The organism is Microcoleus sp. ARI1-B5 (assembly GCF_036705795.1).
Lineage (GTDB): Bacteria > Cyanobacteriota > Cyanobacteriia > Cyanobacteriales > Microcoleaceae > Microcoleus.
This window is the reverse complement of record NZ_JAUBVK010000019.1, coordinates 71,855-129,525: the sequence shown is the minus strand read 5'-3', so window position 1 is coordinate 129,525 and position 57,671 is coordinate 71,855. Positions and strand designations below refer to the sequence as shown.

Sequence of the window (57,671 nt, the reverse complement as noted above, 5' to 3'; positions counted from 1 at the left end):
CTAAGCAGCCATCGGGCAAAGGCTCAGAGTTGAACAATCAACTTTAATTCTCGGTCGCAGTTCAACTTGAACTAAAGTTTTGAATTCTTCATTTTTGGGGGCAACTAAAAATTCTAATTTACCGTTAATATAATCATTAATTTCAATAAAGTTCACGAGTTCAAAACACATAATACCTACAGTGGCATCGGCTATCTTTAATTCAAGTTGAACTGATTTTTGAATGATATTCATTCCAAATTTGAGGGTGACACCTAATGAATCTGTCACTTCATAACACCAATAGCCATCGGAGGGTTGGGAATCTTTTGGTTCTTCACAAAATAATTCTAGAAAAGCTAGTTCATCAAATCCCTCATGTAAATTGATTTTTGCCATTTTCTTACCTAAGATATTGAGTTATTTTCCATAGATTATAGCACTGAGAAAGCGGCGAGTTCCATCGGGCAGGACTTCCCATGAACTTTGGACTTGGGCGAATTTTCCGGTTCTGCCCGGTAATAGTGAATCTCTAAGCTCTGTATCTATTGTACCCTCTTCTCCTGTAGTGTGGTTTGTATAAATATTAATAAATCGCTCAACAATATTACTTTCTTCTTGGACTGCTTGTTCTAGATGAGTTTGAATAAATTGACGAGATTCTGAATCGTCATCAAATCCCAAGCGATTTAGTTGTTGTCTATTTTGTACCGCTCTTTTTGAGTTATGAGCGTCTGGCTTTATGTTGACATTGAATAAGTAATCGAGCTTGCGATCGTTAATGATGCAGGGTGTTTTTGCGTCGGTGGGTCGATCGGATTGTGTCAATGGCTGATTTTAAAAATATAGATTTTGGGAATTGTAGGATTATATCATTTTGGCAGTTTTTTTATCCTACAGCACGATCGCACTCACAGCCCCAAAAAGCGAGATCCCTTTCCATATCTCCAAAAAGTGAACACCATTTTTAACTAATGCCAAAGGGGCGATCGCCCTTTGTGACTTATTCCTAAAGGGCGCTCGTGATTTACTGTTTAGTTTTCGATGGAATGGCGATCGTCCTTGGCGACAAAAATACTCGTAACAAAAAGGGCGATCGCCCTTTTTGACTTATTCCAAAAGGGCGATCGCGATTTACTGTTTAGTTTTCGATGGAATGGCGATCGCTCTTCCCGACAAAAACACTCGTAACCAAAAGAGCGATCGCCCTTTGTGACTTATTCCAAAAAGGCGATCACAATTTTGACAACACGGATTACTTAGGTTCCTGCCAACCTTCTAAAGCTGCCAATAGGATATTGACTAGAGGATGGTCAACTAGCTCTTTTAAAGCTTCAGTGCCACCTGCTTTCAGCGCTCCAATTACCCGTGCTTTTAGGGGTTCATTGCTCTCAATTTGCTTGAGTGCTTCTGTTACCACCATCTGTTTTTCTAATGGAGTATTGGTTGGATAACTCTGCTCTAGCTGTTGTAGAAGTTCTTGAATTTCTTTCGCTGCTTCTACAAGGTTTTGCTGTTGCTCTTGAGTGTAATTATTGATGTTACCACCGATCTGTTGTGAATGAACTGTCTCAGCATCTACAAGACCTCCAGCGAATTGTGGATTTTTGAAGTTATAGTTAGAAACTTTTTTCGGATTTTGTGACATAATAGTATCTCCTTGATTGTGATAGTTTTCTGCATACAAACTAGGGCGTTGTAGCCATGTATTTATCATAGTCTCAAAACGACGAATTTGGCTATCCTTTTCGGCTAGCAGTAATTGTATTTCTGTGTCTGTCAAATTTTTAAGCTGGTTATAATTTGAAAAATATTCAGCGCTTAGTTCTGAGCGATCGGCATTGGAAGAGGTTTTGGCTCTAAGCAGAAAATTGTCTAAACCCCGTTTTTCCATTGCCACGATTTCTATTTCAGCCTGTGGGTGATTTTCAGCTAGCTGTTTAAATGAGATGGCGACCGCCCGTGGGTCAATATCCCCGTTGTGGTACAGGTCAAGCGTTTCAACTATCGGTTTGATGAAGTCAGCAAAATCACCCGGCTGGAATTCCTCCTGTCGGTTGTCTGGTTTGCGGTAGGGGTCGGGGTTATCTTTTGTGGGTAAGCGCATGAAAACATATTTGCATTCTACGTTGTCTAGTTTTGTTTGAGCCGTGATGCCCCAGTTCTCGATGTAGGCACCTGTCAGGATGGCATAGATGAGATTTGTCTGGTCTAGCTGAGATTGAACCAGCTTTGCTCTCGTTAAATTGGCTCCCCGTAAATCAGCTTCACTGAGGTCAGTCCCGATGAAACTGGCATCTGAGAGATTGGCATCATTCCAATTGACTCCTCTGATCGATAAACCGTCAAAGTTTTGACCCTGACCATCCCGTGTGACGCTAATTTCTCGAATGGTGGGATAGTAGAGAACGGTGTCTTCAAAGCGACAATACTGAATGTCAATAGCCCCTTTGAAGTTTGTTCGAGTGAGGATTGCTTTCCTAAAGTCAGTTTTGGCAATTTTGACAAAGGAAAAGTCTGCGTTGGTTAAATTAGCTTGATAGAAAGAGGTACCACCCCAGGTGGTGAAGGCCAGCGCTCGTTGACGAACAAAATCTAGTCGTTCGTTTCCCATAAATGCGCTATGAGCTACGAAGCCAGCTAACACCTCTACTGTTCCTGCTGACACCATTGCTATGACGGCAGCTAGTGGATTATTCATCCAGACTCCGATGCCCACAGAAGCTAACAGGGAGCCAATCCCTGCAATCCAAACAGAGCTATTGCCAATTGTGGCATAGATCCCTGCGCCGGTTGCTGCTCCAATTCCTCCCACGATGAGGAACAGAGCAACAGTTAGAGCGCCCATGTTGGCTCCTATCATGGCACCGATGCCAGCGCCCGCAATTGCTATTGCAACTGCAAGGCTACTGGCAAGGGCAATGTATCCATACCGCTTGGTACTCAGAGCAAGGATAGGTGCCAGGATGAGGACAGTGAGTAGAGTGGTTTGACCGAGACTTTTCTGGAAGGCAATGAAGAAGACTCCCGCTGCCATTGCAGCAACAAATCCAGCGATGAAAGCAAGGATAATTGCTGTAATGGTGAGCGTTATTTCTTGCTGGCGGCTAAGTCCAGAGAGCGCTCTCTGGAAGTTTGCACCTTCAAGAATTGCCCCGCTGAAATCACAACTGCGGATGTCAGCTTTGCTAAAGTCTGCTCCACTTAAGTTTTGATTTTTGAATGAGCATCCTTTAAAATTATGGTTAGAAGAATCCAGATGTTTCATATCTGCGTTTCCAGCAACCAAACTAATTTGTTGAGGTTACACCTTGAATTCTCTAACTGAAGATACGCCCGACTGCTCATAATTATTAGCCATCCCCAAATTAACAAGAATCTCTGGAACTGCGCTCTGTCCAAAACGCAATCCCCAAGAGCCTAACTTTTTCCAATAATCTGATTTGAGTTGAGGCTGACCAGGGAATTCATCCAGCTTAATGTCAAAGTTGAAGTAGTCATGGACATACATTTGGGTTTTGAGAGATATAGTTGAATCTTCATGCACGATAACCTGCATAGAAGTATTATACTCCAATCTCCCAATGGCATTATAAAAATCAAGAAGTTTCCGCACATTCTCAGAAGGGTTGGCTATAGCTGACAAGTTACCATTGACTGAATCTATCAACTTGTCAAAGAGGTTGATTCCTTGATTCAGCCGCTTACCGAAATCTGCCCCTACCCTTTTTTGAACATAGGTCCAATCATATTGAGAACTTGCTGAATTAATCCAATAGCGACCTGGTTTAATTCGCTTTCCCTCTCGCTTTAGTTGCTCAGAGTATTGATTTAATTGACTTTTGACTTGGTTTATTCTCGCATTATAAACATTCTGAAACCCAGGGACATATTGTAGTAACTCATCGACGGGAATATCATCCATTGGAGTTCCTAAATGTAAGGGATTACCTGTGGAATCACCCTGATTAAGAAAATGCTCTATATGCTTATCAGCGAGAGGCAGATTCCAAGTATTAAAGAAATTTCTCAGGTCATTTTCCGCTCCCTGTGCAACATCCTCAGCTTTAACTACTTTGAAGCCAAAGGGAAACTCATATTGGAACCCTATTTGTAAACTTTTCAGAGATGACCAACTACCGAATACAGCATCTGAGTCTAGACTACTCCAATATTTATTTCGGTTTGGGTCAGGATCATTGTGTTGAATCCAATCCTGGGTTAGAGTTGGATCGACAAACTGAATCGGAGTAGGTTGATTATTAATCGGTGAAGGGGTAGGTGTAATTGGTTTACTCGGTCCAGTCTGATAACTCACAGGCAGATAAACTGACTGACCTGGTTTGATCGATTGTGCTTCCGCTGCGGTAAATGTACTACCATCAACTTTCTTAATCTCCGTCCAACGGTTAGCATTCCCCAATTCTCGCAGAGCGATCGCCGATAACGTATCACCACTACGCACAACATATTGCCGCTGCTGTCCAGGCTTTGCCGGAGGTGCATTATAGGAATTAGTCTGAGCATTTTCTAGTCTGACAAACGACACTCCAGCATATTGAGCAGGTGTTAGAATTCGTTCCTTAATCCCACTACCTGTCGGCCAATTTGCCTCAGTAATCCGAACCCGTCCATCGGGATAAACCTCTTCCAAAAAGGCAACGTGACCAACACTTCCAGCCCCTTTAGTATTAGGCGGCCAAACCACTAAACCCCGCGCCCCAGCAGTGGGTGTAGAAGTAACGGGCAAACCTACCTTCAAAGCATCGTTCCTCCATAGCCCAGCATTACCCAGAAACAAAGCATTTTTCTTGATAGCTGCAGGTAACAATCCTGTTTCCAGCATCCGTCCGTAAGCATACCAAGTGCATTGCCCCTGCCAGCGGTAGGCAAATGGATTAACCGCCCCATTCCGGTAGTTAGCTGAATTAGAGTTAATCGGAACTTGCGGGATAGGTTTGGGAGCTGGTGCAGGTGTCGGAGTTGGCGTAGGCTTGGGAGCTGGTGCTGGTGTCGGAGTTGGCGTAGGCTTGGGAGCTGGTGCTGGTGTCGGAGTTGGCGTAGGCTTGGGAGCTGGTGTAGGAGTTGGTGCTGGTATTGAGCCAACATTCTGAATGTACAATGCCGACATATACCCGCTATTATTAGCCAGACGATACCAAGTGCTGCTGCTACCAAGTCCGCTTGTATCCGTAACCATTCCACCTTGAACGGGCCCATCTAAGAATTCTAGTTGAGTACCAGGAGTTATTTTGGCAACTTCCGCCGAGCTAGTATTAGGCTGAGAACGTATTCTCAACCACCCAGTCACTTTGACATCACCAACATTATTGATTCTTCCGTTGAAATTAACTGCCCTTTCACTAGGCGTTACCTTTCCTTGACCACTCCAAGTATCAGGAACAACAGTTGCCGGAATTTCGTAAACTTCCGGCGCAGTCTTCTTAGCCAAATCCACCGCCGCCAACGTATTCAAAAATCCAAAACCCGTCTCATCATCCCACCCAGACGGCCCCAAATCCCTCGCCGTAGACTTCAAAATCTCCATCACTTGGCGATAGTTCAAAGCAGGATTTGCCGCCCAAACCAAAGAAGCCGCACCCGCAACTTTCGCAGTCGCTACCGAAGTCCCCGCCATCGTCCCCAAATCATTTCCCACAGTCGATAAACCGGGGTGTTCACTCGTACCGCCATCCGCCAAAATATCCAAACCGCGGCCATAACTAGAATAGATCGATCGCCCATTAATATCCCCAGCCCCAACAGTAAAAATATTGTCAAATTCCTGAGAAGCTTGACCCAAAACCGACATCACACCGCCGTCGTTACCCGCCGCCACTACCAGCATTACCCCATTTTGCCGCGCATATTCGATCGCACTTCTTTCTTGCGGAGTCAACTCATAGCGCGTTTCCACAATCCCGTCAGCATTCTTCTGAGTCAAATCCAAACTGAGATTCGCGATCGCATTTTTCTGTCCAGAAGCCTTCGCAGCATCCACAAACTCTACCAAAGAATCAGCCCATCTCCCAGAATCGATCGCCCTTCCCACCCACTTCGGCGCAGTCTTATTAATCGCATCAATAATCCCCAACATAAAAGTACCGTGCTCGCTACCTTCCCCAGGATTCAGCAGCGGATTGTCATCCCCGCCCACATAATCGCGGCCCTTCTTGATATTCGCGTAATTCAAATAAGGACTATCCGCACTCACACCAGTATCAATTGTCCCTACATACGGCTGAGAAGTCGCCGGAAAATCTAGCAATTGCCGGATCGCATTGGGATCTTTCGGATTCGGCGCCTGCGGATCGACAGGAATTATACCAATTGGCAAAGTCTCAAACGCACCGCCCGGATTGTAAGGTGATTGAGTGGCAATCCCATCACGGTACAGACCCAGCGGATCGAAATCAATCAGCGGTGGTAAATTGCTTGTTGGTGCAGCAGGGTCGATCGGGCAAACGCCACTATCCGCGAAAATATTAGGTAAATGTAAATCTGGTAGCGACAAAGAACTCAATAACTGATGCAGCGGATTCAAATCATCCAACCATCCCGCCACACCCGCACTCGGAGTCACAATTCTTTCCAACACTTGACTGCGGGATTTTTTGCGGCCTTTTCTTTTCGGTGAATTGCCAAAACCTTTAGCAGCAGAGCGTTTCTTTGCAGCAAAATTTAGCCAGCCCATAATATTTGCACCAGGATTAGTAGAGATTTGACACGAATTTAATTAATTTTTACCGACATCAAAATACTTGGGTCGATCGAATCAACAAGTATGTGCGATCGACATTCCCTGTCATTGCGACGCGGGGATGCCTTCGGAGATGTCCGTTAGTTTGAGAAATCCCGCAAACCTAACAAAGACTGCCGATTTGTAATTGCTCCAGTTCTGTCGGGCTCTGCTTGCGATCCGCTGACAAGCATTCTACAAATCCTTTGTTAGTGCGTAATTTCTATATTTATGAGCTCATGACAAAGCATCATACACCAAAAATGCTCTTGTCCACAACTTTATCTAAACTTTATATAAACTTTTTCTCGCACTTAACAAAATCATCAAAACAGATACTTGCTTTTTAACTAATCTATGGTAATATGATATTTAAGTGAAATTTGGATTGAGGTCTGAAGCCCAGGCAAAGAGTAACTGAAAATTTTTCCCAAAATACTTAACTGCGCCCTGTAGACTGCCTACAAAGGGAGCAAGTTTTGCAGCAAAAGTTTCCCTTTTTCAGGGAGGTTTAGCGGGATTCTCATGCCCAAAAACCTAGCGGAGAAAACTTGCCAACGCAATTTCATCTATTCTCGCAAACTCGATCGGGACTGAGGCAAAAAAATCCTTTGATGCGCTTTATGTACGGGGAATGTCCGCCGTGCATTGGTGTCAACAACCAGCCTAAAACCCGTGAGACATATCGCTTTTAGCAAAGTCTCGATCCCCCTAAATCCCCCTTAAAAAGGGGAGTAGGGGTTGACGCAAGATGCTCTTGTCCCCCCCGGGAGGGGGGTTAGGGGGGCTCTAGATTTGTGGACTCAAACAGTAGATAGGTGTGCGCGCACTAAGTTTATTCGCAACTTTGTTTATTCGCCACTTTGTCAGCCAAAGTAACAGTATGCTATGGAACTCAAATCAGCGGTGCAGTGGATAGCTCATCCAGACGGTCATTGGATACTTCGCAATCCCGAAGACATGACTTTCATGGAAATTGACGACTTTGACAAACACATAATCTTGCAACTAAGCAAACAACCCGTAACAAACACTCTCGCTGAATACGACATCGATTTAGAAGATGTGCAAAATCTCTTGAGAAGCTTAGCAGAAACGGGAATGCTAGAAGGCACAAAAGCCCCGAAAGCCAAATTCAATCTCCTATCTTTCACAATTCCCCTAGTCAATCCAGATATCTGGCTGTCGCAGCACATCGACAAATTGCGCTGGATTTGGACGTGGGAATTTGGCTTTTTTCTGTGCGCTTTCATCGCATCTTCCGCAGCAGCGTGGTTTGGTTCGTCGGCGGAAGTTGTTGTCTCGCACCAGCAGTTGTGGACAGCCGGGAAAATTCAGACTACGATCGCATTTGTGTTGCTGACAGTGCTGGTAATATCTTTGCACGAACTCGGTCACGCTTTCACGCTCAAACACTACGGCGGCGTTGTCAAAGAAATTGGATTGCTGTTTATGTGTTTCATCCCCGGATGCTATACAGATACTAGCGACCAATACAGTTTAGTGAAGCGGAAACAGCGGGTTTTAGTCGTGGCGGCGGGAGTATTGATTCAATTGACAATTTGGGCGGTTGCTGTTTGGGTTTGGCTGTTTTCTCAGTCGAATTATGTTTGGCATCAAATTAGTTATTTGTTGATGGTGGCGGCTTTGCTGACAGTTGCAATTAATTTGAATCCGTTGAACCGATTTGACGGTTATTATTTGTTGGTTGCTGGAACTGGGATTAACAATCTGCGTCAAAAGTCGTTTGATTTTTATATTGATTTGTTGCGGAGGGAGGAGATTGAGGCAGAACCTAGCGATAGATGGGTTTTGGCGGCTTATGCGCCTTTGAGTATCGTTTATACTGTTTTTGCTTTGAGTTACTTAATGTCTTTGGTTGGGGATTGGGTTTTGCGGGTTTGGAGTTTGTAACCGCAGATGAACGCGGGTTAACGCGGATGAAATGCTGTTTGATTTTTTTATTTGGGGGTTTACTGATATGAATGTTTGTCAAAGGTTGGGAATTGTTGGCGGAAGTTTGAGTTTGGCGGTTGTTAGTCAATGTTTTTCTGTAGAAGCTGCTACTCTGAGTCAAACTTATACTGTGAATCTGGATTCGCAGCCGTTAAATAGCAGTACGAATGTGGTTTTGCCAAAGTTTAATTCGCTGTTGGGTACTCTGTTGAAGGCTTATGTTACGGTTAAGTCTACTGTTAATAATAGTGTCAGCATTACTCCTTTGACGGGAGATTTTACGGGGACGGCCGCGACTAATGCTAATATTGCGGTGAATATTCCGCTGTTGAAAACTGACCCGAATTTGACTTTGAGTGTTTTGGCGAGTCCGCCGGAAACGAAGATTGCTAGCGGTGGTACGGGAAGTGTTAGCGGTTCGGCTTCTGGTAGCGTGTCGAAGAGTTATGATTTGCCGCAGTTTTTGAGTGCTTTAACTGGCTGCGATGGTGATACTTTTACTGCTGGTTTGGCGACAACTGGTTTAACTCAAATTCTGGGGAGTCCTGCTAGAGGTAGTTTTGGCGGTAAGGTGTCGGCGGATATTGCTGCTAGTGTAACTTATGAGTATGAACCTGTACCGGAACCGATGACTGTGGCCGGTACGGTTCTGGCGGCTGGAATGGGTTTATTGTGGAAGAGAAGAAGGACAAAAAAGGGGTGATATATAAGGAAGTTCGGCAAGGGATTCTGTAATGGATTTAACGGATGTCAGAAGGAAGGATATTGAATTATATCTAATATTATGTCGGTTGAATGGCCCGTGCGGTGCGTGAGAAATAGTCTCATCGTTGATAGTTAAAGATTTCTCGTTCTCACGCACCCTACAAAGCTACTGTATGAAAAAAAACCCGCGCTGGCGGGTTTTAATCTGTCGGGAATTGGCTGGAAGTTTGCTTAAAGCGATCGATATACGCGATAGTTAATTTCGGGGAAGATGTTGTCTATCTCCTGAACCTTCTCCAACCAGCCGGAATCGACTTTGCCTTCTTTCACTTCATCGTACAGCTTGTGGAAGCGCATTAAGTGCGATCGAGTCCGCCGCACTGCATAGGGCACCATCGTCCCTGTACGCATGATAAACGCCCAGTCAGATGATTGAGCTAGCAGCACTTCCCGCGCGGCTTGGTTCAAAGCCCGCCACTGCAACTCATCGGCTGGTTCCATGCTTCCCAACTCAATCATCCGTTCCGCTGCTTTGTGCAGGTGCGGGTAAATCCAAGCATTGGTATCGTTGAGCCAATATTCGTGGAAACCCCGGAAACCCCAGCTAGACTGGGAAGGGCGACAAACTTGCTGAGTCGGATTTTGGCGCAAATAATCGGCTAAGTGCGTCATTTCGTAGGTATTTTGGTCGTACCAACTCTTGCGGAATAAGTAATCTAAGAACCAAGGCCCTTCATACCACCAGTGACCGAAAAGTTCGGCGTCGTAAGGTGAAACGATAATCGGGGGACGCTGCATGATGCCGTTGAGGTGCTCGACTTGCCGTTCCCGGTTGAAGGCAAAGTTGCTGGCGTGTTCGGCTGCTTTTTCCCTGGCCCAGTAAGGATCGTACAACTGTTTGTCGCCTAAACCCAGTCCGCGACCGGTGATTTTGTGATATTTAATCCCGGTGTTTTTGCGCTGGCCGTTGGGCATGATGTAGGGTTTGATGTAGTCGTATTCGGCTTCCCATCCCAAATCTTTGTAGAATTCGCGGTATTCGGCGGCGCCCGGATAGCCGACTTCGGATGACCAAACTTGCTGGGATGATTCGTGATCCCGGCCGAAGGCTGCTACTCCGCATTCGGTGAAAATTGGGGCGTAGCTGCCGTAGCGGGGGCGCGGGCGGGCGTAGAGGATGCCGTGACCGTCTGTGAGAAAGTAGCGGAGGCCTGCGTCGGCTAACATCCTCTCTAAGCCTTCGTAGTAGGCGCATTCGGGCAGCCAAATGCCTTTTGGTCGGCGGCCGAAGTTTTGTTCGTAGCTTTCGCAGGCTACTTGTATTTGCGCCCAAACTGCCTCGGGGTACATTTTCATCAGCGGTAGGTAGCCGTGGGTGGCGCCGCAGGTGATGATTTCGAGGTTGTTGGTGTCTTGGAATTGTTTGAAGGCTTTTACTAAGTCTCGATCGAACTTTTCCCAAAAATTCCGAACTTGGGAGAAGTGGGCGGCGTAGTGTTCGCCTAAGTAGCGGAGGTGACCGTTGCCGCTGTTGTGTTCGATTTCGAGTTCGGCTAGTTCTTCGAGTTTTGCCAAGTGGTCGTCGAAACGGTCTTGCAGCAAGGGGTCGCGCAGCATTGCCACCAAGGGCGGTGTCATGCTCATGGTAATTTTAAAGTCGATGCCGTCGCGTTTGAGCCCTTCAAAGACTTGCAGCAGGGGAATGTAGGTTTCGGCGATCGCCTCAAACAGCCATTCTTCTTCTAAAACGTAGTCGCTTTCGGGGTGGCGGACAAAGGGCAGGTGGGCGTGGAGAACGAGGGCGAGGTAGCCAATAGCCATAATGATTTGGATGACGCCAGTTAGGGACAGCTTTAAAATATTTTAAGATTTTAAGCTGAAATGGGACGCACAAAGTGCAGTGTTTTTTTAATGACCTTTCTCTAACAGACTAAATGTCAGCAAATTGTGATTTTCTGCTTGGTGTCGGATGAGGTCTGCTGCTGTTTGAGAGTCTACTGGCTTTGAGAAAAAGAATCCCTGGGCGAACTCGCATTTTAATCCTTTGAGTATAGATAGTTGCGAGGCTTCTTCGACTCCTTCTGCTACTACATCCATCCCTAAATTGTGCGACAAAGTAACGATCGACCTGACAATTTCTGTGGGGTCGATGCCTCCTTTGCCGAGATCGAACTCGCCTCCCATCCGGCTCACAAAAGAGCGGTCTATTTTTAAGGTATTGGTGGGGAAGCGGTGCAGGTAGGAGAGCGATGAATAGCCGGTGCCAAAGTCGTCGATGCACAGGTGTATGTTTCGATATCTAAGCTGCACCAGCATTGCTGTTACTGATTCGGAATTTTCTATGAGTACGCTTTCGGTAATTTCTAGTTTTAAACTGCTGCCGTGGAGGTGACTTTCTTCGAGAACTCGATCGATGTATTCGATTAAGTCTGGCTGAGAAAACTGTTTGACTGAAAGGTTGACGCTGACGCTTAAGGGCGGGTTGTTTTGAAATAGCTGCTGCCACTGGCGGATTTGGTGGCAAGCTGTGCGCAGTACCCAGCGGCCCAGCGGTACGATCAAGCCGGTTTCTTCGGCGATGGGAATAAATTCGCCGGGGGAAACTAAGCCGCGTTCTGGATGCTGCCAGCGCACTAGGGCTTCAAAACCGATAATTGCGCTGTTGGCGATGCTGACGATCGGCTGGTAGTGAATGATAAACTGGGGCGCTGCGGATAAGGGAGGTAAGCCCGATCGCGGGGATTGGGGAGAGTCTTCTGGGGCCGGGTCTTTAATTGATTCGATCGCCCGCCGCAGGTCGTTTTCTAGCTGCAACAGCTTCAAAGCGTGGGCGTGCATGGAACTGTTGAAAACTTCGTGTCGGGCTCGGCCGAGTTCTTTGGCGCGGTACATTGCTGTGTCGGCATCGCGCAGCAGGCTTGTCGGTTCCTCGTATTCGCCAGAACTCAATGCAATGCCGATGCTGGCGGTGATAAATACTTCGTGTCCGTCTAGCAGGATGGGGGAGGTGATTGTCTTTTGCAGGCGGTTGACAATGTTGGTAACTTCATTTACGCCGTCGATGTCTTCTAGCAAAAGTACGAACTCGTCTCCTCCGAGGCGGGCGACTGTATCTCCGGCCCTGAGACAAGTTTCCAGACGGCGCGCGATCGCAACTAGCAGTTGATCGCCGATCGCGTGGCCGAGAGAATCGTTGACTACTTTAAATCGATCTAAATCGAGAAACAGCACGGCAAACAAGTAGTCTTTGCGCCGTTTTCCCAGCCTCAGAGCGTGTTCCAGCCGATCGGTAAACAGCGATCGGTTGGGCAATCCGGTAAGGGCGTCGTGAAAAGCGTCGTGCAGCAGTTGTTCTTCGGCGAGTTTGCGCTGAGTGATGTCGTGGCAGTTGATCACGATGCCCTTGACTGCGGGATCGTGCAGTAAATTGGTGGCTACAGCTTCTACATAACACCAGGAACCGTTGCGGTGCCTGACTCGATATTCGAGTGGGGACTGGCTTCTTTTGGGGTTTTCCATAGCTTTGTGGAGGGTTTGGGCGATCGCGGCGCAGTCGTCGGGGTGAACTGTCCCTAGGGCGCTGCGCCCGATCGCCTGGTGGGGCGCGTAGCCTAAAATTCGCTTGACGGAAGGGCTGATGTAGCGGAAGATGCCTTCGGCGTCGAGAATGATCGTGATGTCTGTGGCGTTTTCAATCAGCGAGCGAAATCGCTGTTCGCTTTGCCTGAGGGCTGATTCGGCCTGTTTGCGAGCGCTGATGTCGAGGGCTACTCCGTCTATGATGATGTCCCCGTTTTCGTTTTTGGAAAATCTGGCGCTGTCTTGCACCCACTTGACTTCGCCCGAATTTAACACGATCCGGTACTGGCGATCGCAGGGCAACAGACTGGCACTCGATGCTGCTACGCTGCTGTCAAAGGAGTTTCTGTCGTCTGGATGAATAATTTCGGTCAACAGTTCCGGGCGCGCCATTACTTCTTGGGTCCCGAACCCTGTAACTTCGCGCACCCCCGGACTGATGTAGGGCATGGAGGTGGTGCCGTCTGGATGCAGCAGGGCGCGGTAGACTGAGCCGGGAATGTTGGCTGCCATTGTGGCTAGCTGCTGCTGGATGCCGCGCACTTCTGCTTCGGCGCGCTTGCGTTCTGCGAGTTCGTTCGATGCTCGTTGGTAGAGTTCGGCTTGGTGGATCGCGATCGCGCACTGATCGGCGATCGCTTTGAGTAGCGATAGTTCTTCGGCGCTCCAAGAACGGGCGCGATCGCACTGATAGAGGCCAATTCCTCCCAAAAATGACTGTTGGTAGAGCAGCGGCGCGATCGCGACGGCGCGAAATCCGATCGACTCTGCTGATGATTGCAGGGACGGGCACAGGCTCGACAACTTGTCGAGGACGAGGGTTTCTCCTACCGCGAGGGAGGAGCGGTAGTGCTGCGCCAATTCGCAATTTAGCCCGACGAGCCCTTGTTTGTCTGCTGATGAGCTGATGTAGCGAACTACGATCCCGCCTTCAGCATCAGGCTGCAAGATCGCGCAGGCGCTGATTTCGAGAGCTTCGTGCAGTTGGTCGGCGGTGGTTTGCAGCACTTCGTCGAGTACAAGGGTGAAGCGCATGGCTTGGAGGATGCGGTTGACGATCGCCTCACGAGTCGCTTGCCGCTGAATTTGGGCGATCGCGAATTGTTGCTGGCGGCGCATTTTGTATTCTTGGAGCGATCGTTCTAAGACTGTTGGCAACCTAAACAGCCGCCCTTTTAATACGTAATCTGTCATCCCGGCTTTAATGCACTCTACTGCAGCTTCTTCTCCCAAACTTCCGGTTACTAAAATAAATGGTATGTCTTGCCCTAATTCCTGCATTAATTTCAACACTTCTAAACCGTTGAAGCCGGGGAGGCGGTAATCTGACAGCACAGCGTCGTACTTGCAATTTTCGAGCATTTCTCTGCACTCTGTTGCTGTTTCTGCCCTGTCGCACTTAAAATTTACTCCCCCCGCTTCTAAGGCGATCGCTATTAATTCCATATCTTCTGCCATGTCTTCGACAATCAACAATTTTAATGTTGATTCCGCTACCATTTTCATTAAAGAGTTTGTCTGTTCGCGATCTAGCATACGGAATTCAGGAGTTTTTGATTGGTGATTCGTGTTGCTAAACTTCATTTTTTTTGATTAACTTCTTCCCTCGGGATTCTGGAATTTTTTTTGCTAACGATATTATTTATCTAATTTCCACAAATTTATTTAACAACCGCCACCGAGGGCTGCCCAAACTGACTGTGACTTATTTAACTGTATAATAGTTTTAAATTATGAATTTAAAACTATTATACTGGTAACTTACGAATTTAGATTACCGTTTAAGATTATTTGCCTAGTTTAAAGTAAAATGTCGCTCCTTGACTAGGTGCGCTCATGCCCCAAATCGTTCCGCCGTGGCGCTGAATAATCCGCGCGACGATCGCCAAACCGATGCCGGTACCTTCAAATTCTCTCTGGGAGTGCAGCCTCACAAAGGCTCCAAACAGCCGATCGGCATATTCAGAAGGAAAACCCACGCCGTTATCCTTGACAAAAATCGTTCCATCCGGTAAGGCATCAATAACTATTGTAGCCGGAGTGCGATCGCGGCTGAACTTGACGGCGTTGTCGATCAAGTTGCTGAACACCTGTTGCAGCAAGGTGGGATCTCCCGTCACCACCGGCAAATCTCCGACGGTAAATTCAACTTGGCTGTGGGGAGTTGGGGCCGACTCTGTTGCAGTCCGGGGTTTAGTCAATTTAATCGCAGTTTCCACCAAGCGGGTGAGATCGATCGGGATTTGGATTAACTCAGTGCGGCCGACGCGGGAAAGAGCGAGCAAACCGTCAATCAACAGACTCATTTTTTGGCTGCTGTCTTCAATGACTTGCATATAGTGAACAATTTTAGGATCGTTCAAGGCCTCAGTTGATTCTAACCGCTGTTTCAAAGCATTAACAAAACCTGAAATATGGCGCAAAGGAGCGCGGAGGTCGTGGGAAACAGAATAGCCAAAAGATTCTAATTCTTGATTGGCAGCCTCTAATTGCTCCGTGCGTTGCGACAAAGCTTGTTTAGTCTCAACCAACTCTGTGATATCGCGAGAAGTGCCAATTAAAGCATAAACCTCGCCGTCGAGATTTCTCAGCGGAATTTTAAAAGTATCGAAGTAAGTAGTTCTGTTATCGGACAAAACATATTTTTCCTGCAAGTGTAGAGTTTCGCCGGATTCAAATACCAGCAAGTTTTCCCGCACAAATTTTGTGGCTAGTTCAGTCGAAAAACATTCAAACACGGTTTTGCCTTGCATCTCTTTTGTGCTGTTGAAACCTGCCATTTTTGCCAAAGTTTGATTGACAAAAGGCTGGCGCATATCTTCGCGTTCGACCACAAAAATGCGATCGGGCAAAGCATCGAAAAAAGTCTCTAGTTCTGCGGTACGCTGGGCGACTTGAGCTTCTAAAGTTTCGTTGAGCTGTTTGAGTTCAGCTTCGGCTCGCTTGCGGTCGCTGATATCTTGACCGATGCCGATCGACTTGCCGTCTGAGAGGCGAACGTTTGCCCAAGTAGTGTCGATAATTCGCCCGTCTCTAACTTTAGTTTTGAAGTCGTCCCAGTTCTGAGTTGCTGCTTGGATGAAGTCCAAAACGTATTGGCGGTATTCCGGCTGCGGATAAAATTCGGCCAACATATCGCGGTTTTTGGTTTCAGCAAAACTCCAGCCGAGCACTTGTTCCCAGTGGCGGTTTACCCAGTTTATTTCACCCTGGGAATCCAAGAATGCGAGCATGACTGGCACGTTGTCAAAGATAGTTTGCAGCAATTCCTTTTGCTGTTTTAAGGATTCTTCGGCTTGTTTGCGAGCGCTGATGTCGAGTACGGAACCGATAATTTGCCTCATTTGTCCGTCTGGGGTTCTTTTGAAGATTGTAGACCGATCGTGCACCCAGCGCCATTCCCCATTTTTGTGTTTGATTCTGTAGTCTCTGTCATCCGTTTCATAGGGATTGCTACTGTGTTTTAGCCGCTCCATACCTGTAATTAGCTTTAACCTATCCTCGGAATGAACTAAGTTAGTGATAGCATCTGTACCCAAATCTTGCCATTCTTTTGCCGTGTAGCCGAGTATGGCTGTAACAGATTCATTTGCATAAATAATATTGTTTTCTACTGCATCATAAATGTAAATAAAGTTGGGGATAGTTGTCAGGATGCTCTCTAAAAGTTGTTGATGTTTTTGCAGCTCCGATTTTGCTTGTTTGCGCTCGCTTAAGTCCAGCACGAAACTGACGCCTAACTGCTTCGTTCCTTCTAAAAATGTGCTGCCCAGCAGCACCGGAACGCGACTACCATCGGAGCGTATAAATTCTTTTTCAAAGGGAACAACCGTATTTCTAGCCTTCAGTTCGGCAACTTTTTCTATATCTAAACCCACGTATTCTGGTGGTGTCATTTCTTGCCAGTTAATTCTTCCTGAAAGCAGAGCGTCCCGCGTATAGTTTACCGTCTTTAAAAAAGCGGCGTTGGCATCTGTAATACTGCCGTTAAGATCCCAAAAAATTAGGCCGATCATGTTAGAATCAACTATGGATTTAAATTTGGATTCGCTTTGTCGCCACTGGAATTCGACTTGTTTTAGTTCTGTGATGTCGCGGGCGAACGCTAAAACTGTTTCAACTGAATTGTCCTCAGCAAATTCGGGAATAATTCGACAGTGGTAATATTTTGTCCCGCTGGGAGTAGGATACTCAAATTCTACAGTTTCTGGTTTTCCCCTGCTGAAAACTTTGGGAAAAGCTTCGTTGAACAGGTTGCACAACTGCGGCGACAGTCCCAATTCACTGGTAGTTTTGCCGATAAATTGTGCCGGGGTTTTTCCGGTTGCTGGTTCGATTGCTTGATTGATGTAAAGGTGGCGGAATTCTCGATCGAACCGGGCGATGATATCGGTAGCATTTTCCGCTAGGGCGCTGAAAGCTTGTTCGCGCCGGTGCAGTTCTTCTTGAGTGCGGAGGTGTTCGGTTACGTCTCTGCCAAAAGAGAGAATTGAAACTACTGTTCCCGATTCATCGATTAGTGCAGAATTGTACCATTCGCAGTGAATTACCGAGCCATCTTTGGTATAGTTGCGGTTGTGGCAAACGTTGCGGGGTTCTCTGCTGTGTAACAGTTGATTTGCGACGGCCCACACTTCCTCGAAGTCTTCTGGATAAACTATTGACAATTCGTGCCAGTATTTGCCGATTACTTCTGCTGCACTCCAGCCAAATATTTGTTCGGCCATTGGCGACCACCGCACTACCCGAAATTCCCTGTCCCACTCTATAACTGCCATTGGCGAGTTTTCTAGGTGAAACTCCCGCCGCTTGTGGGCTTGTTTTATTTGGGTTTGAAGTTGCTGGCGCAGTTGCTTGGCCGAGGCAAATCGCTCGCAGATTTCCTGTGCGTTTGCGGAGCCGGCTTTGGCTATCTGAGCAATGGTTTCTGCTGTTTGTTTTTCGAGTTCGTTCCAAGCTAGTTGGAGGGCTGATTCCGCCTGCTCTAGCTCAGTGATGCTGTTCTGAAACAGGGTGGCACTTTCAACTGGAATTTCAGGCATATTTTTGACATTTAGGCAAGTGTTACTTTAAGAATTTTAAATTAAACTTTTAAAATTAAAAATGTGTAATTTCTTGTTAAATTATACATTTTTAATTTTAAATTTGTGCGCGGCGCCGATTTTGAGCGGCGGCGGTGCTATTAAAGACTGCAGGCATAGGTCGATCGAATCGGCAATTGCGATCGATCCAAAACTATCCTGGGCAAGAAGCGTGCGGGCGCGATCGGGCGCTAGGTATATTTTGGCACGCGGTTGTGGTTTGGGGCGATCGCTCGAATACTCTAAGCCGATCGGGGCCTGGTGGGGATCTCGCGAATCCTCCGCATGGCATTGGGTGTGCCGCCCTTGCTGACGGGCGAGATCCCCACCAGCCACCGGAAAAGGTGAATTATTGCCCGCAAGTCTGCTCCATGCCCGATCGCTCTTTTTGCGAACTCTGCCGGTGTGAAGTGAAAACCGTCCCTACCCGACAAATAATCTCAAATCGGTTTCGTCAATAAACAGCTAAAATATAATCTAAAGTTATTAAATTTTCAAGGTCGCTTATGACTGCTGCTGCATCAGTTAAAACTCAGTACGAAGCTGTTATCGGTCTGGAAACTCACTGTCAATTGAGCACGAATACTAAAATTTTCTCCAGTTCTTCTACAGAATTTGGCAATGCCCCCAATACTAACATAGACCCAATTTGTATGGGAATGCCTGGAGTGTTGCCAGTATTAAATCAAAAAGTGCTGGAGTATGCGGTGAAAGCAGGGCTGGCTCTCAACTGCTCCATCGCACCTTACAGTAAGTTTGACCGCAAGCAATATTTCTATCCCGATTTGCCGAAAAATTATCAAATTTCTCAGTTCGATTTGCCGATCGCTACTAACGGTTGGCTAGAAATTGAACTGGTGGACGAGGCGGGAAATTGTACTAGAAAAAAAATCGGGATCACTCGCTTGCACATGGAGGAAGATGCCGGGAAATTGGTTCACGGCGGCAGCGATCGCCTCAGCGGTTCGACTTATTCAATGGTGGATTACAACCGCGCCGGCGTGCCTTTAATCGAAATTGTTTCGGAACCGGATTTGCGATCGGGCGCCGAAGCTGCCGAATACGGCCAAGAATTGCGCCGGATCGTGCGCTACATCGGCGTTGGCGACGGGAATATGCAGGAAGGTTCGCTCAGGTGCGACGTGAATATTTCGGTGCGCCCCGTTGGCCGAAAAGAGTTCGGCACCAAGGTGGAAATTAAAAATATGAACTCTTTTAATGCGATCGAACGGGCGATCGATTACGAGATCGAGCGGCAAATTCAAGCTATAGAAAATGGCGAAACCATCGTCCAAGAAACGCGGCTGTGGGATGAAAACAAGCAGTGTACTTTCAGTATGCGGGTTAAGGAAGGTGCCAGCGATTACCGCTATTTCCCGGAACCGGATTTGCCTCCGATCGAAGTTTCAACCGAGCAATTGCAAGATTGGAAAGCTCAACTGCCGGAATTGCCGGCCTCCAAGCGATACCGCTACGAAACTCAACTAAGTCTTTCTCCCTACGACGCGCGGGTGTTGACTGACGACAAAGCGGTGGCTGAGTATTTTGAAAAGGCGATCGCCGCCGGTGCTCCTATCAAACAAGCTGCGAATTGGGTGATGGGCGATATCACTGCTTATCTGAAAAATGAGAAACTGGCGATCGCAGAAATTCCTTTCCAACCGCAGGATTTGGCCGAATTGCTGGCACTAATTGATGCTGGCACGATCAGCGGCAAAATCGCTAAGGATATTTTGCCGGAGTTGCTCTCGGGCGGCGGTTCTCCTCAAAAGTTGGTTGAGAGTAAGGGTTTGATTCAAATTTCGGATACTGGGGCGCTCGATCGGGCGATCGATGCAGTTTTGGCTGCCAATCCCAAGGAGCTCGAACAGTACCGGGCTGGCAAAACGAAGCTGCTGGGCTTTTTCGTCGGCAAGGTGATGAAGGAGACAGGCGGCCGGGCCGATCCCAAATTGACCAATGAGTTGCTCGCAGCCAAGCTTAACGGCTAAGGCTAAGCATTTGTTAAGGGGTTTTTGTAGCGGATACAGCGGCGGGCGATCGGTTTTTCCCGATCCCGCCGCTGTATCCGCTTCCCGCTTTATGCTAACTTTACAATTAAATATACATTTCTTGACAATATCTTCACATTTGGGGGTGTCACCCCTCATTCCTGTCGTGTTATATTGTGTTATGTAGATGCACCCTGATGGCAGGGAGAGTTACTTCAGTAGCTCTCTCTTTTTTTTGTCTTTTTTTTGTGGGGCACGGACGTGAAAATACGGATGAGCGGTTTCTCGCTGGAAGAATGCCGGATTGTGGAACCGCGAAGACTCTAAGGACACCAAGGAATAGAAAAGAAGAAGCAGGCAATCTTCAGGGGGGAAGGTTTAAATCCTTGCGCCAGCTATACTTTTTCATCAAAAGTTGATAAAATGGGTGTCGCCCCTCATGATGAATATGTTATATTGTGTTATTAAGATGCACCCTGATGGTCGGGAGAGTTACTTAGGTGACTCTCCTTTTTTTTGTCACAATGGGGGAGAGGGGCGAGGGAGAGGGTGCGATGGGGATCGTCCGAGAATGGGGAGATAGGGGAGAGTTTGCCATAATGATTACCAATTACCAATTACTAATTACCGATTAGCAATTACCGCTTTAAGTCGATTAATATCAACTTGAGTTATTAAGTAATTTTGACAGTATGAGCGAACAAGCTAGCGAGTTAATCAAGCAGGGAATTTCGCAATATCAGGCGCACCAATTTGAGGCGGCGCTGGATTCTTGGGAGGAAGCGCTGAGGCTGTATCGCTCAATGGACGATAAGCGGCGATCGGGTGCGGCGCTGGGTAATATGGGCGTGGCTTACGAAGCGCTGGGAGATTACGATCGCGCGATCGACTGTTACCAGCAGCATTTGGTGTTAGCGCGCTCAATTGGCGATCGCCGGGGCGAGGCGAATGCTTTGGGAAATCTGGGCAATGCTTGCTGTGCTCGCTCAGATTTTTCTGGTGCTATTGATTACCAGCAGCAGCGTTTGGCGATCGCGCGGGAGACTGGCGACACTCGCTCTGAGTTGGAAGCTTTGGGCAATTTGGCGCCCGCTTGCGATGCTAACGGCGATTTGCTCGGTGCGATCGAGTGTTATCAGCAGCAGTTGTCGATCGCGCGCGCCCACAAGGACGATCGCATTGAGCGCAGTGCTCTCAAGAGTTTGAAGCTGGCTTACAAGTATTTAGCAGATTACGAGAAGGCCGACGAGTACCGACAGCAGCAATTGGCGATCGTGCGGGAACTGTTTTTAACCGATAAAAATCAGGATTTTGTAGAACTTGCAGAAACCGTTGGCTTGAATCCCGTAGAAGATTTTGCCGGAGCTGATTTAAGCGGTTTTGACTTGCACTACGCTGATTTGAACGGCGCAGATTTGCGCGAAACTAACCTCCAAGGCGCCGATTTGACCTTGGCGGATCTCAGCGGAGCTTTGCTGAGCGCTGCTATTTTAATTGATGCTAGTTTGTGCAATGCTAATTTGCGGGATGCTGAACTCAGCAGCGCGAATTTAAGCGGTGCAGATTTGCGAACAAAGCTGCCGAGGGCGAATTTGAGCGGTGCAAATTTAACCTGCGCCAATTTGAGCAGTGCTTATTTACCGAATGCGCTTTTAGTAAATGCAAATTTGACTGACGCTAATTTAAAAAATTCTGATTTGAGCGGCGTTGATTTGAGCGGTGCGAATTTAAACGGTGCTGATTTGAGCCGCGCTGATTTTAAAAATGCGGTTGTAGAAAACGCTAATTTTTCTGGTTGTTTGGGGATTTCGGAAGCGGTGAAAGTTGAATTAAGGGCGCGGGGCGGAATTTTTGAGTAAAATGGGAATGTTGGTAATTGTAGAGGGGAATAAAAGCTATGACTGCCGTAACTGCAAAACGATTCTCGATCGCCGAATATCACCGTTTGGAAGAACTGGGTTTTTTTGAGTCAGATAACCGATTTGAATTGATTCGCGGAGAAATTATCAAAAAAGCTAAAAAAACTACGTTTCACTCGGCTTGTAACTCTCTATTGCTGGGAGAGTTGTGCCTGATTATGGCAAGAAGTGCCTGCGTGCGCGGTCAAGACCCAATTACCTTGTCAGATGATAGCGAACCAGAACCTGATGTGGTTATTGCCCAAAATCGCTCTGACAATTATGTATCTTCTCACCCTCTAGTTGCTGATATTTTGTTGGTAATTGAGGTTTCTGATTCTACTTTAAAGTACGATCGGAGAACTAAGTTATCTCTCTACGCTGAATCGGGGATTTCTGATTATTGGATATTTAATTTGGTAGATATTCAACTGGAAATGCACAGCGAACCTTATCAGAAACAAACAGGTGGTTTCGATTATCGAGTGAAACGAGTGGTTTTGCCGAATGAGGTTGTGGTAATTCCAGGTTTTCCAGATTTGTCTCTCGATTTATCTGCGGTATTTCCGGCGCAGATGGGTGAGTGAAGCCCAGGAGTGCGATCGACAAACTCTTCGGACAATTACTGTTACGATCTACCGCACTCTATTCATTGCCAATTCTTGAATCTAAAATCATATTATAGGATAATAAAAGCTATGACTTTCGCTACAGCAAAACGATTCTCGATCGCCGAATATCACCGTTTGGCAGAACTGGGTTTTTTTGAGTCCGACGCTCGATTTGAATTGATTCGCGGAGAAATTATCAAAATGGCTGCTAAAGGTAGGCTTCACTCGGCTTGTAATACTCTTTTAGTTGAGGAGTTAATCATTTTACTGGCAAGACGCGCTCGCGTGCGCGTACAGGAACCGATTCTTTTGTCAGATGATAGCGAACCAGAACCTGATGTGGTTATTGCCCGCCGTTCTGACAATCATGTATCTTCTCACCCTCTAGCCGCTGATATTTTGTTGGTAATTGAGGTTTCTGATTCTACTTTGAAGTACGATCGGATAACTAAGTTATCTCTCTACGCTGAATCTGGGATTTCTGATTATTGGATATTTAATTTGGTAGATATTCAACTGGAAATGTACAGTGAACCTTATCAGAAACAAAGAGGTGGTTTCGATTATCGAGTCAAACGAGTGGTTTTGCCGAATGAGGTGGTGGTAATTCCGGGTTTCCCAGATTTGTCTCTGGATTTATCTGCGGTATTTCCGGCGCAGATGGGTGAGTAGACGAGCAATTTTATTCATCCACAGACTATCTGGAAAGGCATCTGCGTTTATCTGTGTTTATCTGCCTTGCATCTGCGGTCGCTCTATCAATCAAAGATTTATGCAATCTTATCTAGTGAAGGTGCCGATCGATCGCCCTTAATTGATGGTATAATCCAAAAGTGCGATGGCTACGCCCCGGCTTGCGCCTACGAAATCCTCAGCAAATTACCCCTATGACCGCTGAAAATCTCTCCTCGCCAGCCCAAAACATCCAGCTATCAGGTATCAGTTGGCAAACCTACGAAACCGTGGTCGCCGAATTCAGTCACCGGCAACTGCGGCTGACATACAGTGGCGGCAATCTCGAAATTATCGAACCTTCTCCAGAACACCAATTTTACCAAACAATAATCGGTCGATTTATCGAAACCCTAGCTGAAGAATTGGGACTTAACATTGCAGCGGTCGGTTCCACAACTTTTAAGCGTCCCGAACTCAGCATTGCCGAACCCAATGAATGTTTTTACATCCAGAATTTCTGTGCAGTTCAAGGCAAAACAAGCATCGACACGAGTCAAAATCCGCCACCAGATTTAGTAGTGGAAATTGATATCGCGAGTGGTTCGGAAAATAGCTTGCAAGTTTATGCCGGTGTCAGCGTGCCGGAAGTTTGGATTTATAATGGAGAACGGCTGATTATCAACCAATTAGAAAATACAGAATACTTTTCGTGCGATCGCAGTTTAGCATTTCCCACTGTACCTATTTTAGAAATTGTCGATTTTTTGCAACAGGCGGAAACAATGGATTATTTAGAATTAGTTAAAGCATTTCGTAATTGGGTAAAAAGCGAAATACTACCAACCAATTAACCGGCGCTTTGCGCACATCGCCAACTACTCAAAAAATCTAATAATCATAACAAATAAAAAATTACCGATTTGTGATAAATTAGAAATGAAGCACTTGTCAAAATCTCCATCACAGTCTGGCAGAGCCAGCACTTCTACCGATATGCGATCGCTAGAGTCTCACAACAAATACCCTGATTGCTTGTGGATGCAATTAGAAGCAATTCCAGTGCCATCGGTTGCAGCCCAAACCCAGCAGCTCGACATACACTTGAGCCTCAATTTTAACGAGCATTGGGAACCGCTGCTCGGCGGCCGCGTCAAATTTGGTCTGCAAGGCGGGACGCTCAAGCTAAATCTGGAAAACTGCGAAATTCCCGTAGCATCGCGTCAGTTAGTCGGTGATTTCCAACTGTCGCCAATCCAAAGCAGTACAGAAGTTTTGTTAACCGACAGTCAGCGGGAAGTTCCCGACAGCGAGAATGTCCAAAAGAGCGAGGAAAGTGACTGCACGTTTTGTCACGTTTCCACAATCGGCGACGATACAACGCCCGCTTGGATTTTTGCATTAGAACGGGGCAAACCCGTATTAAAAGGTTTGCTAAAAAGTGTTAAACTGGGAGAGTTTGCCGCGAAGCCATTGCGAATTGCAGCGACTTTTGAAGTTGCGAAAGAAGATATTTATTTAACAGATGCGGAGGGTTTGTGGCCGCACGATATTACGCCAAATCAACATTCGGTTTTAGAAAGAATCTTGACTGTATATTTGCAAGCAAATAAACTCCAACCGGCTCTCAGTTGGGCGCTTTTGTCCTACAATTTGCCTGCGGTGGAACAGCCAGAGGTGGAAATTGTCCCGGAAGCCGAAGCGCAATTGCAGGAAATGGTCGATCGCATTATTGCCGCTGAAACCGACGATTTTCCCGAGTTAGCAAAAATCGCCAATCTCAATCCAGCACTGGATTTCGCGGGCGCCAGCTTGCGCGGGACGACTTTAAGTGCAGTCGATTTTAGCAGCGCAAATCTCCAGGGTGCAAATTTCCGGGGTGCAAACTTAAACGATGCCGATTTCAGCGACGCCAACCTGCAAAATGCCAAATTCGGCGGTGCAGATTTGAGCGGCGCTTTCTTAGGAAATACCGATTTGAGCGGCGCAGATTTGCACCGCGCCAGTCTGGCTTTAGCAAACCTCAGCGGTGCGGATTTGAGCGGCGCAAATCTAATCGAAGTGAACTTAACAAACGCTAATTTCAGCGGTGCGAATGTCGAGTCAGCGAGGTTTGGGAATAACTCAGGACTTGCGGAGGATGTGAAGCTGAATTTACAGCAGCGGGGAGCGATTTTTGATGAGGTTTAGTAAAGTGAAGTATGGCACATTTTTGGGCGATGGTTATAAGTCAATATGCGATTGTTAACGCTTTTTTTCTCATGGCGATCGCATATAAAGCGATCGCAAAGACTAGGTTGCTTCTCAATTAAGTGAGGTGCGCCTGAGTAATTATCTTGTTGACCCAAGTGTATTGTGATAAAATTTAAAAAAGTGCGCTCGAGATTGAGATAAATTTATACCGTGCCGTAATGACTGCGCCACCGAATCCGCCACCAACTCCGCCACCGACAGCATCCCAGTCAAGTCCAACTCCTGTAGAGCAATCTCCTCCAGTAAGTACGCGATCGGGTACATTCATCCAAAAGGTAGTGATGAATGTTTTAGAGATTGTCGATCAGGTGTTCTATGCGTTGATGGGTAAACTTGGGAGAACAGTTTATGCGTCTCTTCAGGATGCGATCGCGATCGGTATTATTTTAAAGCTTCCTGGTTTAATCGGTGAAATTATTATCGGTAAAGATTTTTCAGGTTTCGATATTTGTCTGAAAGAAAGCCCTTGGGGTGTATCCCGTTATGCTTGTTTCATTATTGTAGCTTCTGATTTTCTGTTGTGGATAGTTCTCGCAGGTCGAATTATTGGTCGATTTTGGGCAGATTTAAAAGATTTGAAAAATAATCCCTAGGAGATATTTGATATGACTTTAGTCAACCGCAAACAAATTAGTCTTTATGAAGAAGCTGAAGCTGGCTTAAATTCTTTAGTCAAGCAAACGGCTCAAGTTGGTGCGGGTTTGTTGGGGATGCTGTTGCTGACAGGTGGCAATCCGCCAGCTTTGACAGTAGGCTTAAGTGTAGTTGGGGGAATTGCGTTTGTTGCTTGGAGCGAAGAGAAGCGACTGACTAAATTTTATGCGGGACAATCGCAACTCAAACATAATTCTGTCACTGCAAGTGAAACGAATCAATCGCAACTTTCTAACTCAATTGAATCTGAATCGCTTTCAAATGAAATTAAACAAATCATTGAAGCAGCTACAGATACTTTATCTGAATTGGTGAAACAGGCTGGTCTAAATCCGGATGAAGATTTAGCAGGAGCTGATTTAAGTGGTGTTAAAGGAGTTGGCTGCAAATTAAGTAGATTTAATCTCAGCGGTGCAGACTTAGATCATGCCGATTTGAGTCGTGCCGATTTGAGTGCTGCCGATCTGAGTCGTGCCGATTTGAGCCTTGCCAACCTGAGCAATGCCGATTTGAGCCTTGCCAACCTGAGTTTTGCCGATTTGAGTCGTGCCGATCTGAGTTTTGCTAACTTAAGCAATGCTAAACTAACAGACGTAAAACTTGGTCGCGCTGACTTAAGTGGTGCTGACTTAAGAAATGCTTTCCTGATGAATGCCGACTTGAGTTTTGCTAACTTAAGCGATGCCGACTTGAGCTATACCGATTTGATTAATGCTGATTTGAGAGATGCCGACATGAGCCGTGCCAACCTGAGCTATGCTTACCTGAGTGATACCACCAATCTGAGCGGTGCTAATTTGAGCAATGCCAATTTGAGCAATGCCAATTTAAGCAATGCTAATTTGACAGCAACAAACCTGAACACCGCCCAAGTAGAAAGTGCTCGATTTGGTAACAATGCCGGACTTGATGAAAAAGCAAAGTATGAGCTAAAAAAGCGAGGTGCAATCTTCCCGCAAAACGAACGGATAGGATTACTGGTGTAAAATTTTTATTTAGACGGCAAAACATCGGTCAAGTTAAGAGTTGCCGTCATCTGTATCGAGTCGCTTAAGGAAAATGTGTCTTTAATACGAGCTATAATAGTAAAGTAACGTTGGAGCCAGTAAAAAAATAAGATGAATCAAACTTCTACAGTTACGATCGACAATACATTTTATAAAATCCTCGCAGAACTCTCTGCAAGCTCGGGCAAATCAATCGAAACAGTTCTCGAACAAGCGATCGAACAATACCGAAGATAACAATTTTTAGAAGCAGCAAAGCAAGCTTATATTAATTTACGCAATAACCCCGAAGCTTGGCAAGAAGAACTTGAAGAACGATCGCTCTGGGACACCACTTTAGAGGATAGTACAGGATTGTTGAACAGTGGGCCACAGTCTCTCCAACAACATTAATGATGGTAGAGGAAAGACTGCGTATTCTTTTGAATTTATAGCTAAATTATCCCTCATCCTCCGATTTCACAGGAGCACGCCCAGAAATCACAATAAATCCCACCGACTCAAGAGTCAGGTGCGGGCGGCGAATTCCCGCTAAAACCGCTTGACTCAACAAACTTTCGGTACTGATTTCATCAGCCAAAACCGATTCTAAAAGTTGTTCCGATTGAGAAAGTCGGTTCAAGCGCAACTGCAATTGATTCACCCGGTTTTCCAGTTGAATTGCAGCACTGACAGCGGAACTATTGCACATTTCCACAAAAGCCTCACGCCCGCGCAGCAATTCCTCCGATACCACCCGCCCCTTCTGACAAAAATCATCCCAATCCAAAGAATCGACAAAATTGTCAATCAGCGAAGTGCGATTTTTCGACAAATTGTAATCTCGATTCTGGCCGCCTTTGCCCTTATAAGCCCGCTGCAAAATTGCCAGCACTTCCGCATCTTCCACCAGAGACATCTGCTCATTGCGAGCATCCACAAACACAGTTTCAAAAGTTGGGAGAAACAGAGCATCAGCGCGCCGCTGCAAAGCTTTTAAGTTGTAATTCTCGATGTTTTGTGCTTGCAAAATTTGAGCAGCAGGCTGCACATCAGTCTGAATTGAATAATTAAATTGGAAGCCAAACCACTCCTTCCCTTCCGCAGCATTCCAAGTTTCATCGTGACGCCACATAGCAAAAGCTTGACCCCGATCGTCCCAGCGAATATAAGAGCCAAGTGCATCGATCAACCCCTCACCAATACGGTAAAGAACGACATCCGTATTCTGATGGGCAATGCGCCGATTGTAACTACCGTACTGCTGACAGTACGGAACCAATCGAGTTCTCAAATCGTTCGAGGGAATCAAAGTTTTTTGAGTAGGTTGATAGCGCATCAATCCAGATATACTCGGATGTTCGATTTGTTTGAAGTGGAGGGCTTGACACAACCAACCTTCAGCCGCCCGCTGCATTTCTTTATGGCGTGCGTCGCAGTTGTCGAGGGATTCAAAATACTGAGATGCGCTGTCATCAAGAATATCAATTTCATCGAGAACGTACTGTTCGTCGATTTTGATTTTCTCTTGTTCGATTTCAGTTTTAATCGATTCGATTGCGCTTGATAGGCCTTTTGCTCCTTCAGCAAACAACTTTTCTTCAAGTGCAATCAGTTTAGTTTCAGCATAAAACTGAAGGCTGGCGATCGATTTGTTGAAGATATCAAACCCGTTTTTTAAGACTTGAAACCAAGCTTCGTGGGGACTGTCGGGCATATCCGGGCCTGCAAACAAACAAAATTGCACTCCCATTTTGCTGCCAATGCGATCGACTCTGCCGAGTCTTTGTTCTAACTGGTTGGGAAACCACGGCAAATCGAAGTGAATTAACCAATCTGTCAATTGCAGATTTACGCCTGTTTCTGCCGATCGATCGCAAACTAAGACAAAACAATGCGGTTCAGTCTTAAACCGATGCAGACTCGCCTCCACATCATCCGCAGACTTGCCCGTGTCATGGCTGGCGATCGCCTTTTTACCAAAGATTTTAGCTAAATTTTCCGCAATCTCTTGACAAGTGGCGGTAAAACTGGTGAAAATCACAATTTTCGGGAAACGCTCGCCCGGAATCGGCCGTTTAATTTGCTGCTGAATTCTGGAGAGCAAATCGCGAGGATTGCTGTGATACTCGCGCGGAACCTTCAATGCAACTGCGAGAAATCGCAAAATGGCGATTCGCAACAAACTCGGTCGATCGAGTCCTTCCTGGGGCTTTTCCACCGTGTTGAGCAAGGTTTCCAGGATTTCCCTTTCCTCGGGAAACAGCGCAGTTTTGGTCAAAATTGCAGTGTCGCTTTGTCCGAATTCGCGATCGAGTTCTGGACTGGATTTTTTCTGCAAGCGAGCTTTGACAACCCGTTCCAAAACATTCAGCCAAGTACCGGAAGCGCGGAAAAACAGCAGGAAAATTCTCTGATATTCGCTGGATTTGGGAGCAGCAGCGCGCCATTTATCGAGTATATTTTGAATGGACGACCACTGTTCGTCATTGAGATCGTACTCGGCTTTGGGCACAGTATCGCGATCGAAAATCACATCTTCCACCGCATCCCGGCGATTGCGGAGCATTCGGCGGTGCAGGCGGTAGGTATCGCTAACGTGACTGCGAATAGTTCGGATCAGGCTAGATTTTTCGGCGGTTTCAGCGGTTTTCAAACAACTTTCTAACTCAGTGGCCAAGCCGAGTAAATAATCATCTTTCGCAAACAGATTGCGGAGTTTAGCGAGTTGGTTTTGCAAAACAGAAGGCTGTGCTGTTTCTCCCAAATCCAGCAAGGCGCGACCGATTTCCTGACGGTTTTGCACCTGTTGTTTGAAACTTTCCAAATCATCAAGACGGTACGTTGTGGGGTCTAGCAAGTGCAGCATTGCCAGAAAATCTTGCTCGCGGCCGATGACTGGCGTTGCAGATAATAACAATAAGTTTTTGCTCTTGTGAGCTAGTTTCTGGCAGAGTTCAAAGGATTGTTGCTGATTGCGATCGCTCGAATTCGCCATTGCTGCGAGATCGTGCGCTTCATCGACAATCAGAAAATCTAGGTTGGCGTTGCGGCTAATTTGATTGATTTCGCTAAGAGCAACAAGCTGCACTCGATCGGCAAAATGAGACAAATAGAATTTATTTTCTAATTCTTGCCGCCACTGTTCGAGCAGGTATTTGGGAACGATAACAACAGCGCGCCCGTTGGGTTCGTCTAGCAGAAATTGGCGGAGAATTGTGCCGGCTTCTACTGTTTTGCCGAGTCCTGCTTCATCTGCCAATAAATAGCGCACGATCGGGTCTTCTAGGACGCGCCGGACGACTTCAACTTGGTGCGGGTAGAGGTCTATGTTCGCAGAGATTAACCCCGTCATGCCACGACTGACGGCGCGCTGTTCGATCGCAGATTGCACAAAAGCCAAGCGGCGATCGTGAAAATACGGCGTTTCTTGACCTTTGACTGCTAAAATGTCGATCGGATCGGCGATCGGGATATTGCAGCGAACGTAAAGTTCGGTTTCGACAGCTTGCAAACTTTGGCTGTCGGGGAGGTCAATTTCGTACTCTAATTTATCTTCATCCCAGTCATAAACTCGGCCGATTATCCATCTTTCCTGAGTTGTGCTCCAGAGATAGCAGCGAGTTTGGCGCTGAAGTCTGGCTTCTTGTAGCAAACCCAAGGGTACAGTTTTGCGGATGCGGTTTTTTACTGAGCAAAAATATTCAACTACGGCGTCGGGGTGGGATACCTCGACAACTTTTCCGATTCCCATATCGTTTTTGGGCGATCGAACTAACGAACCAACATCAATCATAATTTCAGCCTGACAATACTCACTAGAATACACTAACGCCTAGCGACAAAAATAACATTGGTTCGATCGTTCGGAATGCGAGTCCTCTCTTGGATGCGGACTAAAGTCCTCACTACAAACAGGTTCATAGGTAATTACGATCGCCCAAAAACAACGCCAGCATTCCCCGATTCCCATTTCTGGTATTTTTGCATCACGCTAGCGTAAATTTCCGAGTCAGTGAAGGCTGTTAACCAAGCTTGTAGGGGAATCCAAGGCTGTTCCTCGAACCAATTTTTATCGGTATGGGCGAATTGACGGACAAAAGGTGCGATCGCCATATCGGCCAATGCTATATTATTACCAAACAAATATTTAGTCGCGCTTAACTGTGCATTTAGTCGGCCCAGATATAAAGCACCTTCATGCCGGTGCACTTGGGAATCAACACCTGCATAACGATCGGGGTACTTATAACGGTCGAGATGATATTTAAACCTATCATCAAATTCAGCGATTAGTGCTAGCATTTCTGCAACAGAACCTTGCTCTGGAATCAACCATTTTTCAGGATCGTGTTGTTCCAATGCCCACAACATGATATCAATACTTTGATCGAGTACCCGCCCCTCAACATCAATCAATATCGGTACCGTACCTTTGGGAGATACATCCAACATTTCCTGTGGTTTGTCTCGCAAAACAACTTCCCGCAACTCACACACCTGATTGCTAACCCTCAGCGCCAAGCGCGCGCGCATAGCATAGGGACAGCGGCGGAAGGAATACAAAATCGGGTATGTTGCTGACATATAGGAGAAGTCATTAGTCATTAGTCATTAGTCATTAGTCATTAGTCATTAGTCATCAGGAAGAAGGAAGGCTTTAGAGTCAGAAACCGGGTTTCTTCCTAGATTTCACGCCGCCCAACCAGATTTTTCACAGAAACCCGGTTTCTTGGAGAAACGCGCTAATACTTGAGTCAGAAACCGGGTTTCTTCCTAGATTTCACGCCGCCCAACCAGATTTTTCACAGAAACCCGGTTTCTTTGAGATTAGCGCTAATACGATTAGTCGATCGCACCATCGGGTTTTTCCTTAACATCATAGCGCGCGCCGATATGTACTTGGTTGCGGCGCTTAGCAAGCTCAATTTGACGTTGACGTTCAGATAAACCTTGTTTTTTAGTTTCAGTTTTCGAGTCATGACAATGAGGACAACTCACGCCCAGCACAAATAATTCAGAAGCCTTATCTTCCTGACTAATCGGGTGACGACAACCGCGACACAGTTCATAGTTACCAGGCTTTAAATCATGAACAACCGAAACCCGTTCATCAAAGACAAAACATTCACCTTCCCAACGACTTTCTGCTTCCGGCACCGTTTCCAAATATTTTAAAATCCCGCCTTCGAGATGATAGACTTCTTGAAAACCTTGCGATCGCAAAAAAGCAGTAGATTTCTCGCACCGAATCCCGCCAGTGCAAAACATTGCTATTTTAGATTTCTCGCGCAAAGCAGTTTCTTGCTGCACCCATTCAGGTAACTCGGAAAAGCTTTTTGTTTTGGGATTAATAGCGCCTGCAAAAGTACCCATAGATACCTCGAAGTCGTTGCGCACATCAACCACAACAACATCGGGGTCATCAAGCAACTGATTCCACTCATCAGGCTTGACATATTTGCCAGCCATGAGGGATGGATTAATATCGGGTATTCCCATCGTGACAATTTCGCGTTTTAAGCGTATTTTCAGGCGGTAAAACGGTGCTTTTTCGGAAAAAGATTCTTTGTGCACCAAATCAGCAAAACGCGGGTCACAGCGCAAGAATGCGAGCACTGCGTGTACGCCCTCGGACGAGCCGGCGATCGTGCCATTGATGCCTTCAGAGGCCAGCAAGATAGTGCCTTTGACCTTGTTGTTGTTGCAACAATCGAGTATCGGTGCTCTCAGGTCGGCAAAATCCGATAGCTCAACGAACTTATATAATGCAGCGGTTAAGAAATTAGCCATAGATCGAATTGATAGCACTAATTAATTTTCATACTTCTATGAAAATTCAGTCAAAGCGGACGGTGGGACTCGAACCCACGACGTTCAGCATGGGAAGCTGACATTCTACCACTGAATTACGCCCGCGCTTAGTCTGTTTTACTTGCTTTTACCTTTGAGGCATTGCGGTAAAAAACGACTAGAAAAACATTATACAACTATTTTGCGGTTATGAGTCAACCATTTTGACAATCATTTTTCGGAGGCAGTCGATCGCCCGTCCAGACAAAAAAAGTCCTGCACCAAAGGCAGGATCTATACTTCTACTCTTCTGTCCGCCTCCGCGGACATCGTTTGTATAGCAGCGGTTTCAACCGCCGAGGCTATTGGAGAAACGATCGCCCGGTCGATCGCCCGATCGATCGCGCTCAACGCTTAAACGAAGCGCACAGAACTGCTATCAAGACTGAAGCCAGAAACAGGTTGGACGATCGCAATCAATTCGTTAGCAGCCGCAGTCTTCTTGAAAATAGCCGTTCCAGCAGGCAATCCAGCGGGAGAAACACCGATCGCGTAGGTGCTGGGAGCGCCTTGAAGTTGGATGATATCCTCACTTGAGTCGTAGCCGACAATCAAAGCGTAGTCGGCGGCGCCAGTGCTGCTATCGATGCCATCGTTGTAGTAGAACTTGACTGCATCTCCCAGCAAGAAGGTATCGCTGCCTTGTGCCCCAATCAGCGTATCTATTTCGCCGCGGCCGGGATTAGCAGCGGTAATGTCAACACCAACGAGGAAGTCGTTACCCCGATCGCCATTGAGGAGATCGCCCGCGCCGCCACCAAAGATCGCGTCGTCACCTTTGCCTCCTGATGCGGTATCTTCGCCGTCGCCCCCAACAAGGGTGTCGTTGCCGCGATTGCCAAAGAGGCTATCGTTGCCGCTGTTGCCAAATAGGGCGTCGTCGCCTTTGCCTCCGAAGAATGTGTCGTTGGCGCTATTGCCTACCAAGGAATCGTTTCCGCCGTTGCCAAACAGGAGATTGTTGCTGCTGGTGCTGACTAGAATGTCGTCGCGATTGCTGCCTTGGGTAGAAGGCAGTGAGCCGCTTGGTGTGGGTGCAGGCGTGGCTGTGGGTGCGATCGGCAGTGCGATCGACTGATCCGGCGACGGATTGAAAACGATTGCAGGTGTGGGAGTTGGTGTGGGTGTGGGGGTTGGTGTTGTGCCCGTTGGCGTGGGTGTGGGAGTTGGTGTTGTGCCCGGTGTGGGTGTTGTGCCCGGTGTTGGCGTTGTTGCCGGTGTTGGCGTTGTAGGCGTTCTTACCGGTGTTGGCGTTGTAGGCGTTGGTGTTGTCGGTGTTGGTGTTGTCGGTGTTGGTGTTGTCGGTGTTGGCGTTGTCGGTGTTGGTGTTGGCGCGGATGCCTCTGGTAAATTAGCAGTGAGGATCGCAGTACCTGAGAGGTTGTTGATAGTTTCGATGAAACCAGCACCTGCAATAGTCGGCGATGCACCGAAAAAGTCTAAAATCACCAAATCATCCGCAGCCTTGGCTATCCCGTCTTTGTTGATGTCAACTACCAGACTCGTACCTTGCCGCCCTAATCCCAGAGTTCCCACTGCCAAGGACGTGGAAATGTTGGTTGAGGTACTAAAACCGATCAATATATTATCGATGCCAGCGGTATCCTGAATCTGACTCGACTTGCTGTCCGAGAGAAGATAAAGGTCGCTACCTGCACCACCTCGCAGCACGTTGGCGGAATTGGCATATTGGACATTGAGCGTATCATCTCCAGCACCGCCATCTAAGGTGCTATTGCCACCTGCTCCGAGATAGTCGTTGCCGTCTCCTCCTAAGAGCAGGCTGTTGTTGCTGCCGAAGAGTTTGTCATTGCCCGCGCCCCCATCCAAAGTTGTAGAGTTACCGAAGCCTTGCAGCGTGTCATCTGCATCGCCACCTGCCAGACTCTCCTTATCGCCCAAACCTGCATTGAGAAAGTCATTGCCTAAGCCTCCAAACAGGGTGTCAGTGCCTTCGCCACCATCTAGGCTGTCATTTCCTGCACCGCCATCGAGGTTGTCGTTTCCTGCATCCCCTAGCAAGGTGTCATTGCCGTCAACGCCACTGATAGTGTCATTTCCGCCCAAGCCAGAAATGTTGTCATTGCTGGCAGTACCTGTGAGGTTATCAGGGCCCGAAGTTCCTGTGGTTACATTGAGCCCGCCTGCGATCGTAGCGTCAGTGAGATTAGCTGTGAGTATCGCAGTACCTGAGAGGTTGTTGATAGTTTCGATGAAACCAGCACCTGCAACCGTCGGCGATGCACCGAAAAAGTCTAAAATCACCAAATCATCCGCAGCCTTGGCTATCCCGTCTTTGTTGAGGTCAACTACCAGACTCGTACCTTGCCGCCCTAATCCCAGAGTTCCCGCCGCCAGGGAGGTGGCAATGTTTGAGGTATTAAAACCGATCAGCACATTATCGATGCCAGCGGTATCCTGAATCTGACTCGACTTGCTGTCGGAGATCTGATAGCGATCGCTACCTGCACCACCTCGCAGCACGTTGGCGGAATTGGCATATTGGACATTGAGCGTATCATCTCCAGCACCGCCATCTAAGGTGCTATTGCCACCTGCTCCGAGATAGTCGTTGCCGTCTCCTCCTAAGAGCAGGCTGTTGTTGCTGCCGAAGAGTTTGTCATTGCCCGCGCCCCCATCCAAAGTTGTAGAGTTACCGAAGCCTTGCAGCGTGTCATCTGCATCGCCACCTGCCAGACTCTCCTTATCGCCCAAACCTGCATTGAGAAAGTCATTGCCTAAGCCTCCAAACAGGGTGTCAGTGCCTTCGCCACCATCTAGGCTGTCATTTCCTGCACCGCCATCGAGGTTGTCGTTTCCTGCATCCCCTAGCAAGGTGTCATTGCCGTCAACGCCACTGAGGGTGTCATTGCCACCCAGGGCAGAAATGTTGTCATTGTCTGGCGTGCCGCCGATCAGAGTGTCACTTGAGGATGTACTGATAATTATTGCCATCTTTTTTCCTGCTTACTTAAAACGGGCGAGGGCGATTTTTACATCTGCACCAGGCCCTTATTTCTCTATCAGGGCTTTTCCTCAAAAATTATGCAATTTTTCAAAGTTTTTTTTGTGCGACAATTTTTGTTGTATTTGCGACAAAAGATGCTATAATACTTTGCTGCATATTTAAACCCTCAACAAAATCTGTATGTACGCATATATCAATTAAATAAAGAATCACCAACCGTAACCTAATTTTTTTAAATCCTAAATGAGGTAAAAATGTTAAATAATGGGACAAATCATCCAGTGCTAATTATTACGGGAATGCACCGTTCGGGGACTTCTTTGACTGCCGCATTTTTACAAGCAATCGGCATTGATTTAGGAGGCAATCTCCTGAGAGGTAACTATTGGAATCCCAAAGGTTACTTTGAAGACATTGATTTGGTCGAATTTCAGCGAACAATTCTGCAAACTTGCTCTCGTTCCGACGAAACAGGTTTTCCCGATTGGGGTTGGACAGAAAGCGAACAGCTAGATAAGCAAAAACTTAACACAAATAAAGAAGCAGCTCAGCAATTAGTCAAATCTCGCTCCCACCAATCAGGACTTTGGGGTTGGAAAGATCCGCGCACCAGTTTAATGTTAGATTTCTGGAATCAAATCATCCCCAATGCTTGCTATCTGTTTGTTTACCGCTATCCTTGGGATGTAGCCGATTCAATATTGCGGTTAAACATACCATTTTTTTCCGAACGCCCAGAGTCTTGCTTAAAAGTATGGAAATTTTACAACCGGCACATCTTAGAATTCTATAAAAAGCATTCCCATCAGTGCTTGCTCGTGAGTTTAAATGCTTTGCTAGCATCTCCCGACCAAGTGTTAGAATTATTAACAACCAAGCTCAATCTACCTCTCAAATCCCCGGACAAGCAAGCACAAGATATCAAAAATATTTTGATGTCAGTTTACGACCCTAAACTGCTGAGCAGCTTGCACCTCAACCATCCCCTAATTAACATCCTCAATCTCACATCTGGCGGCTGTTTTGAACTGCTAAATCAGCTAGATTTAGCAGCCGACTTGCCCAGCCCATTTTCGAGATTATCCTTGCAGCAAAATAGCGGAACCCTAGAGTGTTTATCCCTGCGATTGCATCAGGAAAGTATCAAAATTCAGCTAAATGTAGACTCGCCACAGTTTCTCAGTTGGCTGTCCGGTTGTATCGATCGATATCATCATAGCACATCGCATCAATCCGCCTTAGCAGAGTTGCGTCAAGCACGAAATCAAATTGCAGAATTTTGGCAATCTGCACCCGCAGACAAACTGAATAATAGCTACTCTGGCGGTGCAGGAAAAGCACACAAAATGCTGTTAGCAAGCGGCATGAGAGATGAACCGCTGACTGACGCCGAACAGCGGGAAGCAGAAAAGTTAACTCAATACGTTGCCCGAGGATTTGATGCTGCTGAAGCTATACAATATTTACTAGCGGCGATGCTGTACCGGCGGGCAGATCAATTGCCGTTGCAGTATGGCAGAACTGCAGTTCCGCAGTGGTTTTTCAATGACTTGCTGGAATTTATGCTGTACTTCCCCAGTTATTTTCAAGAAGCGGGAGAAGTCGAAAAATATGCCGACTATATGCAGCAATTAGTTGATTTAGTTCACAGTCGCGTTTTCAGCAATCCCGATTCAGAAATTTGGCAAAACGTTGCTTTAATCTTTGCAGATACCGTTAACTTTGTCCCTCTCTATTTTAGCACAAAAAACTTAAAAAATGTCTATACCAAGCGCTCGGATATCTTAGAATTTATCCTGAAAGCTAGGGGACATCAGATAGATTTCAGCTTTAGCAAACGGCCGGCTAACCCAACCAAAATTCGCCTCGGCATTCTCAAAGTAAATTTCGCGCCTATTTCAGAAACTTTCACGACTATCCCGGCTTTTGAGCATTTAGACAGAGATAGATTTGAGATTATTTTATATGTCCTCGGCGCGAGCGAGCTCCCTTTGGATGTATACTGTCAAAGTCGCGCCGACAAACTCGTTAAGCTACCGAAGGAACTGCACAGTCAAGTCGAGATAATTCGGGCAGATGACCTGGATATTTTGTTTGTGGGGTCGATCGTCACAAATGCCGCTCAAAACATCATTTTACTAGCTTTGCACCGTCTAGCGCGGTTACAGACCACGTATTTTGCATCTCCTGTAACTACAGGCATCCGCAATATTGACTGCTACATTTCGGGCAATTTGACGGAACCTTTGCCAGAAGCGCAAACACAATATAGCGAACAGTTAGTAATGATGGACGGGACAGGATTTTGCTTCAATTATAGCATCCACAAAGAGGAAGCGAGGATTAATCCCGATCGCAAAAGCTTAGGTATTTCCGAGAAATCAGTTGTATTTATCTCCGGTGCTAACACGTTCAAGATTATTCCCGAACTCAGGGAGACTTGGGCAAAGATTATCGCGGCTGTGCCAGATTCTGTCCTGGTTTTATATCCCTTCGGCAATACCTGGTCTGGTTCTTACATCAGGCAGCCGTTTGTCAATAAAATGTATGCTATCTTTGATAAGTATGGCATCGATCGCAGCCGTTTAATTTTATTAGCTACGCTGGCGAATCGCGAAGATGTGAAAGCAGTTTTAAAGCTGGCTGATGTCTATCTCGACTCCTATCCCTACGCGGGTGCAAATTCGACAGTAGATCCGTTAGAAGTGGGACTGCCAACTGTGGTTAGGGACGGCAATAGTTTGCGTTCCAAACAAGGGGCGGCAATGCTGCGAGACATCCAGTTGTTTGATTTAATTGCTGACAGCGAAGAGTCTTATATTAAGTTGAGCATTGAACTCGGAACTAATGCCGAATTGCGAAAGCAAAAGCGGCAGCAAATTGAGCAAAAAATGCAGCAGAAACCGAGGTTTATGGATACTCGCGCTTACTCCGCCGCCTTGGGAGAGGTGTTTGAGAAATTGCTGAGGCTCGATGGGCTTTAGAAACTCGTTGATATCATGGAGCAGAACCAGTATACAGTCGCTGTGTCAGGGCGGGTTTACAAATACTCGGTTTGTGAATCATAGATATTGGCGAACCCGCCCCTACAGAATTCAAATATACAAAGATTGAATCGTTATTGTCTAATTTCATGTTCTGTAGGGGCCCGTGAGCCCAGATATTTAATTTCCCAGCCACACTCTTCATAAACCCGCCCAGCCTCAACTTTTAGCCCGCTTTCTATTAATAGAAACAGACTTGCGCCCCCGCACCCGATCGAAAATCCAGACTTGCAAACCATCCATATAGGTATAAACCACCGGAATCACCACCAGAGTTAACAGCGTCGAAGTCATCAAACCGCCAATTACCGCCATCGCCATCGGGCTGCGAACCCCAGAGCCCGCGCCAATTCCCAGCGCAATGGGCACCATCCCAGCTATCATGGCGATCGTAGTCATCAAAATCGGCCGCAACCGCGCCACCCCCGAATCCAGCGTCGCCTCATACATCGGTTCGCCTTCCTTCTGATTCATAATCGCGTAATCAACCAGCAAAATCGAATTCTTCGTCACAATTCCCATCAGCAACACCACCCCAATCAAAGCATACAAACCGAGAGATTTTTGTCCCACCAAAAGTCCTAGCAACGCGCCACCCAGAGACAAAGGCAATGCCGCCATAATTGTGATCGGATGCAAGAAATTCGCAAACAACAGCACCAACACACCATAAATAAACAGTACCGCCGTTCCCAAAGCCCCCGCAAAACCGCTGAAAATATCCTGCATCACCTTCGCATCACCCGAAGATTCCTGTTCCACTCCAGGAGGTAAAGGATTCATTGCAGGCAGTTTCTTCACCGCAGCAGCAGCTTCTCCCAAAGTCGTACCCTGCAACAAATTCCCCTCTACAGATACTTGACGGGCTCTGTCGTAGCGATCGATCTGAGAAGGCCCGCTGCCCAAAGCAATATCCGCCACCGCCCTCAACGGCACCAACGTATTATTTTTACCCGGTATTTGCAGGTTTTTAATTGTTTCGATATCGCTGCGAAACTGCGGCGCCAACATCACGTGAATCGGAATTTGTCTGTCCGGCAAATCAAATTTAGCAAGATTCGAGTCAATATCTCCAATCGTTGCCAGAGAAGCAGTGCGAGCAATTTGTTGCACCGAAACACCCTGATCCGCCGCGCGATTTGGATCGGGTTTTACCAAAATCTCCGGCTTCACTAAACTCGCGCTAGATTGTACCTCAATCAGTCCCGGAACTTGCCTCATTTGTTGCGTCAGAGTTTCCGCAGTTTTAGTTAAAGCTTCGGCATTTTCGCTCTTGAGGACGATCGACATTTGCTTCCTACCGCCCACACGCCCTTGAGCAAAACTCAGCCGCACACCCGGAACATCCCGCAGTTTCGGCCGCATTTCCTCCTCAAACTTCTGTTGCTTGATCCGCTGATCGGCGGGCTTCAATTTCACGTACAGACTGGCTGTATTTACGCCGCTAGCGCCCCCTCCGCCGCCACCTGCGCCCCCGGAGACAGTCGGAGCGCCTTCGGTCTCCAAAACGCTATCTACGGCCGGATGAGCGAGCAATAATTTAGTTGCTTGCTGCACTGCTAAATCTGTCTGTGACAAGGTGGAACCCGGAGGCAATTCGATCGAGACAGTCGAAAGTCCGGTATCATCGCGATCGATAAAACCCGTCGGAATGAAAGGAATTAACTGAACGCTGCCGAAAAACAAAGCAACAGCTAAAATTAGGACGATCGCCCGATGCTTCAGCGCCCAAGTCAAAAGTCGGCGGTACTGATAAGAAAGTTGGTCTTTTTTAAGTTCCTGATGGTGTCCCTTATCCTTAAACAAATAAGCCGCCATCATCGGAGTCACAGTGCGGGCTACTAACAGCGAAAATAACACCGAAGCCGAAACCGTCACGCCAAAAGGTCGAAAAAACTGACCCGGAATTCCAGGCATAAAAGCCACCGGCGCAAACACCGAAACAATCGTCATCGTCGTAGCAACGACAGCCAAACCAATTTCAGCAGAAGCATCCAAAGAAGCTTGATAAGCCGTTTTCCCCATCCCGACGTGCCGTTCGATATTTTCAATTTCGACGATCGCATCATCGACTAATATACCCACCACCAGCGACAGCGCCAACAAAGTCATGCCGTTAAGCGTATATCCCACCATCCTCAGCACAGCAAAAGTAGGAATTGCCGACAGCGGCAAAGCCACCGCAGCAATCAAAGTAGCCCGCCAATCCCGCAGAAAAATAAAAATCGTGACAATCGCTAAAACCGCCCCCAAAACTAAAGCATCAACAGAAGCTTCATAAGAATCTCGAATGTGATCTCCTAAAGTATAAATAAGCTCCAACTTGACATCCGGCGGCAAAGTTTTTTCCATTTTCTTAACAGCTTCTCGCACCGCTTCTTCCACAGTAACGAGAGTGCTGCCGGTGCTGCGGAGGATGGCAAAAGCCACGACTGGCTTGTTGTTAAGCCGCGCGCCCTGACGCGCTTCTGCATAGCCTTCCTCAACTTTCCCCAAACCCGAAAGCGGCACAAAACCGCCTTTTGGCAAAGTAATTTGATAAGCTTTCAACTGTTCGATAGTTTTGGCACTGCCGATAGTGCGGACTGTTTGCTCGGAATTGCCAATTTCAGTTCTGCCCCCTGGCAGATTGATGTTAAAATTGCGAATTTGGTCGTTAACTTGGGTAGCTGTAATCCCCAGACTTTGCAGTTGTTCGGGGTTTAAATCAACTCGAATATCCTTGTCTCTGCCTCCAATTCGCTGCACTTGAGCGACACCTTTGACGGAGAGGAGGACGCGGCTGATGTTTTGGTCGATTAATTCGCTTAACTGTTCTACGGTTTGGCGATCGGAAACCACGGCGTAGGACATGATGGAACCGCCGGCAAATTCCACCCGCTTGACGACTGGATCGTTGATATCTTGCGGCAAGCTTTGGCGGATTTGGGCGATCGCATTTCGGACATCATTCGTAGCGCGATCGCTATTCGTGCCCAACAAAAAGTTGACTGTCGTATTAGAAGAACCGTCATTAACGGTAGAAATAATGTGGTCGATATTGCCCAAACCAGCCACAGCATCTTCTACTTTTTTCGTAACTTGTGATTCAAGTTCCGCCGGATCTGCCCCTGGTTGGCTGACAGATATCGAAACCGAAGGCACATCGATATTCGGTGAATCATCAATCCCTAAAACTGGAAACGATACTAAACCCCCGAGCGTCAGAATTAAGAATAAAACAATCGTCGGGACAGGCTGTTTGATCGACCAAGCCGAAATATTAAAAGACATAATGGGAATTAGTAATTGGTAATTGGTAATTGGTAATTGATAATACAGTCCCTCTTTTTTTCTCTTTTTTTCTCTTCTCTTCTCTTCTCTTCCTTCGCGTCCTTCGCGTCTTCGCGGTTCGGTAAAAAAATACTGTAAGGTGCGCACTGCGCACCGATTGACTCAGTAACTAACTAACTAATCGTAAGGTGCGTCAGGGGAAATTTATTAGTCGGCGATCGCCAAATTCTCACCTGACGCACCCTACAATAAATAATGACAACTACCAACTGTCAACTGCCAACTGCCAACTACCAACTGCCAACTGCCAACTGTCAACTGTCAACTGTCAACTGTCAACTGACTACTGACTGCTAACTTTCACCCGATCGCCATCCTTAAGATAACCCGCTCCAGCAACAACCACGCGATCGCCCGCCTTCAACCCCTTTTTAATCTGAACCTGAGCACTCGTCAAATCACCAACCGCGCCCCCAGTAATCTCCCCAACTTCCACCGGTTGAGCCTGCACCTTATCCTCTCCCACAAGTTTGTAAACAATAGAACTGCCGTCAGACTGAGGTAAAATAGCCTTAGCCGGGACTTTCAAACCTTGAGCCGTAGCCGTCGAAATCGAGGCGCGCAAAAACATTCCCGATCGCAAAAACTCGCTTGCAGGCAAATCAATCTTCACCGTAGCCTGCCGGTTTTGCGGGTCAACTAACGGCGAAATCTCTCGCACAGTTCCTGACAACTTAATCCGCTTGTCAGAATCCGAAGTAATCTGCACTGCTGTTCCCGGCCGCACTTGCGAAACCTGAGTTTCCGGCACTTTTAATTGCAGTTCCAGCTTGTTTCCCCGAATAATCGAAAATAGTTTTTGATTTCCCGAAGAAACATCACCAATTCGAGCAATTTGTTCAGATACAATACCGCTGTCCGGCGCTCGGACAATTGTTTGTTCCAGTTGAGTTTGTAACTGTTGGACTTGCGCATTATTGCTGCGGACACTTGCTGCGTTGTTCCCCACATTTGCTCGGGCGCTGCTGACAGTTGCGGCCGCCGTATTCACCTTAGCTCGGGCGCTGCTGAGGGCGGCTCGCGCGGTACTGATATTAGCTTCGGCATTAGCTACTTTAGCTTGAGCCGATCGCACTTCTTCCGCTGCTTTGTTCTGTTCTTCTAAAGCTTTATTCAAATCTGCCTTAGCCTTGTTCACATCTTGAACAGCAGTTTCGCGCTCGGTTTTGCGCTTTTCTAAATCTTGCTGGCTGATTACTCCTTGAGCCGCCAAATTTTGACTGCGCTCTACTTCTCTTTGAGCTTGAGCTAATTTAGCCTGGGCGGAAGCAATTCCCGCTTTAGCTTGATTCACGCCAGCTTTAGCTTGCTCGACGCCAGCTTGGGCTTGGCCGACACCTGTTTTAACTTGCGCTGAGTCAGCGATGGCTTTTTCAATGCCAGCGACGGCTTGAGCGACACCGGCTTCGGCTTCTTTTTGGGTAGACTGAGCTTGCTGCACTTGAGCTTCGGCTTGTTCTACCGTAGAATCGGCCGATTGTACTTTAGCAGCGGCTGCGGCAATTTGCGATCGCAGCACCGAGTCGTCCAAAATCGCCATCGTCTGGCCTTTCTCTACCGCATCCCCTTCCTTCACCAAAACCTGCTTGATTTGCAAACCGTTGGCTTGCGGCAGCACCGGCAGCAAATCGTAGGCCGCCACGGTGCCCGTCGCTTCCAGAGTTTGAGCCACCTCGGCAGATTCCACAGGCGCCACTGTCACAGTTTGAGCCGTCGCCTGCTGAGCCGGCGCTGGGGCTGTAACTGCAGGAGGCGCCTTTTTTCCCGAAACTAAGTGTACGCCCGCCAGCGTTGCAGCTACGCCAATTCCCGCGCCCGCCAACAAGGCCGGCCACCGAATTCCTTTGCTGGGCCCAGCTTCTGGCTCTTCTGGTTCCCAAACTTCTGATTGTTCGTCTGGAACTTCTAAGGCTATTTCTCGTTCATCTTCCTCTGGGGAGAATTGCCAGCGAGATTTGTCTGACACCCCACTTTCAGGCGCATCGACTGCTGAGTTCCTGTTGCGCCCGCCCTGCACGGGGGAAAGCGGTTGTTGTTCTTCCGCTTCTGAAAAAACTTGATTGGTCACGGTAGTTCCTCCCGCCGGTTTGAGCCTTCGGTTTTTTATATTGTAAAGAAAGATTGCGGTTTTAATATCTAGTTCATTTTAGCGGAGTGCGCGACCAGTCGCGCCTCCTGCTTTTGGGTGAGTGTGGGGTCGTTTCATCTGAATAATGGCGATTTGGATTGTATTTGAGTGCGATCGACCTTTAACTCGATCCGGCTTTCGGGCACAGTAATATTAGCGTGATTTGCGATCGCCTGCGGGCGATCGGGCTTGCATTGTCTGTCCGGGAGCGGTTTTACCATCACCAACTCATCAATGCTGAGACAATTCACTCTAATCTCGAACAGATTATTGCTAATCTATACTCTAATATGTGTGTTGTAGAATACAGCACAGCGGCTAAAAAAGTTGTGCCAGTTTAATTGACAAAAATCACAATGAATAGTGTCTTTTCTCCCGTCCAACAGTTTCTAATCACTTGGTTGCTAGTGCTAGTGACAGGATGGTTTACCCTGACTGCTATCAATTATGTTGGGGAACTGGTCAGCATTTTAGTAACAGCGGGACTGATTGCATTTTTATTAAATTATGCAGTAATCAGACTGCAAGTATTTTTGCCGCGGGGAGTAGCTGCGGGGCTGGTTTATTTAACTGCGGGTGTGGTAGTAGTAGTCATCGGTTTAACTATTGTGCCGCCGGTGTTCAGCCAAGCGAGGCAGTTGGGCGTGAGGTTCCCGGATTTGCTGGAGTCGGGGCGACTGCAGCTCGGTGAATTTCAAGCATGGAGTGCCGATCGCAATTTGCCATTTGACGTGCAAATATTGGAGCAGCAACTGTCAGCGAAAGTGCAGGAGCAAGTACAGGCGATCGCAGGTACAAGTTTAGGCTTAGTTGTAGGCACTGTTAACTGGTTTCTCGACTTAATTCTGATCCTGGTAATTTCATTTTATATGCTCCTAGACGGTCAAAGAGTGTGGCAGGGTTTGACCAGTATTTTTTCCCCAGATATTCGTTATGTTTTAACCGAAACTTTGCAGCGAAACCTCCAGCGATTTGTATCGGGACAGTTATTGCTGGGACTATTTATGGCCACCTCGCTGACTCTGGCTTTTTGGTGGCTGCAAGTGCCGTTTTTTCTGTTGTTTGCCGTGTTTATCGGATTAACAGAAATAATTCCGTTTATCGGAGCTACTTTGGGCATTGGCACTGTTAGTATAATTGTAGCGTTTATCGATTGGTGGCTGGCCCTGCAAGTCTTGGTAGTGGCGATCGCCCTCCAGCAAGTCAAGGACAATTTAGTAGCACCCCGAATCATGGGCAATCTCACGGGCTTGAGCCCGGTAATTATTTTCACAGCTCTGCTGCTAGGAGGTAGAGTGGGAGGATTGTTAGGAGTTATCCTGGCAATTCCGCTAACTGGGGTAGTCAAAAGTATAGTAGAAATTGTACTCAATCCCAAATTACCTCCGCAAACAGGCTCATTTTTCTACAATCCCTTTAGCGGCGAGGAATTGGGGAAAATTGCCGAAAATGAAAATAGAATAATTTTGGTTGCAGATGAAAAAAAATAGTTTAAGGTTCGATCGTTCGGACTTCAGTCCTCAAAATTTATATTAGTAAGGAAATCAGCCCTTGCTACTGATTCCGTTAATAAAGGATTAGGGGCATCTCAGTTTTGCTATTATGTGAGTGGGAGCGTCCCCGCTCGCTTCCTTATATGTAGCGAGCGGGGACAGCACTCCTCAAACCGCTTTTTACTCTCCGAAAAAAACGCTCGCAAAAAACTTGCATTCCGATGCTGCGAACCTCATAGGACTTGCATTCCGATGCTGCGAACCTACTTAAAATCTCAAACCTAAAACTTATGAAATGGTGGCAAAATCTTAAAAAAAATCCTCTGGCTCGGTTGGGAGCCGTGCTGCTGTTAATCTTTTATACAGTCGCACTTTTCGCCGAATTTGTGGCGCCATACGACCCCTACGACTCTCAATTAAACGGTTCCTTGCTGCCCCCGACTCAGATTTATTTAAGCACCAAAGACGGGCAATTTATCGGGCCCCACGTTTATCCGACTACTCAGGGCCCGGTGGATGCGAATACGGGCGCTCGCGAGGTAATTGTAGACTGGCGAAAACCCTCTGCTGTCGGTTTGTTTGTCAAAGGTTCTCCCTATAAGTTTTTAGGAATTTTGCCATTCGACAGGCACCTGTTTGGCACTACAGGAGAAGGCAAAATTAACATTTTAGGCACAGACGAACAAGCTCGCGATCAATTCAGCCGCTTAGTACAGGGCAGCCGAATTAGCCTCAGCATTGGTTTGGTTGGCATAGCAATTTCTTTTCCCTTGGGATTGTTGGTCGGAGGAATATCCGGTTATTTCGGAAGTTGGATTGACAGTATTTTAATGCGCTTCGCCGAAGTATTGATGACGATTCCCGGTCTTTATTTATTAGTAGCGCTAGCAGCAGTTCTGCCCCCGGGATTGACAAGCGCTCAGCGATTTATATTGATTGTGCTGATTACTTCATTTATCAGTTGGGCGAGTTTAGCGCGGGTAATTCGCGGCCAAGTTCTCTCAATCAAACAGCTAGAATTCGTGCAAGCTGCGCGGGCTATGGGTGCCAATCCAATTTATATTATTGTCCGCCACGTTTTGCCGCAAACTGCAACTTATGTAATTATTGCTGCTACTTTGTCGGTTCCGGGTTTTATTGTGGCGGAGTCGGTTTTGAGTTTAATTGGATTGGGAATTCAACAGCCAGATCCTTCTTGGGGAAATTTGCTATCTCTGTCTACGAATGCTTCAATTTTAGTGTTGCAGCCTTGGTTGGTCTGGCCTCCGGCGATGCTGATTATTTTGACTGTTTTGGCGTTTAATTTATTGGGGGATGGGTTGCGGGATGCTCTCGATCCGAGAAGCATTCAAAGGTAATTGAAAATTGGCAATCGGGAATTAGTAATTAAAATATTTGTTGTAGGGGCGGGTTGGCCGACAATCTACGCCTCAAAACAAATAATCTCAAAAACCCGCCCTCGCCCAACAGTAAATCAAAATATACATTTTTTGCATTCTATCTTCCGTCTTGGTTGATGTAGACTATTCGCGGTGTGGGGCGGGTTTATTTATCTTGTTTGTACTGATGGGAGATTGTTGGTAAAACCCGCCCCTACGGAATTATATTGTTTCCCAATTCCCCAGGACCAATTGTCTCTTCCAAATCTAATCAAATACACTCAACCGCAGAGTCTTAGCTATTTGTTCCAATAGAAACAAACCGCCGACAGAATTTCCCTCTTTATTCAGGGGCGGGCTGTAAGATGCGATCGCCCCTTCACCCGGAATTACCGAAAGCATTGCCCCACTAACACCCGACTTAGCCGGCAATCCCACCCTCCGCGCAAAGCGGGCGGATGCTTCATACAAACCGCAAGTAGCCATCAGCGCTTTAACAGTGCAGCAGTTTTCCCCGCTTGCTTCGCCACCATTTACCAAAACCATTCCCAGCTTAGCTAAATCCTCTACAGTTCCCGACAAACAGCAGACGCGATTGTAGGTTGCTAGCGCAATTTCCGAGTTTTGCAGATAACCCGATTCTACCATTGCTAAGGCGAGATCCCAATTATTTTGATTCGGCCTTGAATTCACTGAATCCAGCATTAACTCGTCAACAAATAACTGACTGTTTGCCTTTTGGTTGAGCCAATCGAGCAAGTTTTGACAGCGCACAACCGCATTTTCACCGGGAATCAAAGACGCTAGGGCGATCGCCCCGCTATTGATCATCGGATTTCTCGGCTTCCCTTTATCCCTTTCGAGTTGAGTCAGGGAATTGAAAGGAAGTTCCGAAGGCTCGCAGCCAACACAGTCAAAAACCGCTTTTTCGCCCAATTCGCACAGCAAGTAAAGCAAGACGAAGGGCTTGACTGCGCTCATCAGCGGGAATGTTGTAGCAGGGCTGCCCCAGCTCAAAATTTGACCGTCAATTGCCCGAATTTGCACGGCAAACCCTTGTCTGTCGGCTTCCGCAAGCAGAGGTACGTAGGCGGGGACTTGACCGGATTTACTGCGATTAATTGCCTCTGTTGCCCAAGCTGCCAGTTGTTCGGGTTGCAGGGAAGATAGTTTGCTGGTGGATATTTTCACTGTCCATTATTTAGATAATTTGAGATTTGAGATGGGCAGTGCGATCGCCCTTTTTGACCAGAAACCCAGTTTTTTAACCGAATTGCGCCACTTCAACTCCTGGAAGCAACCGGGAGTCTGAGGTGAGAGCAAGTGCGATCGGCTTTCAGGCTGCGATCGTTACCGCCTGGGACAACTAATCAATATTATTGACAAATTTTTCCTAAAAATCTGTAGTTTGCATAAAAACCTCCCCTTCACCCAGATAGATAAGTAGCAGCATCGAGGCAGGGCTGCTACCCAAAACCAACAAGCACTAGCTTGAAATGCCTTCAGATTCTGATTTTTAAGCCCCAACAAGGGGCGGGGTGCATATTTAATTTAATTTTTTCAGAGTTCGCGCAATCCTTTCCGGAAACCCCCCGAACCTCTGAGAATGTACTATCCAACCGGATCTACCCAAACCAGGATAAAAAAATGCCAGAAGAAGCGAAAGCAGAAGCGAAAGCAGAAGCACCAAAACCCGCCCCAATGATTTTTAAGGGTGTGTGCAAGGACGGAGTTCTCAAAGGCAAAGAAATTGAAGGCAAACTAGACATCAAAGTCAACGTCGAATCTGTTACCACCCCACCAGCACCCCAAACAAAATCCAAGTGGGAGGAGCCTATATTTTGGGTGCTGTTTTTATTAGTTGCCAACTTTGCCGTCGGCGACCCCGCCGGAATGAGAAAATACAGCCCCCCACAAAGGTCACATTCCGATCGGATGTTAAACCAATCTGGGGAGCAGTCGGTGTTGCCTAAGAAAAACACCACCAACTTGCCGCTTTAGGCCCTCGGAGCCTGCCAGCCGCGCAAATAGTAATAAACAGACCCGAAATATTCATCGAATACTCGCGTCGTAGTTACCAAAGCTTCTGCACTGGGCAGGAAATCTCCCGCGTCTAAGCGGAGTCGGGATTTCCCTCCTGACACGGGCTGGTAAGTGTAGAAGTCCGTAGCTCTGGGAATCACCTGGATTCCCATATTCGCAAAAGCGAGGCTGGCACGGCGCATCTGAATCGCAGATGTGACCAGAATTACTTTGCGCCCGACGCCGCGGCTGTCGAGGATCTTTCTCACTTCCTCGGCGCTGGTGCGTATGTTTCGGCCGTTATCGTCGAGAACGATACTGGTGCGCGGCACGCCCATGTTGCTTGCCAGCAAAGTCTCGATATCCTTAGCTTCGCCAGTATAATTCTGCGACTCGGGTCTGGACCCTGCGCTAACGATGACCAAAGGTGCTAGTTGTTTTTTGTACAAAACCGCAGCATAGGGCAGGCGATTGCCTGTGTCTGTCAGTTGAATCGCTTCTCGGTTGGCTGTGTGACTGTTAGTCGTTCCCTTGCCCAGCAGGACGATCGCCGCTGCTGTTTCGTCGCAGCAAACTGTGGTGCGGGCTGCCGCATCTCGTTCTGCTTGATCGGCGAACCAGTAAGCCACAACTGGCATACTCGAAAGGATCAAAACTAGCAGCGCTGCCAAGATCATTCTCGGCGCCGGGTTGCGAATGCCCCCGTTCGTGATCAGCGCCGATGCAATCACCAGCAGCGTGATCGAAAAACCCAGCGGCTTAAAGAAGAAGGCTATTAGGCCGAAAATCGCTGCTCCGACTGGCGTGTCTGGCGCGAAAAAAGCCAGGAACAAAAGGCTGATCAGCAGCAAAACGCGCAGCCGGTCTATTAACGGATTGTCTTTGCCTCCTGATTGATCCCACCACGATTTGATCAGTGAGAAGAGGAGGAATAGAAATAGAATGCGAGCAAACAGTTCTGGCATCTTGCAATATTCTGTGTCTTCATAAATTAGTACAGAAGTCTGGAAACGAGCGCAAATTTAGCTGCGGGAGCAAATACGGGCATCGGTTGGGTTGTTAACTTTCGCCGATCGGACTGCGCGATCGCATTTCTAAGAAAATGCTCGATTCCGGTCAGCTATCAACTATTGGTTGCAGGCAAGGAGAGCCCGCTAATTCCAGTCAGTCGATTTGAGATTTTAGATTTGAGATTTTAGATTTACTCTACAGATGAATCTGCGAGCAGGAACCTTCGTCTAAAATTTTAGGATCTCAACAAGGCGAGTGTACGTGGCACGGTACCCGTTTTGGGGCGGGTCACAGATTGCTGAGAGTTAATTGGTAATTGATAACTGGTAATGGTCGATCGGTAATTGGTAATGGAGCGAGCCGGCGGCCGGTGAAATTGGCAATTCAAGCCTGCTTTCTGCTGCCTGCTATTTTTCCGATTACCTGTTACCCATTCACCAATCCCAATTTATCGGCGTTTCAGTTGATTCCGAATTGCCTGCGTTACCGTTTGAATTACTTTAACACGAGCATAATACTTGTTATCGGCAGCAATCAGCGTCCAGGGAGCAGCCGGCGTGCTGGTGCGCTGAATCATTTGATTTACCGCCACTTCATAATAATTCCACTTTTGGCGATTCCGCCAATCTTCGTCGGTGAGTTTGTATTGTTTAAATGGATTGTTTTGCCGCTCTGTAAACCGCTTTAGTTGCTCGTCTGGACTGATGTGCAGCCAGAATTTAACTAAGACACAACCGAAACTGGTGAGTTGCTCCTCAAATTCGTTGATTTCCTGGTAAGCTCGGTGCCATTCGGGTTCGGCGGCCAATCCTTCGACTCGCTCGACGAGCACTCTACCATACCAACTGCGATCGCAAATGCTGATTTTACCAGCAGTCGGCAGCCGCCGCCAGAACCGCCAGAGGTAGTGGTGAGCTTTTTCTTCGTCTGTCGGGGCCGCAAAGGCGTTGACGGTGTAACTGCGGGGGTCTAGGATGTCCGTCAAGCGTTTGATCGCGCCTCCTTTGCCGGCGGCATCCCAACCTTCAAACACCACTAACACGGGGATTTCATCTTCGTGGATGCTTTGTTGCAGTTTGCCAAAACCGGTTTGTGCTTCGCGAAGTTGCTCTTTGTACTCGTCTGCAGACAGCGATTGAGTTAAATCTACTTGGGCGAGCAAGTCGGGTTCGGTTGGTTGCAATTTTTCTTGAGGCGGCAATTTCACGGGTGCAGATTGCGTCGGGAGTCTGTCTAGGGATTCTGTAATTGTCGCTGCCATTTGCGTTAAAACTTTGACTCTCGCCCAGCGCTGACAGTCGCCTTCTACTAGCGTCCAAGGTGCCGGGCCCGTGCCTGTTTGCACGACCATTTCTTCGGCCAAACTTTTGTATTCTTCGTATTTTTTGGCTTGTTTCCAGTCTTCGGGCCGCACTCGCCAAGCTTGTAAGCTGTCGTCTTCTAGTTTTTTGAGCCTGTGCTTGAGTTCTTTTTTGCTCAGGTGAATCCAAAATTTGGCAATTGCCGCACCGTCATCTACCATTTGCCGCTCGAAGGCGTTGATTTGTCTGATGACTGTCGGTACTTCGGCGTCGGAAAGCCGATCGAACAACCGGTCTTCTAAAACATGAGTGTACCAACTGTGATAGAAAAAGCCAATCCGCCCTCGCGCCGGAAGTTTCTGCCAAAACCGCCACAGGAAAGGATAGCCCATTTCTGCCTCTGACGGCGGCCAAATCGGGTGTACCGCAAACCCGCGCGGGTCCATGTACCCCACCATTTGTTTGACGAGGGCGCCTTTTCCGGCGGCCGCCCAGCCTTCGAGGACGATGATCGCGGGCAGTTTTTTTTCCCAGCAGGCCAGTTGGAGCGATCGCAACTGCTGCATTAAAACTTCAATTTTGGCATCATAGGTTTCTTTATCCAGGGAAATATTTAAATCGAGGTTGTCAAGCATATTGACCTCATTTCTCCAAAATAGTACAACTGCTGTGTCGGCTTCAAACGCCGCTCCAGTAAATCATCCCCAATCTAAAATCTAAAATCTAAAATCTAAAATGGTATGACCTCATACAAATCGGACAAAGCAGTTTAACGTTAGTTTAACGTTTGGATAAAATTAAATCTTAAAGTGCGGCAAAAAGTTATAAAGACTACAGTTACGGTCGGTTAAACCCCCGGTGCTTCTGCCGCCGAATCCCGGCTCCCGTTAATACTAACAAAACTCCCCTAACCTCAAACTTGCCAAAAAAAACCTGAGCGGTTATAGTTGAAGCGAGGGAACTTTTTAATAAGTTCAACTTCTCCCCTCCCCCGATCGGGCGAGTTAACAGGAGCAGCAACAAATCCCTGAAATAGGATTTCTTGTCAAACAGAGCAAAAGTAAAAATCAACTACCCGGTGGGGGTGAAAACTTCTTTACTTAGCTGCATCAAATTTATTTAAACAACAGTTACTCAAGCACCAGCTTTGATAACTTCGAGGGCGCTGCTTGCGAAGGTTGGGCGCTCCTCGGGTCTGAGACTCAAATACAAAACTAGCCCAAAAGGGCAAACCAATTTTTATGATTGCGCTATGAGATAAAGCCTGAAAGCCTGGGTGATATAAACAGGTTTCTGAGTTTTATCAACACCATTCTCAAATACTAAAATCCGTTTGTGTGCGGGTCTTCGAGTCCGCGCCACAAGAACATAAATCTCTTGTGGAACAGGCATCCTGCCTGTTACCGACATTTGTGCAAAATGTCCGAATTACTGTACTCAGTTGCCAATACCCATTAACAGGAACAGTCCGAAATTACGGATTGCAAATTTTTCTATGAATATCTTGACAACACGCTCCTACAAAGGCGAAACTGACTGGTGCGCGATCGCAAATTTAATCGATGCTTGTGAAGCAGTCGATCGCCTCGGCGAAGAAGTCTCAGCAACTGAACTCAAGCTAATACTTGATGCCCCCAAACTCGACAAAGCCCGCGACGTGCAATTGTGGGAAGATGGTAATTACAAACTAATCGGTTTAGCACTGCTAGATATGCCCGATTCCCCGGCGGAAATCGACGCTTGTCTCTGGTTTTACGTGCATCCAAACCTGCGCCGCGCAGGTTTGGAAAAAGATATCATTAAATGGGGCGAAAAGCGGCTGGGCGAAGTCGCGAAAGAACGGAATTTGCCTGCAAAATTGCGTACATACAGCCGTGAAGACCAAACCGATGAGATGCGGCTGTTAGAAAAACAGGGCTTTGAGGTCGATCGCTATTTTCTCACAATGGCGCGATCGCTCTCGGAACCCATTCCCGCACCCGAATTTCCCGCAGATTTTGCGCTGACGCACGTATCGGGAGAAAAAGACATCCAACCCTGGGTAGAAATGTTCAACCAGTCATTTATCGATCACTGGAATCACCACGATTTAACTGCGGAAACCGTGCGTTATTGGATGCAAGATCCGAATTATCAGCCGGAATTAGACTTGATTGCTGTTTCGGGCGATCGTAAATTTGCAGCATTTTGCGACTGTCAAATCAAACCCCAAAAAAACTCCCGCAGCGGCACAAAAGACGGTTGGATCGAACTATTGGGTACGCGGCGCGACTTTCGGAAAATGGGTTTAGGAAAAGCAATGCTGCTGGCGGGTTTGCACTCCTTAAAAGCTGCGGGTGCAAATACTGCGAAACTCAGCGTCGATGCTGACAGTTTGACGGGGGCGACAAAGCTTTACAAATCTGTCGGTTTCCGCCCGATGGAAACTTGGCTGTCGTGGGCTAAGACAGTATAAATTCGTAATGGTGGCCAGAAACCGGGTTTTTGCGACAGACTTGGTGACAACTCGTAGATGCGGGAAAAAACCCGGTTTCTTGGATTGTGCGCGAGTGGCCAACGTTTTTAATGCTGTAGGGGCGGGTTCACCAACCATAATTGCCACTCAACCAATAATCTCGTAAACCCGCCCCCACCCAAAGGTAAATCACAATCTACCTCTTTCAAGATACAAGGAGCGGGTTTTAGCAAAAATATTGGAAGCTAGCCAAGGGATAAATAAACCCGCCCCGTCTTTCATTCCTTCCCTAAATCAACCGGAAATTCGCCGATGTAATCGAATTAGCACTCACTCCAATCATCACACCTAACTCCTCTCCTGTCAAGACATTTTTGATGAGAGTTCCCTGAGTATTTTGAGTTATTGCTAACTGACCAAAACTCAAACCACCGCTTAATCCCATCAAGTCTTGACCGACAGTAAAATCAGCGATTATGTCAAATCCTTGACCAGCTTTTAAGGCAAAAATATCATTGCCGCTACCGCCAATCAAACTATCATTCCCCAAGTCTCCGTAAAGGAGATCATCACCTTTTCCGCCCAGGAGAGTATCGTTATCTTGCCCTCCATAAATAGTATCATTTCCTTCACATCCTCCCAGGATATCGGCTTGTTCGTTACCGCTAATTAAGTCATTACCTACACCGCCGCAGATAGTATCAGAACCTAACTGTCCAAACAGGTAGTCATCACCTTGACTACCAAGAATTATGTCGTCACCTTTGCCTCCGAATAAGGTGTCATTATCCTTACCACCATCGATGAAGTCATTATCTTTATCACCCCGAATGATGTCATTACCTTCGCGGCCATTTATGGAGTCATTGCCTTTGCCTCCAAAGATTAAATCGCTGCCCAATTCGCCAAGAACGATGTCGTTTCCTTCATCTCCATAGAGGATGTCGTCACCTTTGCCTCCAGTGATGAAGTCGTTGCCTTGGTTGCCATTAAAGATGTCGTTGCCCGCACCACCATATAAGTTGTCATTCCCGGATTTGCCATCGAATATATTGCCGTTGTTAGTGCCGAGAAATTCATCGTTTTGGGCAGTGCCTATTTGAATTCCCGATACACCGAGTATGGTGTTTTCAACTGAGTTAGGTTGGTTTAAGTTGGGATAGGCAATGTCATCGCAGATGCAGTCGTCATTGGGGATGTTATTAGTTATTGGTGTCGGTGTTCCCGATGGTGTCGGTGTTCCCGTTGGCGTCGGTGTTCCCGATGGTGTCGGTGTTCCCGATGGTGTCGGTGTTCCCGTTGGTGTCGGTGTTCCCGTTGGCGTCGGTGTTCCCGTTGGTGTCGGTGTTCCCGTTGGCGTCGGTGTTCCCGTTGGCGTCGGTGTTCCCGATGGAGTCGGTGTTCCCGTTGGTGTCGGTGTTCCCGATGGAGTCGGTGTTCCCGTTGGTGTCGGTGTTCCCGATGGTGTCGGTGTTACCGATGGTGTCGGTGTTGCTGTGGAATTACTAAAGAGAATGATGTCGCTTGGTGAGAGAGAATTGGCTTTGATAGAGATAGTTTGACCATTGCCTAAGTTTAAGACTAAACCGGAAGGGGTAGATTGTAATGCTGCGAGCACTTGTTCCGGTGAGGTGAAACCGAAGGCGACATCAAGTTGTAATTTATCTTCTCCAGGGGTGAAGTCTAAAATCTGGTTTTGTCCGCCGAAAGTACCAGTTCCGGGACTAAAGATGAAGGTGTCATTGCCAACTCCTCCGGTGAGGGTGTTGTTGCCAACTCCGCCATTTAGGATGTCATTGCCAGCGCCACCATCAAGGATGTCATCACCACCGCCACCGCTGAGATTGTCTGGGTTGCTTGTACCGGTGAAGTTGTCGTTAAAGGGACTGCCAATGATAGTGATGGGTTGAGTGATGTTGCTGAAGTTTTGGGTAACGCTGTTGGGAGAGGAGGCATAGTCGAAGAAGTTGGTGGGTGTTGGCGTTACCGATGGCGTTCCCGTTGGCGTCGGTGTTCCCGATGGAGTTGGTGTTCCCGATGGAGTTCCCGATGGCGTGGGAGTTCCCGATGGCGTGGGAGTTCCCGATGGCGTGGGAGTTCCCGATGGCGTGGGAGTTCCCGATGGAGTTGGTGTTCCCGATGGAGTTGGTGTTCCCGATGGAGTGGGCGTTCCCGATGGCGTGGGTGTTCCCGATGGAGTTGGTGTTCCCGATGGCGTGGGTGTTCCCGATGGCGTGGGTGTTCCCGATGGAGTGGGAGTTCCCGATGGAGTGGGAGTTCCCGATGGAGTTCCCGATGGCGTGGGAGTTCCCGATGGAGTGGGTGTTCCCGATGGCGTGGGAGTTCCCGATGGCGTGGGAGTTCCCGATGGAGTGGGTGTTCCCGATGGAGTGGGTGTTCCCGATGGAGTGGGTGTTCCCGATGGCGTGGGAGTTCCCGATGGAGTGGGTGTTCCCGATGGAGTTGGTGTTCCCGATGGCGTGGGAGTTCCCGATGGCGTGGGAGTTCCCGATGGCGTGGGTGTTCCCGATGGCGTGGGTGTTCCCGATGGCGTGGGTGTTCCCGATGGAGTTGGTGTTCCCGATGGCGTGGGAGTTCCCGATGGCGTGGGTGTTCCCGATGGAGTTGGTGTTCCCGATGGAGTTGGCGTTCCCGATGGCGCGGGGGCCGGTGCGGGCGCGGGGGCTGGTGCAGGTGTGGGTGCAGGTGCGGGCGCGGGGGCTGGTGCAGGTGTGGGTGCAGGTGCAGGTGCGGGTGCGGGGGCTGGTGCGGGGGCTGGTGCAGGTGCAGGTGCGGGTGCGGGGGCTGGTGCGGGTGCCGCAACATTAACGTTAAAAGTCCCTAAACTACCAGCAACAGCAAGATTGCCAAGTCCATCTTTAACCTGACTTGCTTGCAAGTTAATACTGTAAGTTCCATTGTCAGTATCATCCCAACTTCCGCCGGGAGGAGTAAACGAATAAGTCGCTGTCCGAGGCGTACCATTACTATTAGTATCGACACTGACAAAAGTAGCAGGAATACCACCACCTGACCAATTTACAACCAGATCAGAATTATCTAAACTGCTAACATCAATTCCACTGCTATCGCTGAAAGTAACTGTCAATATCTGACTTGTACCGCCCGCTGTAGTAATGTTAGAAATTGCACCCAAGTTAGCAGTTGGTGCTGTAATATCGGCTGTGCGAGTTAGTGGAGTGGCTGCGGTATTGTTATTACCTGCGGTATCCGTTGCTGTATTCACAGGGACATCAACTATGACATTACCATTCGCAGTGGGTGTAACGGTGAAATTATAAGTTGTGCCGCTACCTGTGAAATTGCTGACTGTGCCGTTAGTCAGATTCACGCCGCTTGCACTAAATCCGGTGACGCTTTCGCTGAATGTTGCTGTGACTATAAATGGTGCGTTTGTGGTGGTTGGGGAAGTTGATGTTAGAGCTACTGTTGGTGCTGTAATATCGGCTGTGCGAGTTAGTGGAGTGGCTGCGATATTGTTGTTACCTGCGGTATCCGTTGCTGTATTCACAGGGACATCAACTATGACATTACCATTCGCAGTGGGTGTAACGGTGAA

The 57,671-nt window shown here is 47.5% G+C and carries 35 protein-coding genes and 1 tRNA gene; 17 read left to right on the top strand and 19 right to left on the bottom strand.

Annotation, left to right across the window (positions count from 1 at the left end; all coding sequences use genetic code 11):
- The 4 genes from QUB63_RS23935 to QUB63_RS23920 all read right to left on the bottom strand — a co-directional run bounded on the left by QUB63_RS23935 (window position 1) and on the right by QUB63_RS23920 (window position 6,673).
- Window positions 1-378, bottom strand: coding sequence for a hypothetical protein (locus tag QUB63_RS23935; protein WP_332947824.1), 378 nt, complete (start codon window positions 376-378; stop codon window positions 1-3).
- A 21-nt stretch (window positions 379-399) separates the two neighbouring features.
- Entirely contained in the window at window positions 400-807 is a 408-nt protein-coding gene (locus QUB63_RS23930; RefSeq protein ID WP_332947823.1) for a hypothetical protein, read from the bottom strand.
- A gap of 427 nt (window positions 808-1,234) precedes the next feature.
- A complete protein-coding gene (locus QUB63_RS23925; RefSeq protein WP_332947822.1) occupies window positions 1,235-3,247 on the bottom strand; it encodes a pentapeptide repeat-containing protein in 2,013 nt (670 codons plus the stop codon).
- A 36-nt stretch (window positions 3,248-3,283) separates the two neighbouring features.
- Window positions 3,284-6,673, bottom strand: coding sequence for a S8 family serine peptidase (locus QUB63_RS23920; RefSeq protein ID WP_332947821.1), 3,390 nt, complete (start codon window positions 6,671-6,673; stop codon window positions 3,284-3,286).
- A gap of 933 nt (window positions 6,674-7,606) precedes the next feature.
- On the opposite strand from QUB63_RS23920, the gene QUB63_RS23915 reads away from it, so the two are divergent.
- The gene (locus QUB63_RS23915; RefSeq protein ID WP_332947820.1) at window positions 7,607-8,632 is read left to right on the top strand and encodes a site-2 protease family protein; all 1,026 of its coding nucleotides are present in this window, start codon (window positions 7,607-7,609) and stop codon (window positions 8,630-8,632) included.
- A gap of 67 nt (window positions 8,633-8,699) precedes the next feature.
- Window positions 8,700-9,377, top strand: coding sequence for a PEP-CTERM sorting domain-containing protein (locus QUB63_RS23910; protein WP_332947819.1), 678 nt, complete (start codon window positions 8,700-8,702; stop codon window positions 9,375-9,377).
- Between the two features lie 233 nt (window positions 9,378-9,610).
- Here the strand turns inward: QUB63_RS23910 and QUB63_RS23905 are convergent, their stop codons facing one another.
- The 3 genes from QUB63_RS23905 to QUB63_RS23895 form a co-directional block, all read right to left on the bottom strand.
- Window positions 9,611-11,200 carry a glycoside hydrolase family 57 protein gene (locus QUB63_RS23905; protein ID WP_332947818.1) on the bottom strand — a complete coding sequence of 530 codons (1,590 nt, stop codon included), beginning with the start codon at window positions 11,198-11,200 and terminating at the stop codon, window positions 9,611-9,613.
- Window positions 11,201-11,287: 87 nt separating this feature from the next.
- Complete coding sequence (locus QUB63_RS23900; RefSeq protein WP_332947817.1) at window positions 11,288-14,494, bottom strand: EAL domain-containing protein; 3,207 nt, start codon at window positions 14,492-14,494, stop codon at window positions 11,288-11,290.
- A 251-nt stretch (window positions 14,495-14,745) separates the two neighbouring features.
- A complete protein-coding gene (locus tag QUB63_RS23895) occupies window positions 14,746-18,000 on the bottom strand; it encodes a PAS domain S-box protein (RefSeq protein WP_332947816.1) in 3,255 nt (1,084 codons plus the stop codon).
- A gap of 61 nt (window positions 18,001-18,061) precedes the next feature.
- On the opposite strand from QUB63_RS23895, the gene QUB63_RS23890 reads away from it, so the two are divergent.
- The 10 genes from QUB63_RS23890 (at window position 18,062) to QUB63_RS23845 (ending at window position 27,362) form a co-directional block, all read left to right on the top strand.
- Window positions 18,062-18,352 (top strand): hypothetical protein, encoded by a 291-nt coding sequence (locus QUB63_RS23890; protein ID WP_332947815.1) that lies wholly within the window; start codon window positions 18,062-18,064, stop codon window positions 18,350-18,352.
- Window positions 18,353-18,545: 193 nt separating this feature from the next.
- Entirely contained in the window at window positions 18,546-20,030 is a 1,485-nt protein-coding gene (gene gatB, locus QUB63_RS23885) for an Asp-tRNA(Asn)/Glu-tRNA(Gln) amidotransferase subunit GatB (protein ID WP_332947814.1), read from the top strand.
- Window positions 20,031-20,722: 692 nt separating this feature from the next.
- Window positions 20,723-21,889 carry a pentapeptide repeat-containing protein gene (locus QUB63_RS23880; protein ID WP_332947813.1) on the top strand — a complete coding sequence of 389 codons (1,167 nt, stop codon included), beginning with the start codon at window positions 20,723-20,725 and terminating at the stop codon, window positions 21,887-21,889.
- Window positions 21,890-21,927: 38 nt separating this feature from the next.
- Window positions 21,928-22,515, top strand: a complete 588-nt coding sequence (locus QUB63_RS23875) for a Uma2 family endonuclease (protein WP_332947812.1) — start codon at window positions 21,928-21,930, stop codon at window positions 22,513-22,515.
- Between the two features lie 111 nt (window positions 22,516-22,626).
- Entirely contained in the window at window positions 22,627-23,211 is a 585-nt protein-coding gene (locus QUB63_RS23870) for a Uma2 family endonuclease (protein ID WP_332947811.1), read from the top strand.
- Window positions 23,212-23,426: 215 nt separating this feature from the next.
- Window positions 23,427-24,065: a Uma2 family endonuclease gene (locus QUB63_RS23865; RefSeq protein WP_332947810.1), complete on the top strand. Its 639-nt coding sequence runs from the start codon at window positions 23,427-23,429 to the stop codon at window positions 24,063-24,065.
- 85 nt (window positions 24,066-24,150) lie between these two features.
- Window positions 24,151-25,401, top strand: a complete 1,251-nt coding sequence (locus QUB63_RS23860) for a pentapeptide repeat-containing protein (RefSeq protein WP_332947809.1) — start codon at window positions 24,151-24,153, stop codon at window positions 25,399-25,401.
- A 221-nt stretch (window positions 25,402-25,622) separates the two neighbouring features.
- Window positions 25,623-26,057 (top strand): hypothetical protein, encoded by a 435-nt coding sequence (locus QUB63_RS23855; protein ID WP_332947808.1) that lies wholly within the window; start codon window positions 25,623-25,625, stop codon window positions 26,055-26,057.
- A 12-nt stretch (window positions 26,058-26,069) separates the two neighbouring features.
- On the top strand, window positions 26,070-27,104 hold the full coding sequence (locus QUB63_RS23850; RefSeq protein ID WP_332947807.1) for a pentapeptide repeat-containing protein: 1,035 nt from the start codon (window positions 26,070-26,072) through the stop codon (window positions 27,102-27,104).
- Window positions 27,105-27,236: 132 nt separating this feature from the next.
- On the top strand, window positions 27,237-27,362 hold the full coding sequence (locus QUB63_RS23845; protein ID WP_332947806.1) for a hypothetical protein: 126 nt from the start codon (window positions 27,237-27,239) through the stop codon (window positions 27,360-27,362).
- 202 nt (window positions 27,363-27,564) lie between these two features.
- On the opposite strand, the gene dpdE is transcribed toward QUB63_RS23845, so the two are convergent.
- The 5 genes from dpdE to QUB63_RS23820 form a co-directional block, all read right to left on the bottom strand.
- Window positions 27,565-30,900 (bottom strand): protein DpdE, encoded by a 3,336-nt coding sequence (dpdE, locus tag QUB63_RS23840; RefSeq protein ID WP_332947805.1) that lies wholly within the window; start codon window positions 30,898-30,900, stop codon window positions 27,565-27,567.
- Between the two features lie 134 nt (window positions 30,901-31,034).
- The gene (locus QUB63_RS23835; protein ID WP_332947804.1) at window positions 31,035-31,691 is read right to left on the bottom strand and encodes a glutathione S-transferase; all 657 of its coding nucleotides are present in this window, start codon (window positions 31,689-31,691) and stop codon (window positions 31,035-31,037) included.
- A gap of 258 nt (window positions 31,692-31,949) precedes the next feature.
- Window positions 31,950-32,897 carry an oxygen-dependent tRNA uridine(34) hydroxylase TrhO gene (gene trhO / locus QUB63_RS23830; protein ID WP_332947803.1) on the bottom strand — a complete coding sequence of 316 codons (948 nt, stop codon included), beginning with the start codon at window positions 32,895-32,897 and terminating at the stop codon, window positions 31,950-31,952.
- 54 nt (window positions 32,898-32,951) lie between these two features.
- Window positions 32,952-33,023: transfer RNA gene (locus QUB63_RS23825), tRNA-Gly, on the bottom strand.
- A 288-nt stretch (window positions 33,024-33,311) separates the two neighbouring features.
- Window positions 33,312-35,912 (bottom strand): calcium-binding protein, encoded by a 2,601-nt coding sequence (locus tag QUB63_RS23820; protein ID WP_332947802.1) that lies wholly within the window; start codon window positions 35,910-35,912, stop codon window positions 33,312-33,314.
- 267 nt (window positions 35,913-36,179) lie between these two features.
- On the opposite strand from QUB63_RS23820, the gene QUB63_RS23815 reads away from it, so the two are divergent.
- A complete protein-coding gene (locus tag QUB63_RS23815) occupies window positions 36,180-38,909 on the top strand; it encodes an O-linked N-acetylglucosamine transferase family protein (RefSeq protein ID WP_332947801.1) in 2,730 nt (909 codons plus the stop codon).
- A gap of 219 nt (window positions 38,910-39,128) precedes the next feature.
- Here QUB63_RS23815 and QUB63_RS23810 read toward each other — a convergent pair whose 3' ends face one another.
- From QUB63_RS23810 to QUB63_RS23800, 3 genes are all read right to left on the bottom strand, one after another.
- Window positions 39,129-42,242 carry an efflux RND transporter permease subunit gene (locus QUB63_RS23810; RefSeq protein ID WP_332947800.1) on the bottom strand — a complete coding sequence of 1,038 codons (3,114 nt, stop codon included), beginning with the start codon at window positions 42,240-42,242 and terminating at the stop codon, window positions 39,129-39,131.
- 343 nt (window positions 42,243-42,585) lie between these two features.
- Complete coding sequence (locus QUB63_RS23805) at window positions 42,586-44,370, bottom strand: efflux RND transporter periplasmic adaptor subunit (protein ID WP_332947799.1); 1,785 nt, start codon at window positions 44,368-44,370, stop codon at window positions 42,586-42,588.
- A 134-nt stretch (window positions 44,371-44,504) separates the two neighbouring features.
- On the bottom strand, window positions 44,505-44,681 hold the full coding sequence (locus tag QUB63_RS23800) for a hypothetical protein (protein WP_332947798.1): 177 nt from the start codon (window positions 44,679-44,681) through the stop codon (window positions 44,505-44,507).
- A gap of 105 nt (window positions 44,682-44,786) precedes the next feature.
- Between QUB63_RS23800 and QUB63_RS23795 the strand changes: the two genes are divergently transcribed.
- Window positions 44,787-45,920, top strand: coding sequence for an AI-2E family transporter (locus QUB63_RS23795; RefSeq protein ID WP_332947797.1), 1,134 nt, complete (start codon window positions 44,787-44,789; stop codon window positions 45,918-45,920).
- Window positions 45,921-46,213: 293 nt separating this feature from the next.
- Window positions 46,214-47,281, top strand: a complete 1,068-nt coding sequence (locus QUB63_RS23790; protein ID WP_332947796.1) for an ABC transporter permease — start codon at window positions 46,214-46,216, stop codon at window positions 47,279-47,281.
- A gap of 288 nt (window positions 47,282-47,569) precedes the next feature.
- Here QUB63_RS23790 and QUB63_RS23785 read toward each other — a convergent pair whose 3' ends face one another.
- Entirely contained in the window at window positions 47,570-48,493 is a 924-nt protein-coding gene (locus QUB63_RS23785; RefSeq protein WP_332947795.1) for a glutaminase, read from the bottom strand.
- A 456-nt stretch (window positions 48,494-48,949) separates the two neighbouring features.
- On the opposite strand from QUB63_RS23785, the gene QUB63_RS23780 reads away from it, so the two are divergent.
- Window positions 48,950-49,303 carry a hypothetical protein gene (locus QUB63_RS23780; protein ID WP_332947794.1) on the top strand — a complete coding sequence of 118 codons (354 nt, stop codon included), beginning with the start codon at window positions 48,950-48,952 and terminating at the stop codon, window positions 49,301-49,303.
- On the opposite strand, the gene QUB63_RS23775 is transcribed toward QUB63_RS23780, so the two are convergent.
- Together QUB63_RS23775 and pap are read right to left on the bottom strand one after the other, a co-directional pair.
- Complete coding sequence (locus QUB63_RS23775) at window positions 49,300-49,953, bottom strand: YdcF family protein (protein WP_332947793.1); 654 nt, start codon at window positions 49,951-49,953, stop codon at window positions 49,300-49,302. The two genes, QUB63_RS23780 and QUB63_RS23775, sit on opposite strands and share 4 nt — an antisense overlap.
- A gap of 830 nt (window positions 49,954-50,783) precedes the next feature.
- A complete protein-coding gene (gene pap / locus QUB63_RS23770; protein WP_332947792.1) occupies window positions 50,784-52,271 on the bottom strand; it encodes a polyphosphate:AMP phosphotransferase in 1,488 nt (495 codons plus the stop codon).
- 860 nt (window positions 52,272-53,131) lie between these two features.
- On the opposite strand from pap, the gene QUB63_RS23765 reads away from it, so the two are divergent.
- Window positions 53,132-54,091, top strand: coding sequence for a GNAT family N-acetyltransferase (locus QUB63_RS23765; RefSeq protein ID WP_332947791.1), 960 nt, complete (start codon window positions 53,132-53,134; stop codon window positions 54,089-54,091).
- 289 nt (window positions 54,092-54,380) lie between these two features.
- Here the strand turns inward: QUB63_RS23765 and QUB63_RS23760 are convergent.
- Window positions 54,381-57,671 (bottom strand): Ig-like domain-containing protein (locus QUB63_RS23760; protein WP_332947790.1); only part of this gene is annotated, 3,291 nt, incomplete at its 5' end.

Bases quoted from the DNA above. Each gene is read 5' to 3' on its own strand.
- QUB63_RS23935 (WP_332947824.1), bottom strand. From the start codon at position 378: ATGGCAAAAATCAATTTACATGAGGGATTTGATGAACTAGCTTTTCTA.
- QUB63_RS23925 (WP_332947822.1), bottom strand. From the start codon at position 3,247: ATGAAACATCTGGATTCTTCTAACCATAATTTTAAAGGATGCTCATTC.
- QUB63_RS23920 (WP_332947821.1), bottom strand. From the start codon at position 6,673: ATGGGCTGGCTAAATTTTGCTGCAAAGAAACGCTCTGCTGCTAAAGGT.
- QUB63_RS23915 (WP_332947820.1), top strand. From the start codon at position 7,607: ATGGAACTCAAATCAGCGGTGCAGTGGATAGCTCATCCAGACGGTCAT.
- QUB63_RS23910 (WP_332947819.1), top strand. From the start codon at position 8,700: ATGAATGTTTGTCAAAGGTTGGGAATTGTTGGCGGAAGTTTGAGTTTG.
- QUB63_RS23905 (WP_332947818.1), bottom strand. From the start codon at position 11,200: ATGGCTATTGGCTACCTCGCCCTCGTTCTCCACGCCCACCTGCCCTTT.
- QUB63_RS23900 (WP_332947817.1), bottom strand. From the start codon at position 14,494: ATGCTAGATCGCGAACAGACAAACTCTTTAATGAAAATGGTAGCGGAA.
- QUB63_RS23895 (WP_332947816.1), bottom strand. From the start codon at position 18,000: ATGCCTGAAATTCCAGTTGAAAGTGCCACCCTGTTTCAGAACAGCATC.
- QUB63_RS23890 (WP_332947815.1), top strand. From the start codon at position 18,062: ATGTGTAATTTCTTGTTAAATTATACATTTTTAATTTTAAATTTGTGC.
- gatB (WP_332947814.1), top strand. From the start codon at position 18,546: ATGACTGCTGCTGCATCAGTTAAAACTCAGTACGAAGCTGTTATCGGT.
- QUB63_RS23880 (WP_332947813.1), top strand. From the start codon at position 20,723: ATGAGCGAACAAGCTAGCGAGTTAATCAAGCAGGGAATTTCGCAATAT.
- QUB63_RS23875 (WP_332947812.1), top strand. From the start codon at position 21,928: ATGACTGCCGTAACTGCAAAACGATTCTCGATCGCCGAATATCACCGT.
- QUB63_RS23870 (WP_332947811.1), top strand. From the start codon at position 22,627: ATGACTTTCGCTACAGCAAAACGATTCTCGATCGCCGAATATCACCGT.
- QUB63_RS23865 (WP_332947810.1), top strand. From the start codon at position 23,427: ATGACCGCTGAAAATCTCTCCTCGCCAGCCCAAAACATCCAGCTATCA.
- QUB63_RS23860 (WP_332947809.1), top strand. From the start codon at position 24,151: ATGAAGCACTTGTCAAAATCTCCATCACAGTCTGGCAGAGCCAGCACT.
- QUB63_RS23855 (WP_332947808.1), top strand. From the start codon at position 25,623: ATGACTGCGCCACCGAATCCGCCACCAACTCCGCCACCGACAGCATCC.
- QUB63_RS23850 (WP_332947807.1), top strand. From the start codon at position 26,070: ATGACTTTAGTCAACCGCAAACAAATTAGTCTTTATGAAGAAGCTGAA.
- QUB63_RS23845 (WP_332947806.1), top strand. From the start codon at position 27,237: ATGAATCAAACTTCTACAGTTACGATCGACAATACATTTTATAAAATC.
- dpdE (WP_332947805.1), bottom strand. From the start codon at position 30,900: ATGATTGATGTTGGTTCGTTAGTTCGATCGCCCAAAAACGATATGGGA.
- QUB63_RS23835 (WP_332947804.1), bottom strand. From the start codon at position 31,691: ATGTCAGCAACATACCCGATTTTGTATTCCTTCCGCCGCTGTCCCTAT.
- trhO (WP_332947803.1), bottom strand. From the start codon at position 32,897: ATGGCTAATTTCTTAACCGCTGCATTATATAAGTTCGTTGAGCTATCG.
- QUB63_RS23820 (WP_332947802.1), bottom strand. From the start codon at position 35,912: ATGGCAATAATTATCAGTACATCCTCAAGTGACACTCTGATCGGCGGC.
- QUB63_RS23815 (WP_332947801.1), top strand. From the start codon at position 36,180: ATGTTAAATAATGGGACAAATCATCCAGTGCTAATTATTACGGGAATG.
- QUB63_RS23810 (WP_332947800.1), bottom strand. From the start codon at position 42,242: ATGTCTTTTAATATTTCGGCTTGGTCGATCAAACAGCCTGTCCCGACG.
- QUB63_RS23795 (WP_332947797.1), top strand. From the start codon at position 44,787: ATGAATAGTGTCTTTTCTCCCGTCCAACAGTTTCTAATCACTTGGTTG.
- QUB63_RS23790 (WP_332947796.1), top strand. From the start codon at position 46,214: ATGAAATGGTGGCAAAATCTTAAAAAAAATCCTCTGGCTCGGTTGGGA.
- QUB63_RS23780 (WP_332947794.1), top strand. From the start codon at position 48,950: ATGCCAGAAGAAGCGAAAGCAGAAGCGAAAGCAGAAGCACCAAAACCC.
- pap (WP_332947792.1), bottom strand. From the start codon at position 52,271: ATGCTTGACAACCTCGATTTAAATATTTCCCTGGATAAAGAAACCTAT.
- QUB63_RS23765 (WP_332947791.1), top strand. From the start codon at position 53,132: ATGAATATCTTGACAACACGCTCCTACAAAGGCGAAACTGACTGGTGC.